General features: G+C 68.6%; 43 protein-coding genes and 1 tRNA gene. 32 read left to right on the forward strand and 12 right to left on the reverse strand.

Annotated features, from left to right (window positions below; translation table 11 throughout):
• The 19 genes from M4D53_RS15185 to M4D53_RS15275 form a co-directional block, all read left to right on the forward strand.
• On the forward strand, positions 1–602 hold a 602-nt coding region (locus M4D53_RS15185; protein ID WP_259954829.1), incomplete at its 5' end, for a methionyl-tRNA formyltransferase.
• 92 nt (positions 603–694) lie between these two features.
• Positions 695–2062, forward strand: coding sequence for an RsmB/NOP family class I SAM-dependent RNA methyltransferase (locus M4D53_RS15190; protein WP_259954887.1), 1368 nt, complete (start codon positions 695–697; stop codon positions 2060–2062).
• Positions 2063–2066: 4 nt separating this feature from the next.
• A complete protein-coding gene (rpe, locus tag M4D53_RS15195) occupies positions 2067–2747 on the forward strand; it encodes a ribulose-phosphate 3-epimerase (protein ID WP_259954830.1) in 681 nt (226 codons plus the stop codon).
• Positions 2744–3007 (forward strand): phosphoribosyl-ATP diphosphatase, encoded by a 264-nt coding sequence (locus tag M4D53_RS15200; RefSeq protein WP_025103484.1) that lies wholly within the window; start codon positions 2744–2746, stop codon positions 3005–3007. Before rpe ends, M4D53_RS15200 begins: the two co-directional genes overlap by 4 nt.
• 38 nt (positions 3008–3045) lie before the next feature.
• Positions 3046–3885 (forward strand): ATP phosphoribosyltransferase, encoded by an 840-nt coding sequence (gene hisG / locus M4D53_RS15205; RefSeq protein WP_187661494.1) that lies wholly within the window; start codon positions 3046–3048, stop codon positions 3883–3885.
• On the forward strand, positions 3885–4646 hold the full coding sequence (hisF, locus tag M4D53_RS15210; protein ID WP_259954835.1) for an imidazole glycerol phosphate synthase subunit HisF: 762 nt from the start codon (positions 3885–3887) through the stop codon (positions 4644–4646). The genes hisG and hisF overlap by 1 nt, the downstream gene beginning before the upstream one ends.
• The gene (hisI, locus tag M4D53_RS15215) at positions 4643–5026 is read left to right on the forward strand and encodes a phosphoribosyl-AMP cyclohydrolase (protein WP_259954836.1); all 384 of its coding nucleotides are present in this window, start codon (positions 4643–4645) and stop codon (positions 5024–5026) included. Before hisF ends, hisI begins: the two co-directional genes overlap by 4 nt.
• Positions 5023–5613 (forward strand): Trp biosynthesis-associated membrane protein, encoded by a 591-nt coding sequence (locus M4D53_RS15220; protein WP_259954838.1) that lies wholly within the window; start codon positions 5023–5025, stop codon positions 5611–5613. The genes hisI and M4D53_RS15220 overlap by 4 nt, the downstream gene beginning before the upstream one ends.
• Before the next feature lie 47 nt (positions 5614–5660).
• A complete protein-coding gene (locus tag M4D53_RS15225) occupies positions 5661–5891 on the forward strand; it encodes an HGxxPAAW family protein (protein ID WP_071328620.1) in 231 nt (76 codons plus the stop codon).
• A complete protein-coding gene (gene trpC, locus M4D53_RS15230; RefSeq protein ID WP_259954841.1) occupies positions 5891–6667 on the forward strand; it encodes an indole-3-glycerol phosphate synthase TrpC in 777 nt (258 codons plus the stop codon). Before M4D53_RS15225 ends, trpC begins: the two co-directional genes overlap by 1 nt.
• Complete coding sequence (trpB, locus tag M4D53_RS15235; protein WP_259954843.1) at positions 6664–7932, forward strand: tryptophan synthase subunit beta; 1269 nt, start codon at positions 6664–6666, stop codon at positions 7930–7932. The genes trpC and trpB overlap by 4 nt, the downstream gene beginning before the upstream one ends.
• Positions 7929–8732, forward strand: a complete 804-nt coding sequence (gene trpA / locus M4D53_RS15240; RefSeq protein ID WP_083370860.1) for a tryptophan synthase subunit alpha — start codon at positions 7929–7931, stop codon at positions 8730–8732. Before trpB ends, trpA begins: the two co-directional genes overlap by 4 nt.
• 10 nt (positions 8733–8742) lie before the next feature.
• On the forward strand, positions 8743–9768 hold the full coding sequence (gene lgt / locus M4D53_RS15245) for a prolipoprotein diacylglyceryl transferase (protein WP_259954846.1): 1026 nt from the start codon (positions 8743–8745) through the stop codon (positions 9766–9768).
• 142 nt (positions 9769–9910) lie between these two features.
• Positions 9911–14434 carry a glutamate synthase large subunit gene (gene gltB / locus M4D53_RS15250; RefSeq protein WP_187664155.1) on the forward strand — a complete coding sequence of 1508 codons (4524 nt, stop codon included), beginning with the start codon at positions 9911–9913 and terminating at the stop codon, positions 14432–14434.
• A complete protein-coding gene (locus M4D53_RS15255) occupies positions 14427–15893 on the forward strand; it encodes a glutamate synthase subunit beta (protein WP_259954848.1) in 1467 nt (488 codons plus the stop codon). Before gltB ends, M4D53_RS15255 begins: the two co-directional genes overlap by 8 nt.
• Before the next feature lie 56 nt (positions 15894–15949).
• Positions 15950–17398, forward strand: a complete 1449-nt coding sequence (gene pyk, locus M4D53_RS15260) for a pyruvate kinase (protein WP_136052871.1) — start codon at positions 15950–15952, stop codon at positions 17396–17398.
• Positions 17399–17507: 109 nt separating this feature from the next.
• Positions 17508–18314 carry an alpha/beta fold hydrolase gene (locus M4D53_RS15265; protein ID WP_259954849.1) on the forward strand — a complete coding sequence of 269 codons (807 nt, stop codon included), beginning with the start codon at positions 17508–17510 and terminating at the stop codon, positions 18312–18314.
• Positions 18254–18964, forward strand: a complete 711-nt coding sequence (locus tag M4D53_RS15270) for an esterase/lipase family protein (RefSeq protein WP_232089021.1) — start codon at positions 18254–18256, stop codon at positions 18962–18964. The genes M4D53_RS15265 and M4D53_RS15270 overlap by 61 nt, the downstream gene beginning before the upstream one ends.
• 167 nt (positions 18965–19131) lie before the next feature.
• Positions 19132–20688: a KAP family P-loop NTPase fold protein gene (locus M4D53_RS15275; RefSeq protein WP_259954851.1), complete on the forward strand. Its 1557-nt coding sequence runs from the start codon at positions 19132–19134 to the stop codon at positions 20686–20688.
• A gap of 44 nt (positions 20689–20732) precedes the next feature.
• Here M4D53_RS15275 and M4D53_RS15280 read toward each other — a convergent pair.
• Positions 20733–20818: transfer RNA gene (locus tag M4D53_RS15280), tRNA-Leu, on the reverse strand.
• Between the two features lie 100 nt (positions 20819–20918).
• Between M4D53_RS15280 and M4D53_RS15285 the strand changes: the two genes are divergently transcribed.
• Positions 20919–21536 carry an ANTAR domain-containing response regulator gene (locus tag M4D53_RS15285; protein ID WP_025103469.1) on the forward strand — a complete coding sequence of 206 codons (618 nt, stop codon included), beginning with the start codon at positions 20919–20921 and terminating at the stop codon, positions 21534–21536.
• Between the two features lie 9 nt (positions 21537–21545).
• Positions 21546–22109, forward strand: coding sequence for a GNAT family N-acetyltransferase (locus tag M4D53_RS15290; protein ID WP_259954854.1), 564 nt, complete (start codon positions 21546–21548; stop codon positions 22107–22109).
• Here the strand turns inward: M4D53_RS15290 and M4D53_RS15295 are convergent.
• Entirely contained in the window at positions 22084–22512 is a 429-nt protein-coding gene (locus M4D53_RS15295; RefSeq protein ID WP_259954856.1) for a hotdog fold thioesterase, read from the reverse strand. The genes M4D53_RS15290 and M4D53_RS15295 overlap by 26 nt on opposite strands.
• Positions 22513–22557: 45 nt before the next feature.
• Between M4D53_RS15295 and polA the strand changes: the two genes are divergently transcribed.
• The 7 genes from polA to M4D53_RS15330 are packed head-to-tail and all read left to right on the forward strand — an operon-like array spanning position 22558 to position 31816.
• On the forward strand, positions 22558–25191 hold the full coding sequence (polA, locus tag M4D53_RS15300; protein ID WP_259954858.1) for a DNA polymerase I: 2634 nt from the start codon (positions 22558–22560) through the stop codon (positions 25189–25191).
• A 39-nt stretch (positions 25192–25230) separates the two neighbouring features.
• A complete protein-coding gene (locus tag M4D53_RS15305; protein ID WP_259954859.1) occupies positions 25231–26907 on the forward strand; it encodes a DUF885 domain-containing protein in 1677 nt (558 codons plus the stop codon).
• A gap of 55 nt (positions 26908–26962) precedes the next feature.
• The gene (locus tag M4D53_RS15310) at positions 26963–27997 is read left to right on the forward strand and encodes an LLM class flavin-dependent oxidoreductase (protein ID WP_259954861.1); all 1035 of its coding nucleotides are present in this window, start codon (positions 26963–26965) and stop codon (positions 27995–27997) included.
• A gap of 51 nt (positions 27998–28048) precedes the next feature.
• Positions 28049–29401 (forward strand): MFS transporter, encoded by a 1353-nt coding sequence (locus M4D53_RS15315; RefSeq protein WP_259954863.1) that lies wholly within the window; start codon positions 28049–28051, stop codon positions 29399–29401.
• Positions 29402–29429: 28 nt separating this feature from the next.
• Entirely contained in the window at positions 29430–30185 is a 756-nt protein-coding gene (locus M4D53_RS15320) for an SGNH/GDSL hydrolase family protein (protein ID WP_101845740.1), read from the forward strand.
• A gap of 19 nt (positions 30186–30204) precedes the next feature.
• Positions 30205–30951 carry a formylglycine-generating enzyme family protein gene (locus tag M4D53_RS15325; RefSeq protein WP_259954865.1) on the forward strand — a complete coding sequence of 249 codons (747 nt, stop codon included), beginning with the start codon at positions 30205–30207 and terminating at the stop codon, positions 30949–30951.
• Positions 30952–31003: 52 nt separating this feature from the next.
• Positions 31004–31816, forward strand: a complete 813-nt coding sequence (locus M4D53_RS15330; protein ID WP_259954866.1) for an arginase family protein — start codon at positions 31004–31006, stop codon at positions 31814–31816.
• A 7-nt stretch (positions 31817–31823) separates the two neighbouring features.
• Here the strand turns inward: M4D53_RS15330 and M4D53_RS15335 are convergent, their stop codons facing one another.
• Positions 31824–33149: an MFS transporter gene (locus M4D53_RS15335; protein WP_259954868.1), complete on the reverse strand. Its 1326-nt coding sequence runs from the start codon at positions 33147–33149 to the stop codon at positions 31824–31826.
• A 319-nt stretch (positions 33150–33468) separates the two neighbouring features.
• On the opposite strand from M4D53_RS15335, the gene M4D53_RS15340 reads away from it, so the two are divergent.
• Positions 33469–34536, forward strand: coding sequence for a GNAT family N-acetyltransferase (locus tag M4D53_RS15340; RefSeq protein ID WP_259954869.1), 1068 nt, complete (start codon positions 33469–33471; stop codon positions 34534–34536).
• Positions 34537–34551: 15 nt separating this feature from the next.
• Here M4D53_RS15340 and M4D53_RS15345 read toward each other — a convergent pair whose 3' ends face one another.
• The gene (locus tag M4D53_RS15345; protein ID WP_259954871.1) at positions 34552–35196 is read right to left on the reverse strand and encodes a hypothetical protein; all 645 of its coding nucleotides are present in this window, start codon (positions 35194–35196) and stop codon (positions 34552–34554) included.
• 83 nt (positions 35197–35279) lie between these two features.
• Between M4D53_RS15345 and M4D53_RS15350 the strand changes: the two genes are divergently transcribed.
• Complete coding sequence (locus M4D53_RS15350; protein ID WP_259954873.1) at positions 35280–35786, forward strand: hypothetical protein; 507 nt, start codon at positions 35280–35282, stop codon at positions 35784–35786.
• Entirely contained in the window at positions 35783–36571 is a 789-nt protein-coding gene (locus M4D53_RS15355) for a peptidoglycan recognition protein family protein (RefSeq protein ID WP_259954874.1), read from the forward strand. The genes M4D53_RS15350 and M4D53_RS15355 overlap by 4 nt, the downstream gene beginning before the upstream one ends.
• 15 nt (positions 36572–36586) lie before the next feature.
• Here M4D53_RS15355 and M4D53_RS15360 read toward each other — a convergent pair whose 3' ends face one another.
• The 8 genes from M4D53_RS15360 to M4D53_RS15395 form a co-directional block, all read right to left on the reverse strand.
• Positions 36587–37054: a hypothetical protein gene (locus M4D53_RS15360; RefSeq protein WP_259954875.1), complete on the reverse strand. Its 468-nt coding sequence runs from the start codon at positions 37052–37054 to the stop codon at positions 36587–36589.
• A 1105-nt stretch (positions 37055–38159) separates the two neighbouring features.
• Complete coding sequence (locus tag M4D53_RS15365; protein WP_259954877.1) at positions 38160–39191, reverse strand: hypothetical protein; 1032 nt, start codon at positions 39189–39191, stop codon at positions 38160–38162.
• A 454-nt stretch (positions 39192–39645) separates the two neighbouring features.
• The gene (locus M4D53_RS15370; RefSeq protein WP_259954879.1) at positions 39646–39987 is read right to left on the reverse strand and encodes a helix-turn-helix domain-containing protein; all 342 of its coding nucleotides are present in this window, start codon (positions 39985–39987) and stop codon (positions 39646–39648) included.
• Position 39988: 1 nt separating this feature from the next.
• The gene (locus M4D53_RS15375; protein WP_259954881.1) at positions 39989–41089 is read right to left on the reverse strand and encodes a tyrosine-type recombinase/integrase; all 1101 of its coding nucleotides are present in this window, start codon (positions 41087–41089) and stop codon (positions 39989–39991) included.
• A 595-nt stretch (positions 41090–41684) separates the two neighbouring features.
• A complete protein-coding gene (locus tag M4D53_RS15380; protein ID WP_259954883.1) occupies positions 41685–42236 on the reverse strand; it encodes a hypothetical protein in 552 nt (183 codons plus the stop codon).
• A gap of 77 nt (positions 42237–42313) precedes the next feature.
• On the reverse strand, positions 42314–44671 hold the full coding sequence (locus M4D53_RS15385) for an ATP-binding cassette domain-containing protein (RefSeq protein ID WP_259954885.1): 2358 nt from the start codon (positions 44669–44671) through the stop codon (positions 42314–42316).
• A gap of 27 nt (positions 44672–44698) precedes the next feature.
• The gene (locus M4D53_RS15390) at positions 44699–45109 is read right to left on the reverse strand and encodes a VOC family protein (protein WP_259954886.1); all 411 of its coding nucleotides are present in this window, start codon (positions 45107–45109) and stop codon (positions 44699–44701) included.
• 5 nt (positions 45110–45114) lie between these two features.
• On the reverse strand, positions 45115–45513 hold the full coding sequence (locus M4D53_RS15395; protein WP_259954888.1) for a helix-turn-helix transcriptional regulator: 399 nt from the start codon (positions 45511–45513) through the stop codon (positions 45115–45117).
• 179 nt (positions 45514–45692) lie between these two features.
• Between M4D53_RS15395 and M4D53_RS15400 the strand changes: the two genes are divergently transcribed.
• Positions 45693–46280 (forward strand): HdeD family acid-resistance protein, encoded by a 588-nt coding sequence (locus tag M4D53_RS15400; protein WP_101845765.1) that lies wholly within the window; start codon positions 45693–45695, stop codon positions 46278–46280.
• The last annotated feature ends 62 nt before the right edge of the window (positions 46281–46342 follow it).

Raw genomic sequence — 46342 nt, forward strand, 5'->3', positions numbered from 1 at the left:
GGCTCCTGCGCGCCGGGCGCGGCGCCGCGCCGGTGCAGCGCGCCCTGATCGCCGGAGATCCGGTCCTCGGCGCGAGCGTCTTCCAGCTCGTCCCGGAGCTCGATGCCGGCGACGTGTTCGCGACGCGCGCCGTCGAACTGCCGGGCACATCGACGGCGGGGGAGGCACTGGAGGCCCTGGCCCTCGACGGCACGGCTCTCACCGCGGACGTGGTCGCGGCGATCGCGGACGGGACTGCCCACGCGGTGCCGCAGGAGGGCGAGCCGACGTTCGCCGCCAAGCTGACGCTCGAGGACGGTCTCCTCGACTTCCGCGAGCCGTTCGACGTCGTGTACGCCCGGTTCCGCGGGGTCACTCCGGAGCCGGGGGCGCACACGACGATCGACGGCCAGCGGCTCAAGATCCTCGAGGCCCGGCCCGCCGATGCCGGGGCGGAGGACCTGCCACCGGGCGCCATGGTCGGAACGCGAGCGCAGGTCCTGATCGGGACGGCCACCTCACCGCTCGCCGTCACCCGGCTGCAACCCGCGGGTAAGGGACCCATGAACGCCGCCGACTGGTGGCGGGGCCTGCAGGGCACGACCCCGGTGGCCGGCTCGTGAACGACCGGCGACGCCCCGGCAGCGGCCCGCAGCGCGAGGACCGGACGCGGAACGGCCGCGGCCCCGACCGGACGGTCCAGCCGGCACGCCGCGTGGCGTACGACGTGATCAGGGCGGTGTCGGACTCCGACGCCTACGCGAACCTGCTGCTGCCGACCGCGATCGCCGAGGCCGGGCTGGACCCGCAGGACGCGGCCTTGGCGACGGAACTGACCTACGGCACACTCCGTCGCCGCGGCACGTACGACGCGATCATCGCCGCGGCCGCGGATCGCCCGGCCGACGCGATCGACCCCGCGGTGCTCGACGCGCTCCGGCTCGCCGTGCACCAGCTCCTCGCGACGCGGGTGGCCCCGCACGCGGCCGTGAACGAGTCGGTGAACCTCGTCGCGCTCGACGCCGGTCGCGGGGCGTCCAGCTTCGCGAACGCGGTGCTCCGGCGGATCGCCCGGGAGTCGCCCCAGGAGTGGCTCGCGCGCATCGAGGCGGCGGCACGGTCGGACGACGAACGGCTGGCGCTCCGTGCTGCGCACCCGGTGTGGATCATCCGGGCGCTGCGTCGCGCCCTCGCCGCCGAAGGGCGTGTCGAGGAACTGGACGCCCTGCTGGAGGCCGACAACGTCTCGCCCGAGGTGACGCTCGTCGCCCTCCCCGGGCTCGCGGAGCCGCAGGAGCCTCGTCGGCCCTACGCCGCCACGGCATTCGCGTCTCCGGGGGGCGATCCGCGTCTCGCGCTGACCGCCTCCGAGGGCGCGGTCCGCGTGCAGGACGAAGGGTCGCAGCTCGTCGCGCTCGCGCTGACCGCGGCGACCCCGGTCCGTCAGGGGGAACGGTGGCTCGACCTGTGCGCGGGCCCCGGCGGGAAGACCGCTCTGCTCGCCGCCGTCGCCCGGGAGAACGACGCGGTACTGGAGGCCAACGAGGTCGTGCCCACCAGGGCCCGACTCGTGCGCAACGCCCTGCGAGCCGTCCCGGGCGACGTCACCGTCCACGAGCGCGACGGCCGGGAGCTGGCCGCCGAGCGACCCGGCGCGTTCGACCGGATCCTGGTCGACGCCCCCTGCACCGGCCTCGGCGCCCTCCGTCGGCGCCCGGAGGCCCGGTGGCGCAAGTCCCCGGCGGACGTCGCCGAGCTCGTGCCGCTGCAGGTCGGTCTGCTGACGGCGGCCGTGGAGGCTCTGGCTCCCGGAGGCATCGTCGCGTACGTCACCTGCTCGCCCCACCTCGCGGAGACGACGGCGGTGGTCGAGGAGGTGCGGCGCCTGCGTCCTGAGCTCGTCGAACTCGACGCCCGCGCCGTGCTGCGCGGCGTGGCCCAGTCGCCGATCGACCTCGCCGACGACGGCCGCTCGCAGACCGGCAGCGCACAGCTCTGGCCGCATCGCCACGGCACCGACGCGATGTTCCTCGCACTCCTGCAGCGCCCCGGCGATGCGACAGAAGCCCCGAAGGAAGGTTGAGACCATGGACCTGCCCCGCGCCCCGCGCATCAACCCCAGCATCCTCGCCGCGGACTTCGTCAACATGCAGGCGGAACTCGCGCGCATCGCGACGGCCGACTTCGCGCACGTCGATGTCATGGACAACCACTTCGTCCCGAACCTCACGTTCGGTCCGCAGATGGTCCAGCGCATCCAGGAGACCAGCCCGGTCCCGCTGGACGTGCATCTCATGATCACGGATCCGGATCGCTGGGCCCCCGGCTACGCCGAACTCGGTGCCGCGAGCGTGACCTTCCACCTGGAGGCGGCGGGGGAGCCGGTGGCGCTCGCGCGTCGGCTGCGTGACATCGGCGCCCGTGCGGGGGTGGCGGTCAAGCCCGCGACGCCCGTCGAGGGACTCTTCGAGCTGCTGGACGAGTTCGACCAGATCCTCGTGATGACCGTGGAGCCCGGCTTCGGAGGCCAGGGATTCATGCCGGAGACCATTCCGAAGCTGCAGGCGCTGTCCGCGGAGGCCCGGCGGCGCGGTTCGTCCGTCTGGCTCCAGGTCGACGGCGGGATCTCCGACGCGACGATCGCCCAGGCTGCCGAAGCGGGGGCGGACACCTTCGTCGCCGGCTCCGCGGTCTACGGTGCGGACGACGTGGAGGCGGCTGTCACCCGGCTCAGGGACCTCGCGCGAGCCGGTAGCCTGGAGGGGTGAAGACTTTCGACGAGCTGTTCGCCGAGCTCAGCGTCAAGGCCGAGACCCGCCCCGAGGGATCGGGCACCGTCGCGGAGCTCGACGGCGGCGTGCATGCGATCGGCAAGAAGATCGTCGAAGAGGCCGCCGAGGTCTGGATGGCGGCGGAGTACGAGTCGGACGCCGCCGCAGCCGAGGAGATCTCGCAGCTCCTCTACCACCTGCAGGTGATGATGCTCGCGAAGGGCCTCACGCTGCAGGACGTCTATCGACATCTGTGATGCGCTCCGGTCCCACTCCTTCGAACTGAAAGCCGTTCATGCTGCGCATCGCCGTTCCCAACAAGGGCTCGCTCTCCGAGACCGCCGCCGAGATGCTCGCGGAGGCGGGCTACGCCGGCCGCCGCGACCCCAAGACCCTGCATGTCATCGACGCCGAGAACGACGTCGAGTTCTTCTTCCTCCGCCCCCGTGACATCGCCACGTACGTGGCCTCCGGTGCCCTCGATGTCGGCATCACCGGTCGCGACCTCCTCCTGGATGTGCAGCAGCCGGCGCGCGAGATCGAGCAGCTCGGATTCGGGGCGTCCACGTTCCGCTTCGCCGGTCCTCCCGGACGCTTCACCTCGGTCCAGGACCTCGACGGCGTCCGCGTCGCCTCCGCCTACCCGGGTCTGGTGGGCTCCTTCCTCCGCGACCAGGGTGTGAACGCCGAGCTCGTGCAGCTCGACGGCGCGGTCGAGTCCGCGGTGCGCCTCGGCGTCGCCGATGCGGTCGCCGACGTCGTGTCCACCGGCACCACCCTGCGGCAGGCGGGGCTGGAGATCTTCGGCCCCGTGATCCTGGAGTCCGAGGCCGTGCTGATCAGCCGTCCCGGCGAGGCCGACGGCGTGGACACGCTGCTACGCCGGCTCCGCGGCGTTATGGTCGCGCGCCGTTACGTGCTCCTCGACTACGACCTCCCCACCGAGCTGGTCGATCAGGCCGTGGCCATCGCACCCGGTCGGGAGTCCGCGACCATCTCGCCGCTCCGCGACCCGTCCTGGGTGGCCGTCCGCGTGATGATCCCGCGGCGCCGCGTCAATCAGGTGATGGACGATCTCTACGCCCTCGGTGCCCGGGCCATCCTCGTCACGGCGATCCACGCGGCGAGGCTCTGATGACCCTCGCGAGTCGCGTCATCCCGTGCCTGGACGTCGCCGACGGCCGCGTCGTCAAGGGCGTCAACTTCGAGAACCTCCGCGACATGGGTGATCCGGTGGAGCTCGCCCGTCACTACGCGGCCCAGGGCGCCGACGAGATCACGTTCCTCGACGTCACCGCGACGGTGGATGCGCGGGCGACGACCTACGACGTCGTGCAGCGCACCGCAGAGCAGGTCTTCGTTCCGCTGACGGTGGGCGGCGGCGTGCGCAGCGTCGACGACGTCGCGCGGCTCCTCTCGGTCGGTGCGGACAAGGTCGGCGTGAACTCCGCGGCGATCGCCCGTCCCGAGCTCATCGGCGAGATCGCGGATCGCTTCGGCGCCCAGGTGCTCGTGCTCTCGCTCGACGTCAAGCGCGCCGACACGACGCGATCCGGCTTCGTCGTCACCACGCACGGCGGCCGTACGCAGACCACGCTGGACGCGCTCGACTGGGCGCGCGAGGCGTCCGAGCGCGGCGCGGGGGAGCTGCTCGTGAACTCGATCGACGCAGACGGGACCCGCGACGGCTTCGATCTCGAGCTCGTCCGCCTCATGCGTGAAGTCGCGCCGATCCCGGTGATCGCCTCCGGCGGTGCGGGGCGGGCGACCGACTTCGCGCCGGCCATCAAGGCGGGGGCGGACGCTGTGCTCGCGGCCAGCGTGTTCCACACCGGAGCCCTGACCGTCGGTGACGTGAAGGATGCGCTGCGCGCGGAAGGAGTGCTCGTCCGATGACCGACACGCCGAAGCAGGACGAGGTCTCCATCGACGACCGCATCGCCCAGGTCGCGTTCAACGCGGACGGGCTCGCCCCGATCATCGTGCAGCAGTGGGATTCGCGCGAGGTGCTCATGCTCGCCTGGGTGGACGCCGAGGCCCTGCGCCGCACGCTCACCTCGGGCCGCGCGACCTACTGGTCCCGCTCCCGCCAGGAGTACTGGCGCAAGGGTGACACCTCCGGGCATATCCAGGTCGTGCGGGAGGCCCGCCTCGACTGCGACGGTGACGCGCTCCTGCTCCTCGTCGACCAGACCGGCCCCGCGTGCCACACCGGAACGCGGACGTGCTTCGACTCCACCGACCTGGACGCCGTCGACGGGGCGGCGGCCTCGTGAGCATCGCGCAGCGCGGCCGGTCCCTCTCCGTGACGGGCTTCCTGCTGGCCGGCGCCATCGGGATCATCTCCTCCACGCAGACCTGGTTCACCGTGCAGCGGGCGGACGCGGGGGAGGACATCCTCGTCCCCGGCGCCTCCGCTCTCGTGCTGCTCGCGCCGCTGAGCCTCGCCGTGCTCGCGCTGGGTGCGGCTCTCGCGATCGCCGGCCGGGCCGTGCGTCTCGTCTTCGGGGTGCTCGCCGCCGCGGCCGCCGTGTTCCTGGGCTGGTCCACGCTGCAGGTCCTCCTCGGCGACGCGTACGGCGCGGTGGCCGCGACCGTCACCGAGGCGACGGGACTCGCCGGAAGCGGAGCGGTCCACGAGGTCGCGGCGAGCATCATCCCGTCCGTCTGGCCGTACCTCGCCCTCGGCGGCTGGGCGATCCTGCTCGCCGCCGCCGTCCTCGTGCTGACCACCTGGCGGCGCTGGAAGGTCGGCGGCCGTCGCTACCGCACCGACGCGCCGACCGATGCGCCGCACGACGGCCCCGTCGACGCGGTCGATTCCTGGGACGAGCTGTCCCGGGGGTCCGACCCGACGCGCTGACCCCGATAGACTGAACCCAGATCCCCACGTCGTCCCCGGAGGAGAACATGACCAACCCGATCGCTGACCCCGGCCACGGACACTCGCCTGCGGCCTGGACCGCCGTCGTGATCATGCTCGTCGGCTTCGCCGCCGCGACCGTCGCGTTCTGCTTCGAGCAGCCGACCCTGGTGTGGATCTCCGCCGCGCTGATCCCGATCGGGGCGATCGTCGGCTGGGTGCTCGCGAAGGCGGGCTACGGCGTGAAGGGTCCCAAGTACGCTCCGAAGGCGCACTAGTGGTCCTCGCCGACCTGACGGCCGGCGCTGTCGCAGACGCCGAGCGTCGTTCTGAGTCCCGCCCGCTCGCGGTCGTCGAGCGTGACGCTCTTTCGCGCCCCGCGGCGAAGGACGCACTGTCGTTCCTCGCTCCCGCCGACCGGGTGAAGATCATCGCCGAGGTGAAGCGGGCGAGCCCGTCCCGCGGCCCCCTCGCCGAGATCCCGGATCCCGCGCACCAGGCCGCGCTCTACGAGACCGGCGGTGCCTCCGCGATCAGCGTCCTCACCGAGGAACGTCGTTTCGGAGGCAGCCTCGCCGATCTGGAGGCGGTCACCGCCCGGGTCTCGCTTCCCGTGCTGCGCAAGGACTTCATCGCCACCCGTTACCAGGTGCTGGAGGCCCGCGCCGCCGGCGCCGACCTCGTCCTGCTCATCGTCGCCGGCCTGGAGCCGGACATCCTGCGCGACCTGTACGGGTTCATCCTCGAGCTCGGCATGACTCCGCTCGTCGAGTCCCACTCGGCGGAGGAGCTGGAGGCCGCGATCGACCTCGGCGCCGACCTGATCGGCGTGAACGCCCGCAACCTGAAGACCCTCGAACTCGATCGCGATCTGTTCGGTCGGCTCGTGGACCGCATCCCGGATTCGGCGATCAAGATCGCGGAGTCTGCGGTGCTCACGCCCGCCGACGTCGCGCACTACCGTTCGGCCGGCGCCGACGTCGTGCTGATCGGCGAGGCCCTGGTGACCGGAGACCCGGTGGCCACTCTCAAGAGCTTCCTGGAGGCGAAGTGAGTCTGCGCGACCAGCACGGTCCGTTCTTCGGCGATTTCGGCGGGCGGTACATGCCGGAATCCCTGGTCGCCGCGATCGACGAGCTGACGGTCGCCTACGAGGAGGCCATCGCCGACCCGGAGTTCCGAGCCGAGCTGGCCCATCTGCTGTCCTCCTACGCCGGGCGCCCCTCCGCGCTCACCGAGGTGCCGCGGTTCGCCGAGCACGCGGGCGGCGCGCGGGTCTTCCTCAAGCGCGAGGACCTCAACCACACGGGTTCGCACAAGATCAACAACGTGCTGGGCCAGGCCCTGCTCACCAAGCGCCTCGGCAAGACACGGGTCATCGCCGAGACCGGGGCCGGGCAGCACGGCGTCGCGACGGCGACGGCCGCCGCCCTGTTCGGGCTCGACTGCACCATCTACATGGGCGAGGTCGACACCGAGCGTCAGGCGCTCAACGTCGCCCGGATGCGCCTGCTGGGCGCCGAGGTCGTCGCGGTGACCTCGGGGTCGCGCACGTTGAAGGACGCGATCAACGACGCCTACCGCGACTGGGTCGCCTCGGTCGAGACGACCAACTACATCTTCGGCACGGCTGCGGGACCGCATCCGTTCCCGGCGATGGTGCGCGACTTCCAGAAGATCATCGGCGAAGAGGCCCGTGCCCAGATCCTCGACGAGGTCGGCCGGCTCCCTGATGCCGTCGTCGCCTGCGTCGGCGGCGGGTCCAACGCGATCGGCATGTTCGACGCGTTCCTGGACGACGAGGGCGTGCGGCTGTACGGCGTGGAGGCTGCCGGCGACGGTGTCGACACCGACAAGCACGCGGCGTCGATCGAGCGCGGCCGCCCCGGCGTGCTGCACGGCGCGAAGACGTACGTGCTGCAGGACGAGGACGGCCAGACCGTCGAATCGCACTCCATCTCCGCCGGTCTCGACTACCCCGGCGTGGGTCCAGAGCACTCCTGGCTGGCCGACATCGGTCGGGCCGAGTACATCCCGGCGACGGACGACGAGGCGATGCAGGCTCTGCGGCTGCTGAGCCGGACCGAGGGGATCATCCCCGCGATCGAGTCGGCGCATGCCCTCGCCGGTGCGCTGCGGATCGGCCGCGAGCTCGGCCCCGACGGCCTGATCGCGATCTGCCTCTCGGGCCGTGGCGACAAGGACATGGACACCGCCGCCCGGTACTTCGAGCTCTACGACGAGGAAGCCCTCGCGCACGACGTGTCCGAGGAGAGCGCCGCCGAGGACGCGGCCTCGAAGGGAGAGCCGCAGCTGTGAGCCGCGTCGAACAGGCCATCCAGCGCGCGCACGACGCCGGCCGCAGCGCCTTCGTCGGCTACCTGCCCGTCGGTTTCCCCGACCTGGAGACGAGCATCCAGGCGGCGATCGCCCTCGCCGAGAACGGCGTGGACATCATCGAGCTCGGGCCTCCCTACAGCGATCCCGTCATGGACGGCGCGATCATCCAGGAGGCGACGACCAAGGCCCTCGCCGCGGGCTTCCGGATGAAGGACCTCTTCACCGCCATCCGCGCGATCACCGCCGCGACCGACGTCCCGGTCCTCGTGATGACCTACTGGAACCCGGTGCTGCAGTACGGGGTGGACCGCTATGCCGAGGACCTGCTCGCCGCGGGCGGCGCCGGCCTCATCACTCCGGACATCACCCCGGAAGCGGCCGGCGAGTGGATCGCGGCCAGCGAGCGCCTCGGTCTCGACCGGGTCTTCCTCGCGGCTCCGACCTCGTCGGACGAGCGGCTCGATCTCGTCGTGCGGTCCTCGACGGGCTTCGTCTACACCGTCTCCACCATGGGCATCACGGGGGAGCGGGCCGAGCTCGACCGCGCAGCCCGTACCCTCGTGTCGCGACTGCGCGACCACGGCGCCCGCCGCGCCTGCGTGGGCATCGGCATCTCGACCCCGGAGCAGATCGCCGGCGTCTCCGAGTACGCCGACGGCGCCATCGTCGGCACCGCCCTTGTCCGCGCCCTCCGCGACGGCGGTGTCCCCGCCCTCGCCGAAGTCACCCGAACCCTGGCCGCCGGCACCGCGTCGGCGCGCTTCGTCTCAGAGAAGTAGGATCGCACTCATGTCCTCCGCGCTCCACAGCACCGCCGCCGGCGTGCTCGCCAGCATCCCGAGCCCGCCCGTGTCGTACTTCGATCTCGGCCCGCTCCGGATCCACTTCTACGCGCTCTGCATCATCGCCGGCATCATCGTCGCCGTGCTGATGACGAACCACCGCCTCACCAAGCGCGGGGCGGAGCCGTGGGTGGTCATCGACATCGCGATCCTGGCGGTGCCGCTCGCGATCATCGGCGCGCGCATCTTCCACGTGCTCACCCACCCGAATTTCTACTTCGGCGAAGGCAAGAACACCTGGAACCCCTTCGAGCCCGGTTCCGTCTGGGCGATCTGGGAGGGCGGCATCGCCATCTTCGGCGCGCTCATCGGCGGCGCCGTCGGGGCGTACCTCGGCTGCCGGTGGACCGGCATCCGCTTCTGGACGTTCGCGGACGCGCTGGCTCCCGGCCTGCTGCTCGCCCAGGCGATGGGCCGGTTCGGCAACTGGTTCAACCACGAGCTCTTCGGCCTGCCCACCTCGCTGCCGTGGGGCCTGGAGATCGAGTCGACGAACTCGGCCTTCCCTCCCGGGCTTCCCGAGGGCACCCTGTTCCACCCGACGTTCCTCTACGAGGTCATCTGGAACGGGCTCGGCGTCCTCGTGCTCCTGTGGCTCGGTCGCAAGCTGTTCTTCCAGTGGGGTCGCCTCTTCGCGATCTACCTGATCTGGTACAGCGCCGGACGCATCCTGTGGGAGTCGATCCGGATCGACCCGAGCGAGATCATCCTCGGCCTGCGCAGCAACGTCTGGGCAGCCATCATCGGCGTCGTCGTCGGACTCGTCATCCTGGTCGTTCAGACCCGCCGTCACCCCGGTCTCGAGCCCTCGCCGTACCAGCCGGGCCGCGGACGGAAGGACGTGGACGCTGATGTACAATCGCAGGACAATCCCTCTGATTTCGTGGACGTGAGCGAGCCTCCGGCCGAAGAAGTCGCCGCCGGAGCCACTGCCACAAGCGCTGCTCCCTCGAGCGGGGACGGCTCCCGATAACGCCGACTCGCGGCGGGAGAACCATTGCACTGAACGAGCGGGCCGACGACGTCCCCGGGTTTCACTGAAGATCTGAGGACGGTAACTGGTGTACTTCCAGCCCCCTTACGGCGCCTCCGGCGCATACCCCCCGAAGCAGGGCATGTACAACCCGGCGTTCGAGAAGGACGCCTGCGGCCTGGCCATGGTCGCAACGCTGCGCGGCGAAGCCGGGCACGACATCATCGCGCTGGCCCTCGAGGCCCTGCGCAACCTGGAGCACCGCGGGGCCATCGGGTCCGACGCGGGCACCGGGGACGGAGCCGGCATCCTCACCCAGATGCCGGACGACTTCCTCCGCGCGGTCACCGGCTTCGAACTGCCACCCGTGGGGGAGTACGCGGCCGGGCTGGCCTTCCTGCCTCGCGATTCGAGCGAGCGCCGCCAGCAGAAGGCCGGGATCGAGAAGATCGCCCGCGCGGAGGGCCTCCGCGTCCTCGGCTGGCGCGAGGTCCCCACCGCCAACGAGAACCTCGGCAAGCTCGCCGACGAGGCCCGCCCCGCCTTCGAGCAGCTCTTCGTGAGCGCCGGCGGCGCCACCCTGGCCGATGCGCCGCTGACCGGCATCGCGCTCGACCGCGTCGCCTATCGCCTGCGCAAGCGCGCGGGCCACGAGCTCGGCGCCTACTTCGTCTCCCTGTCCAGCCGCACGCTCGGCTACAAGGGCATGGTCACCACGCTGCAGCTCGAGCCCTTCTACCCGGATCTGCAGGACGAGCGCTTCGCCTCCGAGCTCGCCGTCGTGCACTCACGGTATTCCACCAACACCTTCCCGTCCTGGCCGCTCGCGCAGCCGCTGCGGATGCTCGCCCACAACGGCGAGATCAACACGGTCGGCGGCAACCGCAACTGGATGCGCGCCCGCCAGTCGCAGCTCGAGTCCGAGCTCCTCGGCGACATCTCGCCCCTGCTGCCCATCTGCACCGACGGCGCCAGCGACTCGGCGTCGTTCGACGAGGTGCTGGAGCTGCTGACCCTCACCGGCCGCAGCCTTCCGCACGCGATCATGATGATGGTGCCGGAGGCCTACGAGAAGCAGGCCGACATCTCGCCGGAGCTGCGCGCGTTCTACGAGTACCACTCCAACCAGATGGAGCCGTGGGACGGCCCGGCCGCCCTCATCTTCACCGACGGCACCCTGGTCGGCGCGACGCTGGACCGCAACGGCCTGCGCCCTGGCCGCTGGACGGAGACCACCGACGGCCTCGTGGTCATCGGCTCCGAGACCGGCGTCCTGCACTTCGAGCCGGAGCGCATCAAGCGCCGCGGCCGGCTCCAGCCCGGCAAGATGTTCCTCGTCGACACCGCCCAGCGTCGGATCGTCGAAGACGAGGAGATCAAGCACGACCTCGCGACGATGCACCCCTGGCAGGAGTGGCTCGACGCGGGTTCCGTCCGTCTGGCCGACCTTCCGGAACGCGAGCACATCGTGCACCCGCCGGCATCCATCACGCGCCGGCAGCGCACCTTCGGGTACACGGAGGAGGAGGTCCGCATCCTCCTCACCCCGATGGGCCAGACGGGGGTCGAGCCGCTGGGTGCCATGGGGTCGGACACGCCGATCGCCGTCCTCAGCAAGCGCCCGCGCTTGCTCTTCGACTACTTCACGCAGCAGTTCGCGCAGGTGACCAACCCGCCGCTGGACTCGATCCGCGAAGAGGTCGTCACGAGCCTCAAGCTCGGCCTCGGTCCCGAGGTCAACCTCCTGACCTGGGGGCCCGAGCACACCCGCACGGTGTCGCTCGACTTCCCGGTCATCGACAACGACGAGCTCGCGAAGATCCGTCACATCGACAAGGCCCTGCCCGGGCGCTCGAGTGCCACCATCCGCGGCCTCTACCACTTCGACGCCGGACCCCACACCCTCGCGGAGCGTCTCACCGAGATGTGCGCCGAGGTGGATCAGGCCATCGAGGACGGCGCGGAGTTCATCATCCTGTCCGACCGGGACTCGAACAAGGACCTCGTCCCGATCCCCTCGCTGCTCATGGTGTCGGCGATCCATCACCACCTCATCCGGCGCGAGAACCGGATGAAGGTCGGTCTGATCGTCGAGGCCGGCGATGTGCGCGAGGTGCACCACGTCGCGACCCTCATCGGCTACGGTGCCTCCGCGATCAACCCGTACCTCGCCATGGAGACGGTCGAGCACCTCGTGCGCACCGGCTACATCACGGGCATCTCCCCGGAGAAGGCGGTCAAGAACCTCATCTACGCGCTCGGCAAGGGCGTGCTGAAGATCATGTCGAAGATGGGCATCTCCACGGTGTCGTCCTACGCGGGCGCGCAGGTGTTCGAGGCCGTGGGCCTCAGCCCCGAGTTCATCGACGCCTACTTCACGCGCACCGAGTCGAAGCTCGGCGGTATCGGGATCGAGGAGATCTTCGCCGAGAACCAGGCCCGCCACGACTACGCCTACCCGGAGGACGCCGCGGCCCGCGCCCACGAGCGACTGTGGACCGGCGGCGAGTACCAGTGGCGTCGCGACGGCTCTCCGCACCTCTTCAACCCGGAGACGGTGTTCAAGCTGCAGCACTCCACGCGGACCCGCCGCTACGACATCTTCCGCGAGTACACCAAGCTCGTCGACGACCAGGCGGCCGAGCTGAAGACCCTGCGCGGCCTCTTCTCGCTGCGGACCGGGACGCGCAAGCCCGTGCCGCTGGACGAGGTGGAGCCCGTCTCCGCCATCGTCAAGCGCTTCTCCACCGGCGCGATGAGCTACGGCTCGATCTCCAAGGAGGCGCACGAGACCCTCGCCGTCGCGATGAACCGCATCGGCGGCAAGTCGAACACGGGCGAGGGCGGGGAGGACCCTGACCGGCTCGTCGATCCCGAACGGCGCAGCGCCATCAAGCAGGTGGCATCCGGTCGGTTCGGTGTCACGAGCCTCTACCTCACCGAGGCCGACGACATCCAGATCAAGCTCGCCCAGGGCGCCAAGCCCGGTGAGGGCGGTCAGCTCCCGCCGACCAAGGTGTACCCGTGGGTCGCGCGCACCCGACACGCCACGGCGGGCGTCGGGCTCATCTCGCCGCCTCCGCATCACGACATCTACTCGATCGAAGACCTCAAGCAGCTCATCTTCGACCTGAAGCGGGCGAACCCCGAGGCGCGCATCCACACGAAGCTCGTCAGCCAGTCCGGCATCGGCGCGGTCTCGGCCGGTGTCGCCAAGGCGCTCAGCGACGTCATCCTCGTGTCCGGTCACGACGGCGGCACGGGCGCGAGCCCGCTGAACTCGCTGAAGCACGCCGGAACACCGTGGGAGCTCGGCCTCGCCGAGACGCAGCAGACGCTCATGCTCAACGGCATGCGCGACCGCGTGGTCGTGCAGGTCGACGGTCAGCTCAAGACCGGTCGAGATGTCATCATCGGCGCCCTCCTCGGTGCCGAGGAGTTCGGCTTCGCCACTGCGCCCCTCGTCGTCAGCGGCTGCATCATGATGCGCGTCTGCCACCTCGACACCTGCCCGGTGGGCGTCGCGACGCAGAACCCCGTCCTGCGCGACCGCTTCACGGGCAAGCCCGAGTTCGTCGTCAACTTCATGGAGTTCATCGCGGAGGAGGTGCGCGAGCTGCTCGCGGAGCTCGGCTACCGCTCGATCGACGAGATCGTGGGCCGCACCGAGCTGCTGGAGACCAACGCGGCGATCGCGCACTGGAAGGCCGAAGGGCTCGACCTCAGCCCCGTGCTGGAGGGCCCGGCGTTCCCGGCCGGCGAACCGCGCCGCAGCGGGCGCGCCCAGGACCACGAGCTCGACAAGCACTTCGACGTGCAGCTCATCGACATCGCGAAGGCGGCGCTGCTGAACGGCGACCCCGTCGTGGTGGAGCTTCCGATCGCCAACACGGAGCGCGCGGTCGGCACGATGCTCGGGCATCAGGTGACCTCGCGTCACGGCGCCACCGGCCTGCCGAAGGAGACGATCGACGTCACCCTCACCGGCACCGCGGGGCAGTCGCTCGGCGCGTTCCTGCCGCCGGGGATCATCCTCCGGCTGGAGGGCGACGCCAACGATTACGTGGGCAAGGGCCTCTCCGGTGGGGACATCACGATCCGGCCGCCGCGCGGCTCCGCGATCGCCCCGCACGAGAACGTCATCGCGGGCAACGTGATCGGCTACGGCGCCACATCGGGGACCATGTTCATCTCGGGCGTGGTGGGCGAGCGCTTCCTCGTCCGCAACTCCGGCGCGACCGCTGTGGTCGAGGGCGTCGGCGACCACGCTCTCGAGTACATGACCGGTGGCCTCGCGGTCATCCTCGGGTCGACCGGCCGGAACTTCGGCGCCGGCATGTCCGGGGGAGTGGCCTACGTGCATGCCCTGGACACCGGCAAGGTCAACGCGCAGTCGCTCGGCAGCGGCGAGCTCCGGCTCGAGCCGCTGGACCGCGCCGACCTCGAAGTGCTCCGCGGCCTGCTCGTGGAACACGTGGAGCGCACGGCGTCTCCGCGCGCCGCCGCTCTGCTGGAGGACTTCGACGCGAGCGCGGCGGAGTTCGTGAAGGTGCTCCCGCGGGACTACGCCGCCGTGCGCAGCATGCGCGAGGAGGCACTGGCCGAGGGGATCGACCCCGACGGCGACATCGTCTGGAACCGCATCCTGGAGGTGACCGGTGGCTGACCCCAAAGGCTTTCTGAAGGTGACCGAGCGGGAACTTCCCGCTCGCCGTCCGGTGCCCGTGCGCATCATGGACTGGAAAGAGGTGTACGAGCCCGGCGACAAAGCCGTGCTCCGTCGCCAGGCCGGCCGGTGCATGGACTGCGGCGTGCCGTTCTGCCACTCCGGCTGCCCGCTGGGCAACCTCATCCCGGAATGGAACGACCTCACCTGGCGCGGGGAGGGGCGTGCGGCGATCGAGCGTCTGCACGCGACGAACAACTTCCCGGAGTTCACCGGACGCCTGTGCCCGGCCCCGTGCGAGAGCTCGTGCGTCCTCGGCATCAACCAGCCGGCCGTGACGATCAAGCAGATCGAGGTCTCCATCATCGACGAGGCCTTCGCCAAGGGCTGGGTCGAGCCGGAGCCGCCGGAGCGCCTGACGGGCAAGACCGTGGCCGTCGTGGGCTCGGGTCCCGCCGGTCTCGCGGCCGCCCAGCAGCTGACCCGGGCGGGGCACACCGTCGCCGTGTTCGAGCGCGACGACCGCATCGGCGGCCTGCTCCGCTACGGCATCCCGGACTTCAAGATGGAGAAGAGCCAGCTCGAAGCCCGCCTGCGCCAGATGCAGGAGGAGGGCACGCGGTTCCGCGCCGGCGTCGAGATCGGCAAGGATATCTCGTGGGCCGACCTGCGCGCCCGGTACGACGCGGTCGTGATCGCCACCGGCGCCACCGTCCCGCGCGACCTGCCGATCCCCGGTCGCGACCTCGACGGTGTGCACTTCGCGATGGAGTACCTCGTCGAGTCGAACCACGCGGTGGCCGGCGACTCCGTCCCCGGCCAGATCACCGCCGAGGGCAAGCACGTCATCGTCATCGGCGGCGGCGACACCGGGGCCGACTGCATCGGCACCGCGCACCGCCAGGGCGCCCTGAGCGTGACCAACCTCGCCATCGGCAAGCAGCCGAGCGAGACGCGGCCGGATCACCAGCCCTGGCCGATGATGCCGACGATCTTCGAGGTGGCCTCGGCTCACGAGGAGGGTGGGGAGCGGATGTTCCTCGCGTCGACCGTGGAGTTCCTGTCCAACGACGTCGGCGAGGTCCGCGCGCTGCGCGTGGCCGAGACCGAGTACATCGACGGCCGCCGCGTGCCCAAGAGCGGCACGGAGCGCGAGATCCCCGCGGACCTGGTGCTCATCGCGATGGGCTTCACCGGGCCGGAGCAGGACGGCTACACCGAGGACACCCGGCCGGAGGTCACCGAGCGCGGCGCCTTCCGTCGCGCCGCGAGCTACGAGTCGTCGATCCCCGGTGTGTTCGTGGCGGGTGACGCCGGTCGCGGTCAGTCGCTCATCGTCTGGGCGATCGCGGAGGGCCGGGCGGCGGCGGCGAACGTCGACCGCTTCCTCATGGGCACCACCGTGCTGCCGGAGCCGGTGCGCCCCAGCGATGTCGCGATCGGCCTCCAGCCCGCGTAGGCTGAGGCCGGCAGTGTCGCCTGTACGTAATCCCCCACTTCTACCCTGGAGACATGTTGAGACGCGCGAAAATCGTCGCCACCCTGGGCCCCGCCACTTCCACGTATGAGACGGTGCGCGCACTGATCGATGCGGGTGTGGACGTCGCCCGACTGAACCTCAGCCACGGTGACTACTCCGTGCACGAGAACAACTACGCGAACGTGCGTCGCGCGGCGGAGGACTCCGGTCGCGCCGTCGCCATCCTCGTCGACCTCCAGGGCCCGAAGATCCGTCTGGGCCGCTTCGAGGACGGACCGTACGAGCTCGCCAAGGGCGACATCTTCAAGATCACCACCGAGGACATCATCGGCAACAAGGAGATCTGCGGCACGACGTTCAAGGGCCTTCCCCAGGACGTCAAGCCCGGCGACTTCCTGTTGATCGACGACGGCAAGGTCCGGGTCGAGGTCGTCGAGACCGACGGTGTCACCGTCACCACGCGCGTCGTCGTCGCGGGCGCCGTCTCGAACAACAAGGGCATCAACCTGCCCGGTGTCGCCGTGAACGTCCCCGCGCTGAGCGAGAAGGACGAGGACGACCTCCGCTGGGGCCTCCGGACGGGTGCCGACCTCATCGCGCTCTCGTTCGTTCGCAACGCCTCCGACGTGACCCGCGTGCACGAGATCATGGCCGAGGAGGGCGTCCGCGTCCCCGTCATCGCCAAGATCGAGAAGCCGCAGGCCGTGGATGCGCTCGAGGAGATCGTCGACGCGTTCGACGGCATCATGGTCGCCCGCGGCGACCTCGGCGTGGAGCTGCCCCTCGAGGCCGTCCCGATCGTGCAGAAGCGCGCCGTCGAGCTGGCCCGCCGCAACGCCAAGCCCGTCATCGTGGCGACGCAGATGCTCGAGTCGATGATCAACAGCCCGGTGCCGACCCGCGCCGAGACCTCCGACGTCGCCAACGCCGTCCTCGACGGCGCCGACGCGGTCATGCTCTCCGGCGAGACCAGCGTGGGCGACTACCCGGTCGTCGTCGTCGAGACGATGGCCCGGATCATCGAGTCGACGGAGGAGCACGGTCTGGAGCGCATCCTGCCGCTCACCACGAAGCCCCGCACGCAGGGCGGTGCCATCACCCTCGCCGCCCTCGAGGTCGCGGAGTTCGTGGACGCCAAGTTCCTCTGCGTCTTCACGCAGTCGGGCGACTCGGCGCGCCGCCTGTCCCGCCTGCGCTCCCGCATCCCCATGCTGGCCTTCACGCCGGAGCCCGGCATCCGTCGTCGTATGGCGCTGACCTGGGGCCTGCGCTCCACGCTCGTCGACATGGTGCAGCACACCGACCTCATGTACCACCAGGTGGACGAGTACCTCCTCGAGAACGGCCTCGCCGTCGAGGGGGACAAGGTCGTCGTCATCTCCGGTTCCCCTCCCGGGATCATCGGTTCCACGAACGACCTGCGCGTGCACAAGGTCGGCGACGCGCTCCGTGGCGCGGCACCGATCTACAAGGCCGGCGTCTGACGCAGACGTTCCGAGAGGGGCGGGGCTTCGGCCTCGCCCCTCTCTGTCATCTCCGGGCCGGGGCGTCAAGCCTCTCGGCCGTGACCGCGGCCTCGGCTAGCGTGCTGCCATGGTCCTCCGTCGCCTCCTCGTCACCTCCGGGCTGACGTTCCGCATCCTGGAGAGTCCGCGGCCGGCCGGCAGCACGGCCCCGACCGTGGTCCTCGTGCACGGGATCGGGATGTCGCACCGGTATCTGTCGCGGCTGCACGCCGTGCTCGCCGACACGACCCGGGTGGTCTCCGTCGACCTTCCGGGCTTCGGCGGCCTGCCCAAACCGCGGTTCGACGTCTCCATCCCGCAGATGGCCGCGGGTCTCGCCCAGGTGGTGGCGAGCCTCGACGACGACCGCGTCGTGCTCGTCGGACACTCGATGGGCGTGCAGTGGGCTGTGGAGACGGCGCTCCGGCATCCCGAGTACGTCCGCACGGTCGTCACGATCGGCCCCGTCGCGGACGACGCCCACCGGACGCTCGGTGCACAGGCACGCGCGCTGGTCATCGACACGTTCGGCGAGACCCCCGCGATCAATACCGTCGTCTTCACCGACTACCTGCGCTGCGGCGTGCGGTGGTATCTCCGTCAGGTCCGGCACATGCTCGCGTATCCCCTGGAGGAGAAGATCGCCGCGCTCTCCATGCCGGTGCTTGTCGTGCGGGGGAGTGAGGATCCCATCGCAGGACGCGCGTGGTGCCGGCGCCTGCGCGACGCGGCGGCCGTCTCGCGACTGGTGGAGATCCCCGGTCACCACCATGTCGCGCAGCAGTCCGCGCCCCGGGCGGTGGCTTCCGCGATCCTGGCCCACACGACGGGAGCATGGCCGACGGCGGTGCCGGCCGCAGCCAGCCGGCGGGGGAGGGCCCCATCGACGTCCTGAGGATGCTGGGCTGGTGGGCTGCGGACTACGCGTACGCCGGGTTCTGGCAGGTTCGCTCGTTCTTCGGCCGCGACCAGGCGGACGACTTCGCCACCGGAGACCGCGCCCCGATCGTCGTCCTCGCCGGCGTCTACGAGACCTGGCGCTTCCTGGAGCCGCTCATCGTCGCGCTGCACGAGCGGGGCCATCCGGTGCACGTCGTGGACGCGCTGCGCCGCAACCAGTTCCCGGTGCAGGATGAGGCCGACCAGGTGGCCGACTACCTGCGAGCGCACGACCTCTCCGGCGTCTTCCTCGTCGCCCACAGCAAGGGCGGTCTCGCCGGGAAGCTGGTGATGACCGGCCCCGAGGGCGGACGGATCCGCGGGATGCTCGCCATCGCGACGCCCTTCGGGGGCTCACGATATGCGCGGTTGCTGCCCGGTCGGGTGCTGCGCGCGTTCTCGCCGGACGACCCCTCTATCGTCGCCCTGGGGCGGGAGCTCGACGTCAACGCCCGCATCGTCTCGATCTACGCCGCGTTCGATCCGCATATCCCCGAGGGGAGCGAGCTCGCCGGGGCCAAGAACGTGGTGCTGGAGACGGGAGGGCACTTCCGGATCCTCGCCCACCCCCGCGTGATGGCCGAACTCGCCGCCCTCGCCGAGTGACGGGGCGAGCGGTCCGCGATGCTGGTGCCGAGCGTTCGGCTGCCCAGCCGGGTTCCACAGTCTCTCCGTGATTAAGTGGGCAGCCCTGCTTCCGCACGGCTGCCCGCTTGGTACATTCAGAACAGGGCCGCGCTTGCCGTCCTGCGACGAAGGGAAGCGAGGTGGCGATGGGCGATCGTCTGGCTGTGGTGGGTGACTTACCGACTACGCAACCAAAGCTCGGGTTCGAGTCTTATGCGGCGGCGCTTGTCGATGCTGTCGAGGGTGGAAAGCCCGCGCAGTACACCCTCGGTTTGTATGGCCCCTGGGGATCGGGCAAGTCTTCACTTTTAGGTGCACTTGCCTCGGGGCTGCGGGCGAACGGCAAGAGCGTCGTGATCGAGTTTGACGCGTGGAGGTATCAACCAGGGGGAGAGCTCGTTGCCTCGTTGTTGACCTTGATTGCGAGGGCGATCGAGCAGAACGCGAAGCTACGGCATTTCGGGAGCAAGTTGTTGGATGTGGCCCAGGCCATGGTGTCCGCCAGCTCGCTGACTTTCGGTGGCCCTACCGGAGCCACATTGGAGATCGACGGTGAGAAGGCGATGCGCGCGCTGGACGCCGAGAAGGCGCCGCCAAACTTCGTCGATGCAATCCGCGAAATGCGCCGCGCCGCCGACGACATCTCTGGCGAACGACTAGTGATCCTTATCGACGATCTTGATCGTTGCTCTCCGACGAATCTCGTCGCCGTGCTTGAGACGATCAACAACGTCATGGATCTCAGCGGTTTTGTTTTCGTAGTTGCCCTCGACTACGACGTGCTCGTGCAAGCGATCACTGCCGAGTACCCCCACGTTTCCGGGCACGAGTTCATCGAAAAGATGGTGCAGATCCCGTTTCGCGTCCCGCCCCTCAACACCAGTTCGGCGCATGTTCTCCGCGACCTTCTTCCCAACTTCCAGACACTGGTAAGCCTTCAAGACGAGCGGTTTCAGTCAGTGTTGTTGGAGGTAGTCCGTCGTGCACTACGAGGCAATCCCCGTCAGGCCAAGCGCCTGGTCAACTCGTATCTGGTTCTCGATCGGATCCTTAGCAGACAGAAGTCAGCTGCAAGTCGCGCGTTGCTCCTAATAATCCTCGGCCTCCAGTTCGGGTGGCCCGATGATTATCGCCGTGTGCAACGCGCTGTGAGCATGGGCGCGTTGGATACCGCAGGGGAGCTTGAGCGCTACTTCGACGACTCCGAGGATGAGCATGGTCCCGCTGCATTCCTGACAGCCGTCTTGTCGCGCGACCTTGCAAGCGCCTCGCTTCCCGAGCTGATTCACATGGCCGCAACCACCGCTCCGACTTCAGCGGCGGACGAACGGGAAGTTCTCGTTGAGGCCGTGAGAGGGATGGTGTCTGCGTACGGATGGCAGGAGGTCGATGCCGATGTGTGGCGCCCCGCCGCCGAAGTCGAGCAGGGTCACACAGTCCGCTTGGCTCTTCATGGGAGGCGTCTCGCAATCGAGATGCGTGAGTACGCGCAGACGAATAAGACACACGCGAGAGGGACGAAGCGGGATGTCAAGCATGTTTTCCACACAGTGACCCACGTGACGCTGGCGGATTTCCGGACTTTGGAGCCTACGATCGAGCGTCTCTCCTCATCAGCAGGACTAGGTGCCTGGCGAAAAGAGAAGATGGAAGCACGCCAGTCGCGCTTAACCGACGTCTCCCGACCTAGGTCGAAACACTAGCCGACCTCGTTCGCATGCTGGGGGCCACGAGCGGTCCGCGATGCTGGTGCCGGCGGTGGGACTCGAACCCACACGCCCTCTCGGACAAAGCATTTTGAGTGCTCCGCGTCTGCCATTCCGCCACGCCGGCCCGTGTCTCGCGACTTCGACTGTAGCGCAGACGACGGACGCTTCCTCGCGTGCCCGCTGTCTTCAGCCGGTGGTGTGGACCTCTCCGTTAGGATGGACGGGTGACCGAGCAAGAACAGGCTGAGCAACCCACGGCATCCGCACCCCGACGCGTCGTCGTCGCCGAAGACGAATCGCTGATCCGTCTCGACATCGTCGAGATCCTCCGCGACAACGGCTTCGATGTCGTCGGCGAGGCCGGCGACGGCGAGACGGCGGTGGCCCTCGCCACCGAGCTGCGTCCCGACCTCGTCATCATGGACGTGAAGATGCCCCAGCTCGACGGCATCAGCGCCGCCGAGAAGCTGCACAAGGGCAACATCGCCCCCGTCGTGCTGCTGACCGCGTTCAGCCAGAAGGAGCTCGTGGAGCGGGCGAGCGAGGCCGGAGCCCTGGCCTACGTCGTGAAGCCCTTCACGCCGAACGACCTCCTTCCCGCGATCGAGATCGCTCTGGCCCGCCACGAGCAGATCATCACCCTCGAGGCCGAGGTCGCCGACATGGTCGAGCGCTTCGAGACCCGCAAGCTCGTCGACCGGGCCAAGGGACTCCTCAACGAGAAGATGGGCCTGAGCGAGCCCGAGGCGTTCCGCTGGATCCAGAAGGCGTCGATGGATCGCCGGCTGACGATGCAGGACGTCGCCAAGGCGATCATCGAGCAGCTCGCTCCCAAGAAGTAAGGCACTCCGGTGCTCCGGCTGGACGCAGAGCACGTTCTGCGGCCGGTCCGTGCCGGGGACGGAGCCGCACTCGCGCGTGCGTACCGGGCGAACAGGGAGCATCTCGCCCCCTGGGAGCCGGTGCGCTCCGAGGCGTTCTTCACCGAGGAGTGGCAGGAGCAGAACGCCCAGCAGTGCGTCGCCGAGGCTGCTCTCGGCCGCAGTTCCCGCTTCGTGATCCTCTCGGACGACGGGGAGATCCGCGGCCGGATGAACCTGAACACCATCGTTCGCGGCGCGTTCTGGAGCGCCGATCTCGGCTACTGGATCGATTCCACCCGGCTCCGCCGCGGCCTCGCAGGTCGCGCGGTGGCCCTCATCTCGGAGCACGCGCGGGACGAGCTGCGGCTGCACCGGCTCCAGGCCTCGACGCTGCTGCACAACGTGGCCTCCCAGCGCGTCCTCACCGGCAACGGCTTCGAGCGCATCGGCATCGCCCCGAAGTACCTGCGGATCGCGGGGGAGTGGCAGGACCACATCCTCTTCCAGCTGCTGCTGGAGGAGCCGGTCAGCGCCCGGCGGGAGCGTCCTTGATCATGTTGGTGATGCGGATCGTGGAGCAGCGCCGGCCCTGATCGTCGGTCACGACGATCTCGTGCACCGTGACGCTCCGGCCCAGGTGTACGGGCGTGCAGACCCCGGTGACCACCCCCGAGGTGGCCGACCGGGTGTGCGTGGCGTTGATGTCGACCCCGACCGCCAGGCGGCCCGCTCCCGCATGCAGATTGGCCGCCATCGAGCCGAGCGATTCGCCCAGCACGACATAGGCGCCGCCGTGCATGAGACCGACCGGCTGGGTGTTGCCCTCCACCGGCATCGTCGCCACGCACCGATCGACGCCGAACTCGACGAACTCCATGCCCATCTTCTCGGCCAGGGCTCCCATGCCGCGGGCGGCCGCCCACTCGAGTCCTTCGCTGGTGGCGACCTCGCTCATGCATCCTCCTCTGCGGGTGTCCGTGCTCCTCGTTAGGCTGACAGGGTGACGGACTCCGCAAAGCCTACCCTCATGGTCGTCGACGGCCACTCGCTCGCCTACCGGGCCTTCTTCGCCCTCCCGGTGGACAACTTCACCACCAAGGACAACCAGCACACGAACGCCATCTACGGGTTCCTGTCCATGCTGGTCAACCTCATCAAGGCCGAGCAGCCCACCCACCTCGCGATCGCGTTCGACACCTCCCGCCACTCGTTCCGCACCGACGAGTACCCGGAGTACAAGGCCACCCGATCCGAGACGCCGCAGGAGTTCAAGGGCCAGATCCCGCTGCTGCAGGACTGCCTCGCCGCGATGTCTATCCCGGTGCTGACGCAGGAGGGCATCGAGGCCGACGACATCCTCGCCACCCTCTCCACCCAGGGCGCCGCCCAGGGCTACGACGTGCTCGTGGTCTCCGGAGACCGCGACACCATCCAGCTCGTCACCGACGACGTCACGCTGCTGTATCCGTCCGTGCAGGGTGTCTCGCAGCTCAAGCGCTACGACCCGACCACGGTGCAGGAGCGCTACGGCGTCCGTCCCGAGCAGTACCCCGACATCGCCGCCCTCGTCGGTGAGACCAGCGACAACCTCCCCGGTGTGCCGAAGGTGGGGGAGAAGACGGCCGTCAAGTGGCTCACGCAGTTCGGCTCCCTCGACGAGCTGCTCAAGCGTGCCGGCGAGATCAAGGGCGTGGTCGGCGGCAACCTCCGCGATCACATCGAAGACGTCCGCCGCAACCGCAAGCTCAACCGCCTGCTGACCGACGTGGAGCTGCCGGTGGCACCGGCCGATCTCGCGGTCGCCCCGATCGATGCCGAGGCCGTCCGCGACATCTTCGCCCGACTCGAGTTCCGCACGCTGCTGCCGCGGGTCTTCGAGGCCGTCGGTGCGGGCGAGGTGGCCGACGACCCGGCCTCCGTCGTCGAGATGCCGGCGCCGGCACAGGTGTCCGCCCCCGATCTGGCCACCTGGGCCGCGGCGCAGGACGGAGACATCGCTCTCCGGGTCGTGGTGCAGTCGGGCGCACCTGTGCGCGTCGGCGTCGCCACCGGGAGCGAGCTGCGCGAGCTCGACTGGTCGGAGGAGGCGGCCGCGGCGCTGCGCACGTGGCTGGAGTCCGACGCGCCGAAGGTGCTGCACGACGCCAAGCCGCAGGTGAAGGCGCTGCTCCGTCACGGGATCCGTCTCGGCGGGCTCGCCTACGACACGAGCCTCGCCGGCTGGCTGCTGCGTCCGAGCTTCCCGGACAAGACGCTGTCCGACCTCGTCCAGCGCTACCTGGGGGAGAAGCTCCCCGAGGCCGATCCGTCGCAGCTCGTGCCGGAGACCGAGGGTGCCACCCCGTCGCAGGAGGCGTGGTTCATCCTCCGCGTGGCCGAGGCCCTGCGAAACGATCTGCCCGAGCCGGTCGACGCCGTGCTCCGCGACATCGAGCTGCCGACGCTCCGCACGCTCGCCGACATGGAGCTCGCCGGCGTCGCCGTCTCGCACGAGGTTCTGTCGACGTTCTCGGCCGAGCTCGCGACACGCGCGGATGCGCTGGCCCAGGAGGCGTTCTCGGTCGTCGGCCGCGAGTTCAACCTCGGGTCGCCGAAGCAGCTCCAGGAGGTGCTGTTCGAAGACCTGCAGCTTCCGAAGACGCGCAAGACGAAGACCGGGTACTCGACCGATGCGGCCGTGCTCGCCGACCTCCAGGAGTCGCACCCGCACCCCTTCCTGAGCCTGCTGCTGCAGCACCGAGAGGCGACGAAGCTGCGGCAGATCATCGAGTCCCTCGACACCGCGATCCGCGAGGACAATCGGGTGCACACGACCTATGTGCAGACCGGCAGTCAGACCGGGCGCCTGTCCAGCACCGACCCGAACCTCCAGAACATCCCGGTCCGCACCGAGGAGTCACGGCGCATCCGCAGCGCCTTCGAGGTCGGCGAGGGGTACGAGACCCTGCTCACCGCCGACTACTCGCAGATCGAGATGCGGATCATGGCGCACCTCTCGGGTGATGAGGGGTTGATCGAGGCCTTCAACAGCGGTGAAGACCTGCACCGTTTCGTCGGCGCCCGCGTGTTCGGCGTCGATCCGTCCGAGGTCACGCCGGCGATGCGCACCAAGGTGAAGGCGATGTCGTACGGCCTCGTCTACGGGCTCTCCGCGTTCGGGCTGTCCAAGCAGCTGCGCATCGAGCAGTCGGAGGCCAAGCAGCTCATGGTGGAGTACTTCGCACGGTTCGGTGCGGTCCGCGACTACCTGCGGGCCTCGGTGATGAAGGCCAAGGAGGTCGGCTACACCGAGACGATCTTCGGACGTCGGCGGCCGTTCCCCGATCTCGCGAGCCCCAACCGCGTGCTGCGCGAGAACGCCGAGCGGGCCGCGCTCAACGCCCCGATCCAGGGCAGCGCGGCCGACATCATGAAGATCGCGCTGTTCCACATCCACGACGACCTCCACGCCGCGAAGCTGGAGTCGCGGGTGCTGCTGCAGATCCACGACGAACTCGTCGTCGAGGTCGCTGCGGGGGAGTGGGACGCGGTGGAGCAGATCGTCCGCACGCGGATGGGTGACGCCGCGCAGCTCTCCGTGCCGCTCGACGTGCAGGTCGGCCGCGGTCGGGACTGGAACGAAGCCGCGCACTGATCCCGGTGGCCGGAGGGGGCGGGGATTAGGCTGGAAGGCATGACTTCCGCACCCCGCACCCCCTCCGCCATCGACAGGGTCGCCGATGAATGGGTCGACACGATCGCCGTGCTGGCGCCGACTCTCGGCACGTACATCGGCCGCTCCGAGGTCAACGACCGATTCGGTGACCTGAGTCCGGAAGGTCACGAGGAGATCGCCGCGGCGACGCGGGCCACACTGGACAAGCTGGCCGCGCTGGAGCCGGTCGACGCGATCGACGAGGTCGCCAAGACCGATCTCAGCGCCGAGCTGCGCCTCGACCTCGAGTTGCACGACGCGAAGTGGCACCTGCGTGATCTGAACGTCATCGCATCCGCCGCGCAGGACGTCCGCTCCGCCTTCGACCTGATGCCCACCGCGACGGTCGAGGACTGGGAGGTCGTCTCCACCCGACTCTCTGCCGTGCCGGGGGCGCTGCGCGGGTACATCGAGACGCTCCGTCTGGGCATCGCCGAGGGCGTCACTCCCGCCCGTCGCCAGGTCGCGGAGGTCGCGACGCAGATCGACCGCTACATCGCCGACGACGGATTCTTCGCGGCGTTCGTCGCGCACGCCGATCCCGAGGAGGGTCAGCTTCCCGCCTCGCTCGCCCGCACGCTGGCGGACAACTCCGCGGCTGCCCGGGTCGCCTACGGCGAGCTGCGGCGCTTCCTGGCCGAGGAGCTGGCCCCCGAAGCCGGTGAGACGGACGCCGTGGGGCGCGAGCTCTACGCCCTCAACTCCCGGCGTTTCCTCGGCGCGACCATCGACCTCGACGAGACCTACGAGTGGGGCCGGGAAGAGCTCGCCCGCATGGTGGCCGAGCAGACGGCGATCGCGAACGAGATCCTTCCCGGAGCCTCCGTCGAGGAGGCCGTCGCGCATCTGGAGTCGGACCCCGCCCGCAAGCTCGTCGGCACCGAGGCGCTCCAGCGGTGGATGCAGGAGACCAGCGATCGCGCGGTCGCCGAGCTGGGTGCCTCGCACTTCGACATCCCGGAGGCGATCCGCACGCTGGAGTGCATGATCGCGCCGACGCAGGAGGGCGGGATCTACTACACCGGTCCCACCGACGACTTCTCGCGCCCCGGTCGCATGTGGTGGTCGGTCCCCGAGGGCGTCACCGAGTTCGACACGTGGCGCGAGCTCACCACCGTGTACCACGAGGGTGTGCCGGGGCATCACCTGCAGATCGCCCAGGCCGTCTACAACCGCGCCGAGCTCAACTCCTGGCGGCGGCTGCTCGCCGGCACGTCGGGGCACGCGGAGGGCTGGGCGCTGTACGCGGAGCGGCTGATGGAGCAGCTCGGTTACCTCGATGACCCGGCGGATCGCCTCGGCATGCTGGATGGGCAGCGGATGCGGGCGGCGCGCGTGGTCCTCGACATCGGCGTGCACCTCGGCAAGCCCCGACTCGAGGGCGAGGGCGTCTGGGATGCCGAGTACGCGCTCGACTTCCTCCGCCGCAACGTGAACATGTCGGACCAGTTCGTGCAGTTCGAGGTCAACCGGTACCTCGGCTGGCCGGGTCAGGCGCCGTCGTACAAGGTCGGTCAGCGCATCTGGGAGCAGGTCCGCGACGCCGTGCAGCAGGCGGAGGGCGACGCGTTCAGCTTCAAGGGCTTCCACAAGCGCGCCCTCGATCTCGGCGGCGTCGGACTCGACACGCTGCGCAGCGCGCTGCTCCCTCGGTGACGGGAATGCCGGCCCGAGTCCGCGTGTTCCATTCACCTGAATAGGAAGGTGTGACATGGACATCGAATTCGGGCTGGACACGTTCGGCGACATCACCCGGGATCAGGACGGCGAGCTGCTCAGCGGCGCGCAGACCATCCGGAACGTCGTCGCGCAGGCGGAGCTGGCCGACACCGTCGGCGTCGACTTCTTCGGGGTGGGGGAGCACCACCGGCGCGAGTTCGCGGTCTCGTCCCCGGAGATGGTGCTCGCGGCGATCGCGGCGCGCACCGAGCGCATCCGGCTGGGCACCGCCGTGACCGTGCTGTCCTCGGACGACCCGGTGCGTGTGTTCGAACGCTTCTCCACCCTCGACGCCCTGTCCGGCGGCCGGGCGGAGGTCGTCCTCGGGCGCGGTTCGTTCATCGAGTCCTTCCCGCTGTTCGGCTACGACCTGCGCGACTACGACCGGCTCTTCGAGGAGAAGCTCGAGCTGCTCGTCGAGCTCCTCAAGGAAGAGCCCGTCACGTGGTCCGGCTCGCTGCGGCCGTCTCTCGACAACGCGGACGTCTTCCCGAAGACCGAGAAGGGCCTGCGCACGTGGGTCGGCGTGGGGGGCAGCCCGGAGTCCGTCGTGCGTGTCGCGCGTCACGGTCTCGCCCTGATGCTGGCGATCATCGGCGGCCCGGCCGGGCGGTTCAAGCCGTTCGTCGACCTCTACCACCGCTCGGTCGCCTCCTTCGGGACGACCGCCCACCCGGTGGCCGTGCACTCACCCGGTCACATCGCGCCCACCGACGCGGAGGCGTGGGACGAGGCCTACCCGGGCTTCGAGGCGATGAACAACACCATCGGTCGCGAGCGCGGCTGGCCGCCTTACAGCCGCGCGCGCTTTCAGAACGACATCGGTCCGGAGGGCTCGCTCTATGCCGGTTCGCCGGAGCGCGTCGCGGCGAAGATCGCCGACACGATCAAGACCCTCGGGCTCGGCCGCTTCGACCTCAAGTACGCGACCGGCACCCTGTCGCACGAGTCGATGATGCGCAGCATCGAGCTGTACGGCACCGAGGTGATCCCTCGGGTGCGGAAGCTCCTCGCCGACCGCGACTGAGCTGGCGTCATCTCGCGGCTCGGCGGGACGGGCGGCCCTACGATGAGAATCATGGCCGATACCGCCCTGCCGAGCCGCACCTCGCTCGCCGAGCGCCTCGACGTCCTCCCGTTCACCCGCCGGCACCTGCGCCTGCTCACGGGCTCCGGCGTCGGCTGGGCGCTCGACGCGATGGACGTCGGACTCATCTCCTTCATCATCGCGGCGCTCTCACAGCAGTGGGATCTCACGAAGGGGGAGGCCGGCTGGATCGCCTCGCTCGGCTTCGTCGGCATGGCGGTCGGCGCGACCCTCGGCGGTCTTCTCGCTGACCGCTTCGGCCGCCGGCAGGTGTTCGCCCTCACGCTGCTCATCTATGGCGTGGCCACCGGAGCGAGTGCGCTGGTCGGATCAGTGGCGGCGCTGCTCGTGCTGCGGTTCTTCGTCGGCCTCGGCCTGGGAGCGGAGCTGCCGGTCGCCTCGACCTACGTGAGCGAGTTCGCGCCCGCGCGCATCCGGGGACGGCTGATCGTCATCCTCGAAGCCTTCTGGGCTGTGGGCTGGACGGCGTCTGCCGTCATCGGGTTCTTCGTCATCCCCGCCTCTGAGGCAGGCTGGCGGTGGGCCTTCGCGCTCGGCGCGATCCCCGCGGTCTACGCCCTCGTCGTGCGGTGGGGTCTGCCCGAGTCGCCGCGCTGGCTGGCGTCCCGCGGACGAATCGCGGAAGCCGACCGCATCGTCGCCGCGTTCGAGGCCGATGCCGGTGTCGAGCACACCCCGCAGATCCGGAAGGAGCCGGCGTCGCGGGCGATCGCGATGACGGCGCGTGCCCGGCTCGCTGCGCTCTGGAGCGTCGAGTTCCGGATGCGGACCGCCTGCCTCTGGCTGGTGTGGCTTGCCGTCAACTTCGCCTACTACGGGGCGTTCATCTGGATCCCGAGCATCCTCGTCGACGCGGGATTCGACCTCGTCCGCTCGTTCGGCTTCACCCTCATCATCACGCTCGCGCAACTCCCGGGCTATGCCGTGGCCGCCTGGCTCATCGAAGTGTGGGGCCGCCGGGTCACGCTCTCGGTCTTCCTGCTGGGGGCGACCGCCTCGGCCGTCGTCTTCGGCACCGCCACGACGGTGCCGATGATCATCGGCGCAGGCATGGCCCTGTCGTTCTTCACCCTCGGTGCGTGGGGTGCGCTGTACGCGGTGACGCCGGAGATCTACCCGACCTCGCTGCGCGGCACGGGGGCCGGCTGGGCCGCCGGGGTGGGCCGCATCGCCTCCATCGTGGCGCCCCTCGCCGTTCCCGTCCTCCTCGGGGCCGGCGGCGCGCCCCTGCTGTTCGTCGTGTTCGCGGCCTGCTTCCTCGTCGCCGCCGCGGCGGCCTGGGGTCTCGTCGATCGGAGCGGAGCGGCGCTGGACGACCGGTGACGTCCGGGACCGGGAATAGGCTGGGCGCGTGGCTGATGTACGTTTCGTCGCGATAGGCGACTCCTTCACCGAAGGCGTGGGCGATGTGCTCCCCGATGGGCGCGAGCGCGGCTGGGCCGACATCGCCGCGCAGGGATGGGCGGATGCCGCGGGGCACCCCATCCAGTACGCGAACCTCGCGATCCGGGGGAAGCTGGCGTGGCCGATCGTCGAGGAGCAGCTCGAGCCGGCGTTGGCCCTGCGCCCCACGCACCTGTCGTTCAACGGCGGGGGCAACGACATGCTGCGGCCGCGGACGGACGTCGAGCACATCGCCGACGCGTTCAGCCGGGTGCTGCGGCGGTGCGACGAGGAGGGTGTGACGATGATCCTGCTCTCCGGTGCCAACCCCAGCGGGCAGCTTCCGATGGGATCGCTCGTGCAACGCCGCGGCGATCTGCTCTCCGAGGCGGTCCTGCGGCGCATCGAGGACCGGCCCGACGTCATCCGTGCCCTCAACTGGCCGGACACGGAGCTGTCGAAACCCGCGTACTGGTCGGAGGACCGGCTGCACATGAACGCGGCGGGCCACCACCGCGTCGCGGCCCGCGTGCTGCACGGGCTCGGCTTCGAGCCGCCGGCAGCCTGGTGGGCGCCGCTCGACCGCTGGACCGCAGGGCCCGGGGGCCTGGCGTACTACCGGGAGTTCGTCGGCCCGTGGGTGCGACGGCGCGTGACGAGGACCTCATCCGGGGACGGCCGCGCAGCGAAGTATCCGACCTGGGTCGAGCGGACCCCGGCATGAGCGACGTCACGCCCCGCGGATGAGCGACATCGAACTGGTCCGTCTCCCCGCCGGGACGGTCACGCTGCACGACGCCCGACGCCGCACGCGCCGGACCGTCGAACTCGAGCCGTTCTCCCTCGCCGCCTTCTCGGTGACGGAGGAACAGGTCACCGAAGTCCTGGGCACACCGACCCGGCACCCTCGTCGCCCGGTCGCCGACGTGAGCTGGCTGCGCGCGATCCACTTCTGCAACGCCGCCTCGGAGTGGGAGGGACTCGATCCCGTGTACCACTTCGAGGGTGAGGACGTGGCCTGGGACACCACAGCGGACGGCTACCGCCTTCCGACCGAGGCCGAGTGGGAGTACGCCTGCCGAGCAGGCTCCACCGGGCCGCACTATGCGCCGCTGGCCGAGGCCGCCTGGACCGCGGCCGACGGAGTGGGCACGCCGCAGGACGTGGGCGGGAAGCTCCCGAACCTGCACGGGCTCTTCGACACGCTCGGCAACGTGTGGGAGTGGTGCTGGGATCTCCTCGACCCCGCGCGGTACGACGACTATCGGGTCTTTCGCGGCGGAGGATTCGCCGACGATGCCTGGAGCGTGCGCGCGTCCGTTCGCCGCGGGGGAGCGCCGCGCATGCACCATGAGGACGTCGGTTTCCGCGTTGCTCGGGGCGCCTTCGACACCGAGGAGGAGGCGCAGGGCTGGTCGGCGGCCGCGGACCGGGAGCGGGCCTTCGTCGACGGCGGTCTGCCCTCGGGCTGGACCCCGCGCCGACGGTAGCCCGCGCCGGGCGGTTTTGGTCGCCCACTCTGCGCGGTGGGAGACTGAAGGGATGACCACGCCGTTCGCGCTCATCCTCAACCAGGGTCGCGTCGCCGACCGCACGGACGGAGCCCTCGTCGGGGCACGCCGCGTCGCCGACGCGCTGTCCGCGCTCCTGCAGCGGGAGCCCGTCGTGGTCGGTACCCCGGAGCCGGGCCGGATGGACGACTGGTCGGTCGCGCTGCCCGAAGCTGCGGAGACGCTCACGGGTCTGCGTGACGCGGTGCAGGAGGCGATCGCCGCGGATGCGACGCCGCTCCTCGTGACGAACACCTGTGCGGCGAGCCTCGGAACGCTGCCGAGTGTCGCCGAGCACCACCCCGACGCAGTGGTGCTGTGGATCGACGCGCACGGCGACTTCAACACGCCAGACACCACCGACTCCGGCTACCTCGGCGGCATGGTCCTCGCCGCCGCCTGCGGGCTGTGGGACAGCGGCCACGGGGCGGGCATCGACCCCAAGCAGGTCATCGTCGTGGGCGGTCGCGACATCGATCCCGCCGAGGGGGAGCTGCTCGCCGGTGCAGGAGTGACCGTCCTCAGCCCCGCGGAGAGCACCCCGGAGCGGCTCAGCGCGCTCATCGCCGGGCGACCGGTGTGGATCCATGTCGACTGGGACGTCTTGGAGCCCGGTTACATCCCTGCGGCCTATCGCGTCGGCGACGGTCTGCTGCCGCACCAGGTGGCCGCGCTGTTCGCCGCGATCCCGTCGGCGGACGTCCGCGGCGTGGAACTCGCCGAGTTCGAGGCGGGCGACGCGGAGGTGCCCGAGCGCGTCAGCGTCGAGTTGATCGTGGAGACCGTCCAGCACCTCCTGCGCTGACGGGCGCTCAGCGACGCCGGTCGGGATCCAGCCCCATGCGGATCCGCGTCCGCTTGCGTTCGATGAGGATGAACACGACTCCGAGGACCCAGAGCGGGATCAGGGTGAGGAACGCGACACGGAACGCGTCGAGCGTGTAGGTGTCCGGGGTGCCGGCGCCCTGGGCGTCGAGGAGGAGACCGATCACGAACACGGCGATCAGGGCAGCGATGAAGCCGCCCGCGTTCGTCACGCCGGTCGCCGTGCTGAGGCGATGCACGGGGTTGTGCGTGCGGGCGTGGTCGAAGGCGATCATCGACGCGGGGCCGCCGGTCGCCAGAGCGACCGCCAGGACCCAGAGCAGCCAGTCCGGGGCGGGGCCGGGGAGGGCGATGACCGCGATCCAGGCCGCCATCTGCACGCCGACCGCGGGGAGGACGAGGGCGAGCGAGCGGTGGTTCGGCAGGCGGCGGGAGAGATCGCCGATGATCGGGCCGAGGATCATGCCCGCGACCACGTAGATCGAGATGATCCCCGCCGCGTGGGCGGTGGTCAGGCCCTCGCCGGCCGTGAGGAACGGCATGCCCCACAGCAGCACGAACACCGTGCCGGCGAACGGTGTGGTGAAGTGCGACCAGAACGCGAGCCGTGTGCCGGGATGTGCCCAGGCCGCCCGGATGCCGACGCCCGTGTCGATCGCCGACGTCACGACACGCACGACTCCGGTGTCCGTGTTCACCGACACGTCCGGACCGCTCTCGGCGGGGTTGTTGCGCACGATGAGCCACACGAGGATCGTGAAGAGCAGGCCGAGACCGGCGATGCTGCCGAACGTGATCGACCAGGTGGTGGCGTGCAGCAGGGCGGCGACCGGCACCAGCGCGATCAGCTGCCCCGCCTGCCCGATGATCCCGGTGAACTGGACCATGACGGGGCCGCGCTGCGCGGGGAACCATGTGGCCACCAGTCGCAGCACGGCGGGGAACACGGCGGCGTCGCCGGCTCCGAGGAGGACACGCGCGACGATCGCGATGCCGATGCTGGGGGAGAGGGCCATGGTGAGCTGTCCGGCCGCCATGAGCAGCATCCCCGCCGTGATGATCGGACGGGATCCGTAGCGATCGAGGAGGACGCCGACCGGGATCTGCATCCCGCCGTACACCGCGAGCTGCACGACGGCGAACAGTGCGAGCGTCGAGGCGTCCGCCTGGAAGCGGTCGGCGGCCTCGACACCGACGGCACCCAGAGATGTGCGGTTCGTGATGGCGAGCACGTAGGCCGCGACGCCGACGGACCAGATCGCCCAGGCCCGCCACCCCGGCGTGGAGACGGGGGAGTGGGAGATCTGAGGCACCCTTCCACGCTACTCCTGCGTGGAGCGCGGGCACGCACAGCGGTTGGAGCGAACTTTTCGCGGAATCGTCGCCCTCACGCGGGTGCGGCAAACCGGACGATCTCCTCGGCCACGGCCTGTGGCATGGAGATGTACGGTGAGTGGCTCGCCGACAGTGTGCGCGAGTCGCTGGCGGCCCGATCCTACAGGAGCCGTATGCGTTCCCCGGTGGCCGGCGCCTCCACTTCGCCGACCCGCGCGGCAACGAGCTCGGCGTCTGGTCCTCCCACTAGGCGCTGCAGATCATAGCGCGGGGGCGGAGGAGTGCCAGACTGCGAGGATGAGTCACGTGCCCCGCATCCCGGAGATGGACACCTCGCGCCTCCGCCTGCGCAGGCAGGCGATCGAGGACGCGCCCGTGTTCCGCCACCTGTGGACCGAACGCGACGAACGAGTCCCCCCGCACCGGCGGCTCGACCCGGACGGTCGCCCCGACGTGGACGACATCCGAGCGCATATCCGCGATGCCGAGGAGTCGTCGCTGCTCACCGTGGAACGCATCGACACCGGGGATCCGATCGGGTACTGCGGTCTCGTCTACGGCGGCGAGGGGGTGGGCACCGAACCAGAGCTCGCGTTCGAGCTGCTGCGCGCCGAGCACAACCGGGGGCATGCCACCGAAGCTGCTCAAGCCGTCCTGACATGGGCAGACGGGGCGGGCTTCGACCGCGTCTGGGCCGGCGTCTGGGAATGGAACCTCCCGTCCCGGCGGGTGCTCGAGAAGCTCGGCTTCGTCGAGTCCGGACGGGAACGCCCGTCCTCCGCCCACGGTCGAAACATCCTGACCGTCAGGACGCGAACTGCCGTTCCCCGCATCGTCAGCGGCGAGATCACCCTGCGCCCGTTCGAACCAGACGATCTCGATGCGGTGATCGAGGCCTCCACGGACCCTTCGATCACGTCGGTCACGAGCGTGCCCGTCGCCCCGGGTAGGGCGGAGGCCGCCGCATGGGTCACACGTCAGCACCAGCGTCTGCTGTCGGCCGAGGGGTATTCCTACGCGATCGAGCGCCAGGGGGAGTGCGTGGGCCAGATCGGTCTGTGGCTCCGTGACATCGAGCAGGGGCGGGGAACGGTCGGGTACTGGATACGGCCAGGTCGTCGGGGGCGCGGAACTGCATCCATGGCTCTTCGCGTCCTGTCGGAGTGGGCGTGGACGATCGAGGATATACAGAGGCTGCAGGCTCACGTCGAGCCGGGGAACGAAGCGTCGTGTCGGACTATCGAGCACGCGGGCTTCGTCCGCGAAGGGCTGCTCCGCTCCTGGCAGACCATCGCCGGAAGCCGTCGCGACATGTTCGTCTATGCTCTGGTCCGGCCGGACGCTCCGGGCACCCTTTCCGTATGACGCGGATGCCGTCATTCAGGTGATGGTGGCCGGCGCGACGCGCAGACGTTGCTCGCGGATGCCCAGGACGAGGGCGACGATGCCGAGGAAGACGGTGCCGATTGCGGGCCCGTCCAGGACGAGATGACCGGCGATCCTCGATATCGCTGTGCCGAAGGGCGCCGACGAGGAAACGGTGATCCCGACGACGAACGCGAGGGGCGTCCAGAAGACGACCCACAGCGGGGCCCAGCGCCAGGGCGAGGGGAGGACCCCCGCGCGTCCGATTCCGACAGCGGCGATGATCGCCAACGCGGCCAAACTCCCGTAGTACAGCGCGGCAGCAAGCACCCAGGCGTCTTCGCGCGCGTTGGGGTCGCCGGGCGACTCCGGGACGAGGCCGAACCAGAGGGACTGGGCGAACGGCGTGACAGCCAGCGCGAGGGTCGCGACGGTGCTCACGGGCCGCCGAGCAGTGACGCTACCCGCACGACCGACACCGATCACGAACAGAACGGCCGCCGATGCGAACACGGCATCCTTCGCGATCGCAAAGCCGGCGAGCTCCCCGCGGGCTGTGAACCAGATGACGACCGAGAGGAGGAGCAGGATTCCGCCGGTGACCCATGTGAGCCGACGCGCTCGACTATCAGCAGTTGCGTTCACGGCCCCATCGCTCACGCAATCACCCTAGTCGTCGTTGGATCTTCGAGCAGCCCGCAGTGAGCACCCCGTCGGGAAGCCGCACCTCGTAGGATCGCGATATGACCTCCCCTCGCCGTGTCCCTGCAGACCTGCGGAAACGCGGGGGCTTTCGAGGAGCGGATGAATCGACCGCCTCGCTCATCCTCGGCCAGTTCTTCGTCGGTGGCTTTTTCCTGTTCATCGTGGCTTTCTTCCTCGCACTCGGTGCTGCGGATGAGTACGACGGGGTGACGTCCTTCATCGGGGCGAGCATCATGGCCGTCGTGCTGTCCGTCGTGTCGATGATCACCGCCCTGGTGGTCGGCCTGCCCCTTCGCCTCGTCTCGGCGCTGCGCGCGCGGTGGCTCGCCCATGGCGAGATCACCGTCCTCGGGGTCGTCGTCGGACTCGGCGCCTGCATCGTGTCGGTCGTGCTGGCGGGCGGAAGCGGGGGAGCGGCGTCCCCATGGTGGGCGTTCGTCATCTCGTGGGCGGTCCTCGCCTTCTCGGTCGCGCATTTCGTCTGGCCAGGGCGACGCCGGCCGCGAGAGTCCCGAGCACCCCGAGACGACGACCAGGCCGCGTGAGCACACGCGGGGAGGGTCAGCATCCGGAGGACCCGGGAGCACGGGACACCGATGAGCACGTCCCGACGCACACGCGGCGGGGATTCCTCATCGCTGCCGGAACCGGCGTCGCGGTGACCGGCGTCGGCATCTGGCTCTCCGCGAACTCCGGGGGAGAGGCAGACGACACCGGACGCCGCCCGGACAATCCCCGAGGGTTGCCCGAGTATGAGCCGGTCTACGACCGCGCGGTCACGGGTCTCGAGGTACCGCTCGGTTTCGAGGACTGTGCCGATCCCACGGTCCGCGCCGACCGCAGCATCGCGGGGAGTGATCGCCGAACCGTGAGCCCTGTCATCGACCGCTTCATCATCCACCACACCGGCACGACTTCCGACCAGTTGGAGTTCTTCTCCCGCTGCAACCGGAGATCATCGGCTCCCACCTTCTATCTGCGACACGACGGATCGGTCATCGAGACCATCCGCCCGGGAGCGAAGCCGTCGTCCACCGGCGCGGACTGGAACTGGCGGTCCGTGGCGGTGGAGACGCTGGATTTCACCGGAGCCCCGGAGTACACGGTGACCACCGCGCAGGTGGAGGAGATCGCGCAGATGATCGCGTGGCTCGCAGGCTTCGACGGCCGGACCCTGGACGGCGTTCCGGTGCGCTTCCCGATCGACCGAGAGCACGTCATCACCCACCAGGAGACATGGTCGGGAACGGAGTGTCCCGGTCCGTTCCTCCAATCGCGAGTGGATGACATCGTGGCGCGGGCGGAGGAGATCCGGAGGGAGTCACGGTGACGGCACGGGAGCGGGCTAGTTGTAGTTGAAGCACCGACTCGAGTCCGGCGTCGACTCCGGTTCACCCTTGTAGAGGATGAACCAGTTTGCCGCCGTCGCCTCGTCGACGTGCACATCCAGGAGCATGCAGGTATAGAGGACGCTGTCATCGCTTCGGAAACCGGCGTAGATCCAGGTCGTCCCGCACGGTGAATCCGGATCCGTGGCCAGCGTGATCTCATTCAGAGCGCCGCCTGAACCCTCTTCCCAGGTGCCGGAGAAGTCAACGGCATCTGCCCCGCGCAGCTCCACCGCGGTGCGCGGCGGATTCCCACCGCACCCCACATCCCGTGGCCACGCAGTCGCCTGGAAGGTACCGTCCTCAGCGAGCTCGAGCGTCGTCGGCAGGTCGCTTCCCGCCCGCCATGTCCCGTACGCATCGGCCTCCGTCAGGCTGTAGTCCGACGTCCCGCACGCCGCCAACGAGAGCATGAATGCGGTCAAGAACGCGAGCGCACCGACGCGGCCGCGATTCCGAGGGGATGGACGGGTGGGCACAGGCCCATCATGCAGCATCCACCCGTGTCACCGCGGCCGGCGACCCAGGAGAGTGTCACTTTCCTCTACTGGGGATGAGCATTACCCGGATGAGTAGTATTCCTCGTCCATAGCGTCGTGCTCGAGCTTTCGATAGTGGAAGCCAGTCGGAGATAGCCACCCCGCCACGGTGAGGGGCGTGGCTTCAGCCGTGGCAGGGCGCGGCGGGCTGAGGCAGTGACACCAAGATGGGCTGAACAGAATGTCGGCGACGGCCTGGTGCATGCCGGACTGCGCGATCTCCTCGTCGGTGTCGTGCGCAACGCCAGGGCTGCCGTCACTGAACGGCTGATCGTTCGACGCGCTGAGTCTCCGGACACACCGGGGCGAGTCAGATAGCCTGAACAAATCAGCGTTGGCGAATGTGCTGCGACAACGACGAAGCGGAAGAAACCGACACCATGGAACCACGCGCATCTCAATCGGACACTCGCCCACGGGCATTCAGCGCGCTTGTCGCGGGCCTCGTCGCAGCGTGTATGAGCCTTGCAGGCTGCTCTGTTCCAGCTAATCCCCTATGCAAAACATGGAAAATCTACGACACGCCACAGGAAGCAGCAAAGGACGCGGACGCGGTGGTCATTGGAACTTTAGTGAACCAGTCTGGAACGGAGGATTGGAACGGCGTAGAGATCAACGTTTGGCAGATGGACATCGAAAGTTGGATCAAGGGGTCTGGTCCGACGCAAATAGAAGTGGCGTCGCCTCCAGACACGTGTGGTCCATTGCCGACACCCTACTCATCGAGTGATCCACTTCTCCAGGCAGGAGACGAAGGCAGAGTCGCAGTCTTCCTGAGCAAGAGCGACGACGGATGGGTCGTGTTGAGCCCATTCCAGGGGACCATCTCCGTTCCAGCCGATGACGCACTTCCGTCGGAATGGCCGCCTCACGATAGCCCGAGCAGATGGAGCTCTTGACCATAAGCCTTGATCCACCGATGCGCTGAGAAAGTGCTTGCGGGACTGCCTGGTTGTGGCTGGTCCCTTTAGCTTCGCAGGTCCGGCTTGCCCTAGCCGTCGTAGCGGCCGCTCACGTAGCTCCGGTACCGGACTCCCCGGTGCTGCTCGTGTTGCCCGAGAGCCGTGTAGCTGTATCCGAGGGCGTCCGCCACCATGGGCGCTGGCATCGCGGCTACTAGCTCGTCGAGCGTGGTGTTCTTCGTCGCGAGGACGTCAACGCCTAGTGAGTTGAGCGCCGCCTTGAGCCGCTCGCGCGTGATGTGCCGCCCTGCGCGCGCTCCTGGAAAGAGGTAGGGGTTGGTGTCGACCGAGCCAGTCCGTGTTCGAGCTCTGGAGGCCAGATGCTGGCGGAGGATGCCGTCAAACGGCTCTGGGACGTGGACCGGGTCTTCCGCGAACCTGATCCTCATGCCCTCGACGGCGTCATCGTCGACCGCGTCCAGCCGCATCGTGGCGATGCGCGTCAGCGGTTGGCCGAAGACCAGCAATAGCATGGCGGCAGAACGCGCCGCGGGTGAGAGCGACTCCTCCGTCAGGTAGTAGCGAATCCACTCGAGTCGCTCGCCGTCGGTAATGCGCCTAGTCTGCGCACGAGCGTGGCGCGTGGGGGCGTGGAGTGGGGGAGCGAGTTTGCTTTCCTTCGCGAACTGCAAGAACCCACGGACTGTGTATCGACTCGAGTTTCCCGTCGTGAGCCAGATGTCGACGAGGGATTGGGTGCAGGCCTCGAGTGAGATCTCCTGCTCCTGGAGCCAGTTCAGGAAGTTCGCTGCTGCCGTGATTTGTTGCTTCGCGTTGTGTGCAGCGGAATGAACGTCGCCGTCGTTGCTCTGAATCCGTCTGATGCGGTGTAGGTGATACCAGACCGCGTATCGTTCGAGCGCGCGCTTGTGCTCGCCTTCGAACGACTCAACTTTATTGCGGATCCATGCTTCGAAACGTGTGAACGCCTCGTCGCGAGGGGCAAGGACGCCCACCTCAACGAGCAACGCTCTGATGTGGGCGACGGCGCCACCTTGCGGGAGGGCGTCAAGAATGGCGTGGTCCGGCGGACTCTGAGCTTCCGCGAGAGCCCCGAGCACCGACCTGACCTTGGCGGAGCGAATCCAGGTGAGGACGCTAGTGGGGCGGTCCGCTCGGAGCAAGTGGTCCCTGAGCTGCAGGAGATCACTGCGATGACTCTCGGTGGGGTGCCCGAGCGCCTCGTTGAGGTCATCGGATAGAGCGCAACGCTCGCAGAGTCCGGCGCGAAAGATCGCCCGCTCCTGGGAGCATCGTTTGCAGCGAAAGTCGCGGTTGATGCCGGCGCAATCTGCGCAGATCGGCTCATCCTTCGCGTCGATTCCCGGCAGCAACCGTTCGACATGGCAGCCGCCACAGGTTCCATGGGTATGGACGGCCCGGTCGTAGCATCGCCCGCAGATGAGGCCTTCAGGGAACCGATACTTAGTTGTAGATGCTGGAGCGAGGTCTCCGCAGCGCGCGCATCGGACCTCACCTTCGCCTCGCGGCCGGCCCTTAGGGCGGGGTCGTTAGCTATTCGGACTCATCGCGCAGAATTCGAGCTCGGCGGGGCCGCGCCTGGCTGGCGGGCCCCTTGAAGTCCACGACCTGGTTGACGACCTTCTTTGTGCTGGTGGCGTCCTGCGCAGACACGGTGATGAGATCCGCGGGCGTGCAATGGAAGATGTCGCAGAGCGCCGCGAGGAGGGGCAGCGAGAGGCGCTCTGGCCGTTGTGTGACCAACCGCCAGATCTGCGCAGATGACATTGTGAGGCCGTGGTTGTTGAGATGCGGAGCCAGGTCGGTCGAGTTGTGCATCCCGTTGCGCGCCATGAGTTCGGCGAGGTTCCAGGCGTAGTCGGCGGTGCGTCGCATGTCAGTCCTTCAATCCGTACTTGAGCGCATCGGCCATCGTACTGTCGAGCGTTTGTCTGAGTGTCTTGACACGAAAGTCGCTGGAGACCCCGGTGTAGAGCGCGGTGGTCGAGGCGTACTCGTGTCCAACCTGTTGTTGGACGAAGAGCGAATCGAACCCGCCCTCGATCAGGTGAGTGATGTAGGAGTGACGCAACGAGTGAAAGGTGAGGTCCTTGCCGAAGCCGAGCTCGTCGCGATAAAGGCGGAAGCGAGTGTTCAGCGCTGACTCGGAGACGAGCGTTCCTCGCTCCGTGGGAAACAGTGATGTGCCGCCGCCGAAGCGGGGGAGACCGCGCTCGAGCCACTCTTCGAGGATCTCCGAGCCCCACGGGAACACCGCCAAGACGTTTCGCTGCTTGTAGTCGGATCCCTTCATCGCCTTACCAAACCGGACGTTGAGGTGACCGTACTTTCCGAACTCAGGTGCGTGGGCGTTTCGGCTGAGGTCGAAGGTCTCGAGGTGTCGAATCTCGTTTCGTCGAAGGCCAAAGCAGTAGGTGAGTTTGAACAGCGTGCTATCGCGGAACGCCGCGGCCCACCCCTTCCTGTTCAGACGGGAGATGCTGTCGGCTTCATCGTCAGCGCGGTCAAAGAATGCCTGCAGCTCTCTGTGGCGGAACGGACGTCGGCGGCCACCATGCTCGGCCTCCTGGATGTGTCGCACCATATTCCACTGATGAAGCACCGGGACGGGGTGGGTGCCGAACATGTCGTTGCACCTGTTGACCCAGTCATACGCGGGGGAGCAAATGAAGTCGGTGAACATGCTGAGCGCGTCCTGGTACTTGCGGATCGTTGGCCGCTTGTTCCTGTGGATCGCAACCTGGTCCCCGAAGAACTCGTCTACGTGCTCGACGGTCCAGAGCCACGGGTACTGGTTCGTGGTCTCCATGAACCTGCGCACGAGCGCTTCACGGCCCTCAATCGTTCCGATGGAGAGGCCACGCGCGAGCTGCTGCCGACGAAAGCCGGACAGCATCTCGTTGAAGGTCTGCTCCTCGGGGTGAAGCACGGCAACGCCTGCGCCCCATTTGGCGTGGCTCGTCAGCTCGATGACCATGGAGACTCCCTTTCATTAGATGCAACTATCATTCACCAAACGAAAGATCGTTGCAACGACACGGGAGTCGAGGCATTCGAGCACCGCAACGCATCCAGCGGGCGGAGGTCGGCGTTGCGCTGTCAAAGTTGCATGAAGTGGCGGAAATCTAGGGGAGCACGGCCCCTCAGCGAAGTTTCGCGGTAGCCTCAGTCGTGGCGCCGGTGGGGCTGGAGTGGAATTTCATCCACTGCAATAATGACTGCTTAAGCTGACATAATGTGCATTATCGGATAATCCATATCCGGGATCTGGCAGGACGAGACAGGGTGGGAAAGCCGCCACCGCGGCCCTCGATCATGCGTTGACGTACGCCGCGAGATGCTCACCCGTCAACGTCGACCCGTCAGCGACGGGCTCGGACGGCGTTCCCAGGACACGCGGGCCTCGGACACCGGAAGGTCGAGCACCTCGGTGATGTCCTTGCCGCCGAGCTTGGGCTCAGCCGCTCAGCTCGAATCCGCTTCTGTGGTCGAGAGGTCACGACCAGACGCTTCTCGGAACGCGCGAGCGATAACCCACGCAGCACGAGCTGCGCGGCCGACGCCACCGTATGTCATACGAGAGGCGCCGCAGTGAACGGCGCTCGATCCGCGAACTGGAACGCGCGTCCGAAGAGCGTGGAGCCACTCGTGGGAGAGCCGGGATCTCGGGGCACCACGCCTGTAGCGGCCCAGAGCATTTCGCGCAGCCACTGCGCGCCTCCATAGACTCGAAAGTTACCGACGCGTTCAGCCGTGTGGTCAGCGCGCTCCAGCACGACGTGGATGCGTGACAACTCCTCGATCTCGTGGGAGTACACGGTCCACTCTTCGTTGGCTTCTCCGTACTCGAGCGGGTCGAACTCTGAGGATGAGTCCGAGGCGAAGTTCTCGAGTTCTTCGGGGCTCGCACGCTGACGCAGCAGCTGCGGTGCGCGCAGCGTGAAGGCGACGATCGCGAGTTCGGGATCCACGAACTCATCGATCAGATCCTCGCCGTACCGATCAAGATCTAGTGGCGTAGCGCCTAGTGAGACGAGGAAGGAGGCTACGTCGTCCACCAGAGGCATGGCGGGCACGTTGTAGTGTTCGCGCGCTGACTCCAGAAGCTGGTCGTAGGTCGTCATGTGTTCTCCAGCAGTGCTTGGGTCGGCGCCTGAGTTCTTTCGAGAGAGGATGGAGATTCCGCCACCGCGGCCCTCGATCATGCGTTGACGTACGCCGCGAGATGCTCACCCGTCAGCGTTGACCCGTCAGCGACGAGCTCGGCAGGCGTTCCCTGGAACACGATGCGACCACCGTCGTGGCCGGCTCCCGGTCCGACGTCGATGATCCAATCGGCGTGCGCCATGACCGCCTGATGATGCTCGATCACGACCACCGTCTTGCCCGCGTCGACAAGACGATCCAACAGACCGAGGATCGTGTCCACGTCGGCGAGATGCAGGCCGGTCGTCGGCTCGTCCAACACGTAGACGTCGCCCTTCTCGCCCATCTGGATCGCGAGCTTGATGCGCTGGCGCTCACCGCCCGACAGGGTCGACAACGGCTGTCCGAGCGACAGGTAGCCGAGCCCCACGTCTTCCAGGCGTCCGAGGATGGCGGCCGCGGCCGGGAGCTTCGCCTCACCCTCGCTGAAGAATACGCGGGCCTCGGACACCGGAAGGTCGAGCACCTCGGTGATGTCCTTGCCGCCGAGCTTGTACTCCAGCACCGCCGCCTGGAAGCGCTTACCGCCGCAGTCCTCACATGGGGTCTCGATCGTGTCCATGAACCCGAGCTCGGTGATGATGACACCGGCGCCCTTGCACGTGGGACACGCGCCCTCGGAGTTCGCGCTGAACAGGGCGGGCTTCACGCCATTCGCCTTCGCGAAGGCCTTGCGGATGGGTTCGAGCAGCCCCGTGTAGGTCGCGGGATTGCTGCGACGCGAGCCCTTGATGGCGGACTGGTCGATCGCCACCACGCCCTCGCGTCCGGTCACCGAACCGTGGATGAGCGAGCTCTTTCCGGAGCCCGCGACGCCGGTGACCACGGTCAGGACACCGGTCGGGATGTCGACGTCCACGTTCTGGAGGTTGTTCGTGGAGGCGCCACGGACTTCGATCGCGCCGGTGCGATCGCGCACGGTGCCCTTGAGCTGTGCACGGTCGTCGAGGTGCTGCCCCGTCAGTGTTCCACTGGCCGTGAGACCTTCGACGCTCCCCTGATAGCAGATCTCTCCCCCGGCGCTTCCGGCACTCGGCCCCAGATCCACGACATGATCGCCGATCGCGATGGTCTCCGGCTTGTGCTCGACGACGAGCACCGTGTTCCCCTTGTCGCGAAGGCGCAGCAGCAGCCCGTTCATGCGCTGGATGTCATGCGCGTGCAGCCCGATGGTCGGCTCGTCGAACACGTAGGTGACATCGGTCAGCGAGGAGCCGAGGTGCCGCAGCATCTTGATCCGCTGCGCCTCTCCCCCGGACAGCGTTCCCGATGGCCGGTCCAGGCTCAGATACCCCAGGCCGAGGGTCACGAAGGCGTCGAGGTTGGCACTCAGCGCCTGGAGCAGCGGCCCGGCACCCGGGAGGTCGAGCCCCCGGACCCACGCGGCGAGATCCGTCACCTGCATGCGGCAGGCGTCGGCGATGCTCACGCCGTCGATCTTCGACGATCGCGCACCGTCGGTGAGGCGCGTGCCGTCGCACTCCGGGCACACCGCGAAGGTGGCCACCCGCTCGACGAAGGCGCGGATGTGCGGCTGCAGCGCGTCGAGGTCTTTGGAGAGCATGGACTTCGTGATCTTCGGGATCAGGCCCTCGTAGGTCATGTTGATACCGGAGATCTTGACCTTCGTCACCTCGCCGTAGAGGAACAGGTGGCGCTGCTTGTCGGTGAACGAGGCGATGGGCTTGTCCGGCGGGTAGAACCCGGACTGCGAGAACCCCTTCACCATCCAGCCGTCGGCGGTGTATCCGGGCACCATGATCGCGCCCTCGTCGAGGGACTTCGACTCATCGACGATCTGCGAGAGGTCGAGATCGGACACCACTCCCCTGCCCTCACATCGCGGGCACATGCCGCCGAGGTAGATCGCGTCCTTCACGATCTTCTTCTCCCCGCCCGGCCCGGTCATCACTCCGCTGGCCTTCTGCGTCGGGATGTTGAACGAGAACGCCGTCGGCCCGCCGATGTAGGGCTGTCCGAGCTTGCTGAACAGGATGCGGAGCATCGCATTGGCATCCGTCACCGTGCCGACGGTGGACCGCGGATTCGCGCCGAGGCGCTCCTGGTCCACGATGATCGCCGTGGTGAGGCCTTCCAGCACGTCGACGTCGGGTCGAGGGACGGACGGCATGAAGCCCTGCACGAAGGCGCTGTACGTCTCGTCGATCATCCGGCGCGATTCGGCGGCGATCGTGTCGAAGACGAGAGAGCTCTTCCCGGAACCCGAGACCCCGGTGAACACCGTGAGGCGTCGTTTCGGGATGTCGACGCTCACGTCCTTGAGATTGTTCTCGCGCGCGCCCTGCACACGGATGAGATCGTGGGTGTCCGCGGGGTGCTCGGCAGCGGTCATGCGGCGTCCTTCGTGGTGGTGGGGCCGTCAGGCGGCCTGGTTGATGCGGAGCAGGTTGCCCGCGGGGTCGCGGAACGCGCAGTCGCGCACACCGTAGGGCTGATCCATGGGTTCCTGGACCACGTCCGCCCCCTCCGCGACCAGACGGTCGAACAGGGCGTCCAGGTCGTCGCTCGCGAGTGTCAGAGCGCCATAGCTGCCCTTCGCGATGAGCTCCAGTATCGTCTGCCGTTCGGCGTCGGTGATGCCGGGGTCGGTGGCCGGCGGGTGGAGCACGATCGAGGTCTCCGGCTGGCCTGCGGGGCCGACCGTGAGCCAGCGCAGGCCGTCATAGCCGACGTCGTTGCGCACCTCGAAGCCGAGGGCGTCGCGGTAGAAGCCGAGCGCCGCTTCGGCGTCGGTGTGCGGGAGGAAGGCGTAGTGGATGCTGATGTTCATGATGCTCACGTTAGGTGCGCCTCGGGGCGCGGCGCTTCTCGATTCCTGATCGGTCGGGTGACCTGCTTCGCCTGGAACGACGGGATGCCCTCGACGTTCGCGGCGCGTTCACGGTACACGCTGGGTGGGACACCGACCAGCTCCGAGAACCGGGTGCTGAACGTTCCCAGCGAGGAGCAGCCCACGGCGAAGCACACCTCGGTGACGCTGAGGTCGCCGCGACGCAGCAGCGCCATGGCGCGTTCGATGCGGCGGGTCATGAGATAGGAGTACGGGGATTCGCCGTAGGTCTCGCGGAACCGCCGACTGAGGTGGCCGGCGGACATGTGCACGCCCCGCGCCAGGGCCTCGACGTCCAGGGGCTTCGCGTACTCCCGATCGATGCGGTCGCGTACCTTCCGCATCACGACCAGCTCCCGCAGTCGAGCGTCATCCACCGGTGTCACGTGATGATCCTGCCATGACGCCGGAAGACGGGGAATGACCATCCGCGACGCGCGGAGCCGCTCCTCCCCCGCTGTCGGACTTCCGGCGCTACCCTGGGGGCATCCTCACAGGATTCTCTCAGAAGGGGTTCCCCGTCATGTCTGAAGCAGTCGCAGAAACGAAGTCTTTCTTCAAGTCCATCCGCGTGGCTCTCGCGGTTTCCGGCGTGCTCGCGCTGCTCGCGGGTATCGCGTTGCTCGTCTGGCCGGTGAAGTCCGCCGTCATCGTGACGGCGATCTTCGCGTCGTACCTGATCGTCGCGGGAGTCGTCTACATCGGCCTCGGCATCTTCTCCCGCGCCAAGGGCGGCTGGTCTCGCGTCGGCCACATCGTCCTCGGCTTGCTCTACATCGTCGCCGGCGTCATCGCGTTCTTCAACCTGAACGTCGCCGCCGCCACCCTCGCGCTGGTCGTCGTGATCTTCATCGGCGTGAGCTGGATCGTCGACGGCGTCGTGGCGCTCTCGCTGCTCGGCAGCGATGGGTCGCGAGTGTGGACCGTGATCTACGCCATCCTCAGCATCATCGCCGGAATCATCGTCCTCTTCTCGCCGGTCATCGCCGGATTCGCGCTGTGGCTGCTCCTGGGCATCTCGCTCGTCGTGCTCGGTATCGTGCAGATCATCCGCGCGATCACGCTGGGCAAGGATGAGAAGGCGTTCACCACGGGCGCTGCCGCCGTCTGATCTTGGATACGCACGACGCCCCCGGGCCTCCGGGGGGGGGGCGGGGGGGGGGGGGGGGGGGG

Origin of the sequence: Microbacterium meiriae (assembly GCF_025143875.1) — a bacterium.
GTDB lineage: Bacteria > Actinomycetota > Actinomycetes > Actinomycetales > Microbacteriaceae > Microbacterium > Microbacterium meiriae.

What these genes read in the sequence shown, in the direction of transcription:
- M4D53_RS15305 (WP_259954859.1), top strand. Translation starts at nt 25,231, where the DNA reads ATGACTTCCGCACCCCGCACCCCCTCCGCCATCGACAGGGTCGCCGAT.
- M4D53_RS15315 (WP_259954863.1), top strand. Translation starts at nt 28,049, where the DNA reads ATGGCCGATACCGCCCTGCCGAGCCGCACCTCGCTCGCCGAGCGCCTC.
- M4D53_RS15370 (WP_259954879.1), bottom strand. Translation starts at nt 39,987, where the DNA reads ATGCGACGCACCGCCGACTACGCCTGGAACCTCGCCGAACTCATGGCG.
- gltB (WP_187664155.1), top strand. Translation starts at nt 9,911, where the DNA reads ATGTACAACCCGGCGTTCGAGAAGGACGCCTGCGGCCTGGCCATGGTC.
- M4D53_RS15270 (WP_232089021.1), top strand. Translation starts at nt 18,254, where the DNA reads ATGGCCGACGGCGGTGCCGGCCGCAGCCAGCCGGCGGGGGAGGGCCCC.
- M4D53_RS15390 (WP_259954886.1), bottom strand. Translation starts at nt 45,109, where the DNA reads ATGAACATCAGCATCCACTACGCCTTCCTCCCGCACACCGACGCCGAA.
- rpe (WP_259954830.1), top strand. Translation starts at nt 2,067, where the DNA reads ATGGACCTGCCCCGCGCCCCGCGCATCAACCCCAGCATCCTCGCCGCG.
- M4D53_RS15375 (WP_259954881.1), bottom strand. Translation starts at nt 41,089, where the DNA reads ATGGTCATCGAGCTGACGAGCCACGCCAAATGGGGCGCAGGCGTTGCC.
- M4D53_RS15350 (WP_259954873.1), top strand. Translation starts at nt 35,280, where the DNA reads ATGACCTCCCCTCGCCGTGTCCCTGCAGACCTGCGGAAACGCGGGGGC.
- hisI (WP_259954836.1), top strand. Translation starts at nt 4,643, where the DNA reads ATGACCGACACGCCGAAGCAGGACGAGGTCTCCATCGACGACCGCATC.
- M4D53_RS15225 (WP_071328620.1), top strand. Translation starts at nt 5,661, where the DNA reads ATGACCAACCCGATCGCTGACCCCGGCCACGGACACTCGCCTGCGGCC.
- M4D53_RS15385 (WP_259954885.1), bottom strand. Translation starts at nt 44,671, where the DNA reads ATGACCGCTGCCGAGCACCCCGCGGACACCCACGATCTCATCCGTGTG.
- M4D53_RS15295 (WP_259954856.1), bottom strand. Translation starts at nt 22,512, where the DNA reads ATGAGCGAGGTCGCCACCAGCGAAGGACTCGAGTGGGCGGCCGCCCGC.
- M4D53_RS15340 (WP_259954869.1), top strand. Translation starts at nt 33,469, where the DNA reads ATGAGTCACGTGCCCCGCATCCCGGAGATGGACACCTCGCGCCTCCGC.
- hisF (WP_259954835.1), top strand. Translation starts at nt 3,885, where the DNA reads ATGACCCTCGCGAGTCGCGTCATCCCGTGCCTGGACGTCGCCGACGGC.
- M4D53_RS15325 (WP_259954865.1), top strand. Translation starts at nt 30,205, where the DNA reads ATGAGCGACATCGAACTGGTCCGTCTCCCCGCCGGGACGGTCACGCTG.
- M4D53_RS15380 (WP_259954883.1), bottom strand. Translation starts at nt 42,236, where the DNA reads ATGACGACCTACGACCAGCTTCTGGAGTCAGCGCGCGAACACTACAAC.
- M4D53_RS15310 (WP_259954861.1), top strand. Translation starts at nt 26,963, where the DNA reads ATGGACATCGAATTCGGGCTGGACACGTTCGGCGACATCACCCGGGAT.
- M4D53_RS15400 (WP_101845765.1), top strand. Translation starts at nt 45,693, where the DNA reads ATGTCTGAAGCAGTCGCAGAAACGAAGTCTTTCTTCAAGTCCATCCGC.
- M4D53_RS15395 (WP_259954888.1), bottom strand. Translation starts at nt 45,513, where the DNA reads ATGCGGAAGGTACGCGACCGCATCGATCGGGAGTACGCGAAGCCCCTG.
- hisG (WP_187661494.1), top strand. Translation starts at nt 3,046, where the DNA reads ATGCTGCGCATCGCCGTTCCCAACAAGGGCTCGCTCTCCGAGACCGCC.
- M4D53_RS15330 (WP_259954866.1), top strand. Translation starts at nt 31,004, where the DNA reads ATGACCACGCCGTTCGCGCTCATCCTCAACCAGGGTCGCGTCGCCGAC.
- M4D53_RS15265 (WP_259954849.1), top strand. Translation starts at nt 17,508, where the DNA reads ATGGTCCTCCGTCGCCTCCTCGTCACCTCCGGGCTGACGTTCCGCATC.
- lgt (WP_259954846.1), top strand. Translation starts at nt 8,743, where the DNA reads ATGTCCTCCGCGCTCCACAGCACCGCCGCCGGCGTGCTCGCCAGCATC.
- M4D53_RS15275 (WP_259954851.1), top strand. Translation starts at nt 19,132, where the DNA reads ATGGGCGATCGTCTGGCTGTGGTGGGTGACTTACCGACTACGCAACCA.